The sequence below is a fragment of the Clostridium zeae genome (assembly GCF_017312485.1).
GTDB classification, from domain to species: domain Bacteria; phylum Bacillota; class Clostridia; order Clostridiales; family Clostridiaceae; genus Clostridium_AR; species Clostridium_AR zeae.
Genome location: NZ_BMBA01000002.1, coordinates 115,344 through 173,014 on the forward strand (window position 1 = coordinate 115,344; position 57,671 = coordinate 173,014).

The 57,671-nt window shown below is 32.5% G+C and carries 38 protein-coding genes (2 of these 38 cut by a window edge); 2 read left to right on the plus strand and 36 right to left on the minus strand.

Going from position 1 to position 57,671, the window contains the following annotated elements:
• A protein-coding gene (locus J3477_RS09935; RefSeq protein WP_206869810.1) for a sensor histidine kinase crosses the window boundary here: on the minus strand, positions 1–914 show its 5' portion. It extends 103 nt beyond the left edge of the window; 914 of the gene's 1,017 nt are visible here — the first part of the coding sequence; its start codon is at positions 912–914; the stop codon falls past the left edge of the window.
• Positions 907–1,611 carry a response regulator transcription factor gene (locus tag J3477_RS09940; RefSeq protein WP_206869811.1) on the minus strand — a complete coding sequence of 235 codons (705 nt, stop codon included), beginning with the start codon at positions 1,609–1,611 and terminating at the stop codon, positions 907–909. The genes J3477_RS09935 and J3477_RS09940 overlap by 8 nt, the downstream gene beginning before the upstream one ends.
• A 254-nt stretch (positions 1,612–1,865) precedes the next feature.
• On the opposite strand from J3477_RS09940, the gene J3477_RS09945 reads away from it, so the two are divergent.
• Complete coding sequence (locus J3477_RS09945; protein ID WP_206869812.1) at positions 1,866–2,309, plus strand: hypothetical protein; 444 nt, start codon at positions 1,866–1,868, stop codon at positions 2,307–2,309.
• Between the two features lie 53 nt (positions 2,310–2,362).
• On the opposite strand, the gene J3477_RS09950 is transcribed toward J3477_RS09945, so the two are convergent.
• The 6 genes from J3477_RS09950 to J3477_RS09975 all read right to left on the minus strand — a co-directional run bounded on the left by J3477_RS09950 (position 2,363) and on the right by J3477_RS09975 (position 8,819).
• Positions 2,363–2,650, minus strand: coding sequence for a putative quinol monooxygenase (locus tag J3477_RS09950; RefSeq protein WP_206869813.1), 288 nt, complete (start codon positions 2,648–2,650; stop codon positions 2,363–2,365).
• Positions 2,651–2,900: 250 nt separating this feature from the next.
• Positions 2,901–4,097, minus strand: coding sequence for an ABC transporter permease (locus tag J3477_RS09955; RefSeq protein ID WP_206869814.1), 1,197 nt, complete (start codon positions 4,095–4,097; stop codon positions 2,901–2,903).
• Complete coding sequence (locus tag J3477_RS09960) at positions 4,094–4,807, minus strand: ABC transporter ATP-binding protein (RefSeq protein ID WP_284691994.1); 714 nt, start codon at positions 4,805–4,807, stop codon at positions 4,094–4,096. The genes J3477_RS09955 and J3477_RS09960 overlap by 4 nt, the downstream gene beginning before the upstream one ends.
• Before the next feature lie 25 nt (positions 4,808–4,832).
• Complete coding sequence (locus J3477_RS09965; protein ID WP_206869815.1) at positions 4,833–6,236, minus strand: efflux RND transporter periplasmic adaptor subunit; 1,404 nt, start codon at positions 6,234–6,236, stop codon at positions 4,833–4,835.
• Between the two features lie 361 nt (positions 6,237–6,597).
• Complete coding sequence (locus J3477_RS09970; RefSeq protein ID WP_228731260.1) at positions 6,598–8,142, minus strand: sensor histidine kinase; 1,545 nt, start codon at positions 8,140–8,142, stop codon at positions 6,598–6,600.
• Entirely contained in the window at positions 8,139–8,819 is a 681-nt protein-coding gene (locus tag J3477_RS09975) for a response regulator transcription factor (RefSeq protein WP_206869816.1), read from the minus strand. The genes J3477_RS09970 and J3477_RS09975 overlap by 4 nt, the downstream gene beginning before the upstream one ends.
• Before the next feature lie 399 nt (positions 8,820–9,218).
• Here J3477_RS09975 and J3477_RS09980 point away from each other — a divergent pair, with 399 nt between their 5' ends.
• Positions 9,219–9,695: a cupin domain-containing protein gene (locus J3477_RS09980; protein ID WP_206869817.1), complete on the plus strand. Its 477-nt coding sequence runs from the start codon at positions 9,219–9,221 to the stop codon at positions 9,693–9,695.
• A gap of 183 nt (positions 9,696–9,878) precedes the next feature.
• On the opposite strand, the gene nfsA is transcribed toward J3477_RS09980, so the two are convergent.
• The 28 genes from nfsA to J3477_RS10115 form a co-directional block, all read right to left on the minus strand.
• Positions 9,879–10,616: an oxygen-insensitive NADPH nitroreductase gene (gene nfsA, locus J3477_RS09985; protein ID WP_206869818.1), complete on the minus strand. Its 738-nt coding sequence runs from the start codon at positions 10,614–10,616 to the stop codon at positions 9,879–9,881.
• A 263-nt stretch (positions 10,617–10,879) separates the two neighbouring features.
• Positions 10,880–11,956 carry a tRNA 2-thiouridine(34) synthase MnmA gene (gene mnmA, locus J3477_RS09990; RefSeq protein WP_206869819.1) on the minus strand — a complete coding sequence of 359 codons (1,077 nt, stop codon included), beginning with the start codon at positions 11,954–11,956 and terminating at the stop codon, positions 10,880–10,882.
• Positions 11,957–11,963: 7 nt separating this feature from the next.
• A complete protein-coding gene (gene nifU / locus J3477_RS09995) occupies positions 11,964–12,392 on the minus strand; it encodes a Fe-S cluster assembly scaffold protein NifU (protein WP_206869820.1) in 429 nt (142 codons plus the stop codon).
• A gap of 2 nt (positions 12,393–12,394) precedes the next feature.
• On the minus strand, positions 12,395–13,579 hold the full coding sequence (gene nifS / locus J3477_RS10000) for a cysteine desulfurase NifS (RefSeq protein ID WP_206869821.1): 1,185 nt from the start codon (positions 13,577–13,579) through the stop codon (positions 12,395–12,397).
• Between the two features lie 19 nt (positions 13,580–13,598).
• Complete coding sequence (locus tag J3477_RS10005; RefSeq protein ID WP_206869822.1) at positions 13,599–14,045, minus strand: RrF2 family transcriptional regulator; 447 nt, start codon at positions 14,043–14,045, stop codon at positions 13,599–13,601.
• A gap of 318 nt (positions 14,046–14,363) precedes the next feature.
• Positions 14,364–15,176 carry an AAA family ATPase gene (locus J3477_RS10010; RefSeq protein ID WP_308483204.1) on the minus strand — a complete coding sequence of 271 codons (813 nt, stop codon included), beginning with the start codon at positions 15,174–15,176 and terminating at the stop codon, positions 14,364–14,366.
• 419 nt (positions 15,177–15,595) lie between these two features.
• Positions 15,596–16,246 (minus strand): SMI1/KNR4 family protein, encoded by a 651-nt coding sequence (locus J3477_RS10015; RefSeq protein WP_206869823.1) that lies wholly within the window; start codon positions 16,244–16,246, stop codon positions 15,596–15,598.
• Between the two features lie 180 nt (positions 16,247–16,426).
• Positions 16,427–16,846: an immunity protein PIM1 family protein gene (locus J3477_RS10020; protein ID WP_206869824.1), complete on the minus strand. Its 420-nt coding sequence runs from the start codon at positions 16,844–16,846 to the stop codon at positions 16,427–16,429.
• Positions 16,847–16,871: 25 nt separating this feature from the next.
• Positions 16,872–36,251, minus strand: a complete 19,380-nt coding sequence (locus tag J3477_RS10025) for a fibronectin type III domain-containing protein (protein WP_206869825.1) — start codon at positions 36,249–36,251, stop codon at positions 16,872–16,874.
• A 615-nt stretch (positions 36,252–36,866) separates the two neighbouring features.
• Positions 36,867–38,138 (minus strand): replication-associated recombination protein A, encoded by a 1,272-nt coding sequence (locus J3477_RS10030; protein WP_206870719.1) that lies wholly within the window; start codon positions 38,136–38,138, stop codon positions 36,867–36,869.
• 569 nt (positions 38,139–38,707) lie between these two features.
• Positions 38,708–39,208 (minus strand): flavin reductase family protein, encoded by a 501-nt coding sequence (locus tag J3477_RS10035; RefSeq protein ID WP_206869826.1) that lies wholly within the window; start codon positions 39,206–39,208, stop codon positions 38,708–38,710.
• Positions 39,209–39,230: 22 nt separating this feature from the next.
• Positions 39,231–39,899, minus strand: coding sequence for a Type 1 glutamine amidotransferase-like domain-containing protein (locus tag J3477_RS10040; protein ID WP_206869827.1), 669 nt, complete (start codon positions 39,897–39,899; stop codon positions 39,231–39,233).
• A gap of 42 nt (positions 39,900–39,941) precedes the next feature.
• Positions 39,942–40,247 carry a hypothetical protein gene (locus tag J3477_RS10045; protein WP_200274132.1) on the minus strand — a complete coding sequence of 102 codons (306 nt, stop codon included), beginning with the start codon at positions 40,245–40,247 and terminating at the stop codon, positions 39,942–39,944.
• 29 nt (positions 40,248–40,276) lie between these two features.
• On the minus strand, positions 40,277–40,840 hold the full coding sequence (locus tag J3477_RS10050) for a DUF402 domain-containing protein (RefSeq protein ID WP_206869828.1): 564 nt from the start codon (positions 40,838–40,840) through the stop codon (positions 40,277–40,279).
• Positions 40,841–41,041: 201 nt separating this feature from the next.
• Positions 41,042–41,815 (minus strand): GGDEF domain-containing protein, encoded by a 774-nt coding sequence (locus tag J3477_RS10055; protein ID WP_206869829.1) that lies wholly within the window; start codon positions 41,813–41,815, stop codon positions 41,042–41,044.
• Positions 41,816–42,054: 239 nt separating this feature from the next.
• Entirely contained in the window at positions 42,055–43,308 is a 1,254-nt protein-coding gene (gene purD, locus J3477_RS10060) for a phosphoribosylamine--glycine ligase (RefSeq protein ID WP_206869830.1), read from the minus strand.
• Positions 43,309–43,328: 20 nt separating this feature from the next.
• On the minus strand, positions 43,329–44,834 hold the full coding sequence (gene purH, locus J3477_RS10065; RefSeq protein ID WP_206869831.1) for a bifunctional phosphoribosylaminoimidazolecarboxamide formyltransferase/IMP cyclohydrolase: 1,506 nt from the start codon (positions 44,832–44,834) through the stop codon (positions 43,329–43,331).
• A gap of 24 nt (positions 44,835–44,858) precedes the next feature.
• A complete protein-coding gene (purN, locus tag J3477_RS10070; RefSeq protein ID WP_206869832.1) occupies positions 44,859–45,470 on the minus strand; it encodes a phosphoribosylglycinamide formyltransferase in 612 nt (203 codons plus the stop codon).
• Positions 45,458–46,459 carry a phosphoribosylformylglycinamidine cyclo-ligase gene (gene purM / locus J3477_RS10075; protein ID WP_206869833.1) on the minus strand — a complete coding sequence of 334 codons (1,002 nt, stop codon included), beginning with the start codon at positions 46,457–46,459 and terminating at the stop codon, positions 45,458–45,460. Before purM ends, purN begins: the two co-directional genes overlap by 13 nt.
• A 7-nt stretch (positions 46,460–46,466) precedes the next feature.
• Entirely contained in the window at positions 46,467–47,876 is a 1,410-nt protein-coding gene (purF, locus tag J3477_RS10080; protein ID WP_206869834.1) for an amidophosphoribosyltransferase, read from the minus strand.
• Between the two features lie 23 nt (positions 47,877–47,899).
• Entirely contained in the window at positions 47,900–48,604 is a 705-nt protein-coding gene (gene purC / locus J3477_RS10085) for a phosphoribosylaminoimidazolesuccinocarboxamide synthase (RefSeq protein ID WP_206869835.1), read from the minus strand.
• The gene (gene purE / locus J3477_RS10090) at positions 48,604–49,083 is read right to left on the minus strand and encodes a 5-(carboxyamino)imidazole ribonucleotide mutase (RefSeq protein WP_206869836.1); all 480 of its coding nucleotides are present in this window, start codon (positions 49,081–49,083) and stop codon (positions 48,604–48,606) included. Before purE ends, purC begins: the two co-directional genes overlap by 1 nt.
• Before the next feature lie 48 nt (positions 49,084–49,131).
• Positions 49,132–52,875, minus strand: coding sequence for a phosphoribosylformylglycinamidine synthase (locus J3477_RS10095; RefSeq protein WP_206869837.1), 3,744 nt, complete (start codon positions 52,873–52,875; stop codon positions 49,132–49,134).
• 262 nt (positions 52,876–53,137) lie between these two features.
• Positions 53,138–54,247 (minus strand): alanine racemase, encoded by a 1,110-nt coding sequence (locus tag J3477_RS10100; protein ID WP_228731262.1) that lies wholly within the window; start codon positions 54,245–54,247, stop codon positions 53,138–53,140.
• A 458-nt stretch (positions 54,248–54,705) separates the two neighbouring features.
• The gene (locus J3477_RS26295; RefSeq protein WP_284691995.1) at positions 54,706–54,834 is read right to left on the minus strand and encodes a hypothetical protein; all 129 of its coding nucleotides are present in this window, start codon (positions 54,832–54,834) and stop codon (positions 54,706–54,708) included.
• Positions 54,835–54,882: 48 nt separating this feature from the next.
• Positions 54,883–55,572, minus strand: a complete 690-nt coding sequence (locus tag J3477_RS10105; RefSeq protein ID WP_206869838.1) for a YjbE family putative metal transport protein — start codon at positions 55,570–55,572, stop codon at positions 54,883–54,885.
• A gap of 160 nt (positions 55,573–55,732) precedes the next feature.
• Complete coding sequence (locus J3477_RS10110) at positions 55,733–56,623, minus strand: GGDEF domain-containing protein (protein ID WP_206869839.1); 891 nt, start codon at positions 56,621–56,623, stop codon at positions 55,733–55,735.
• Positions 56,624–57,057: 434 nt separating this feature from the next.
• On the minus strand, positions 57,058–57,671 hold the 3' portion of the coding sequence (locus J3477_RS10115; RefSeq protein WP_206869840.1) for an alpha-galactosidase. 1,582 nt of this gene lie beyond the right edge of the window; 614 of the gene's 2,196 nt are visible here — the last part of the coding sequence; the start codon falls outside the window, past its right edge; the stop codon is at positions 57,058–57,060.

A 57,671-nucleotide genomic window follows, 5' to 3' on the forward strand; every position in this document is an offset into this window, starting at 1 on the left:
TATAAACCTATGCCACTTGAGTTTCTATAACTTCTACCATTATCTCCAGTAAAAAACGGTTTAAAAATTCTCTTCAAATCATGAGATTCTATACCTACTCCTTCATCCTTTATAGTTAATACGGTATATTTCCCCATACTCATAATTGAAAAATAAACATTTTTACTCCTAGACTTATCTGCAGAATACTTAATAGCATTAGATATTATTTGAGATATCATAACCTCATTCCATTTATAGTCCGTTAATACATACTCAACTTCCTTACTAAAATTGATTACTGGAAACACTCTATTATAAATAAATTGATTTTTCTTATCATTTATTGATCTTTTTAAAGCTCCTATTATGTTTATTCCTTTAACTTCATAGTCACTTTCAAACTTATCTAACCGTAACAAAGTGAGTAACTGTTCTACGCAGTTAAAAAGACTTTCATTCTCCGTTCTTATATCATTTAATAACTTTTTGTCACAGCCTGTCTCTTTTGAGTACTTCTGAATAATTAGATCGATTACAGAGATCGGCACCTTCAGTTTATGTATCCATTGTGATAAAAATTGAGATCTTTTTTCAAAATCATTTTTTTGTTTAATTAACTCGTCTCTATACTCTTTTTCAATATATCTTATTGTAGCTTCAACTAATTTTTGTTCATTTGTAAAAGTATTAATTTTACACTGATGATCTCTATAAATTTCTTGCAAGCTTAAATTAAAAGCATAATACTTAAAAAACTCTATAGACATCACTAATATTAACAAGAACAAACTAATAGCTGTTGGATATAGTATCTCTATATTTTTCAGACCATTTATATTGAAAAAGGTAATAAGGCAAATAACATTTAAAAAGTACATAGTTAATATACAAAACTTATCCTCTATAAATTTTTTCACTAATCCTTTATTCATTTTTTTCACCCTTAGTTACTGAATAATCAAAAATATAACCAATACCCCTCTTAGTTTTTATTATATTCTCTATTCCAATCTCAGAAAATTTGTTTCTTAGCCTAGTTATATTTACTGTAAGAGTATTTTCATCAACGAAACTTTCAGAATCCCACAAAGTGTCGAAAATTTCTTCTCTTGTTATTATCCTATCTTTATTCTCCATAAGTAGCTTAATCAATTTATATTCATTTTTGCTAAGGACCACTACTTTCTCTTTATAACTTAACTGAAAATTACCTTCATCCAAGTTCAAATATCCAATGGAGTTGTTACTATTTGCTGAAGCATACTCTCCGTAAGTTCTTCTTAATACAGACTTCACCTTTACCATGAATATATCCAAATTTATAGGTTTAGTTACATAATCATCCGCACCTAGTTCAATTGCTAGAACCTGATCCATAGTTTCACTTCTAGCTGAAGTTATTATTATAGGAATACTTGAATTTTTTCTTACAGCTTTGCAAATATAAAAACCATCATAATAAGGTAAGTTTATATCTAATATTAAAAGATCTGGTTTAGCCTCATAAATCTCATTTTCTACAATATTAAAGTTCTTCACAACATAAATAGTATATCCGTACTTCTCTAAATGCTCTTTTATCATTGAACAGAGCATAATATCATCTTCTACTAGCATTATCTTATACATTCTCTACCTCACATAAATCATATAATCAATTAATTTTATATAAATCTCAAAGCTATCATATTATAATAATTATACTATCATAATACCTTTATTTGTATAAATTAGTATCCACATCCTAATTATAGGATAAAATTATTTATTTACATGAGTAATTTTTATTTATTTATCGTATATAAAGATGCAGCTCCTATATTTTGGATTCTATTTTAAGTCTCTTAGTATTGCCATTTTGTACGTAATAACGGAGGATTTTTATGAAACCAAATAAGTTTACAGCTAAATTTATTATATTAGTATTTTTCTTTTTTATTTTTGAATGTATAATATGGAATACAGATTTAGCCCATAATACTGTGGCTAGAATTCAATGGACTCAAAAAAAGAAAGAGTTTAAAAGCGATGAAATTTCAAAGATCAGCTTTTATACAGGAGGAGTTAACGGAAAAGAAATTGAATTTATTGGGAAAGATAAAGATAATTTTATACTGACTTTATCTAACTCTACTTTTTATAAAAGCAATTGGCGAGGGATGCTTGATGATGGTATCTCTATAGAAACAACGTACAACAATAGCTCCAAACGATATTTTGAATATTGTGGAGGTGACATCTTTCAGCTAAGTTATAATGGGAGTATGTTTTCTATACGCAATAAAAATTTAGCAGAGATTTTATCAAAGTATATTAAAACAACCTAAAATTATAAAGCATAACTTTAGGTTGTTTTCCTCTTATATAGGATTCATTTCTATTAAATTACCTTATTATAAACATTCATCTCCGTTGGCTTTTCCATAAACTTAGCCATTTTAGGTACTAAAGTTTTGAAATGTTCTGATTCACTATGTTTCTTCAAAGCCTCTACGCTTTCCCATTCTTCAAGCATTGTAAGTATTGTACTATCCTTTACATCTTGGTACATACCATAACTTATGCAGCCCTCTTCTTTTACTGTTGCTGCTACTAATTCTTTAGATAGCTCTATTACTTCTTCAATCTTGTCTGAAAATACGTAGTGTTTTGCTACAACTTTTATCATTGTGCTTGCCTTCTTTCTTCAAATACAAATTTAAAATAATCCTATTATTAAATATATTATTTTTACTTACTATATAATAGTAACATAAGTCTCTTCTATTTTAAAGATAAAAAGAATCTGTTACAAAATAGACATTTATAGATTTTTATGAATAAAAGCCATGCATATAAGGAGTTTTGTTTTCCCTATCTTGCACGGCTTTTATTTTTATAAAGAGCTTTTATACATCTTGCAACTGCCCTTCATATTATTATTCAAATCTTAAAGCTTCTATTGGATTTAACTTAGATGCTTTACTTGCTGGGTAAATTCCGAATATTATACCTACTGCTAATGAAAATACAAATGCAGCTATTACAATATTATTAGAAATCAACACTGTAGTTGAGAAGAATTTTTGTGCAACATAACCACCTAAATATCCTACAAGTACCCCCAGTATTCCACCAAATCCACTTACACTTGCAGCTTCGATAAGGAATTGTAGAAGTATTGTCCTTCTTTTTGCTCCAATAGCTTTTCTAGTACCAATTTCTCTAGTTCTTTCAATTACTGATACAAGCATTATGTTCATGATACCAATACCACCAACTACAAGAGATATTGCTGCTATACCAGCAAGCATTGTAGTTAAACTCTTATTTGTTGAGTTTGCAGTATCTAATATACTTGTTTGGTTCATAATTCTGTAGTAATTTCTTGTTGTATTACTATTGCTTGTTGAGCTATTTAACTTATATTTTTTGTTTAAGAACAATTGCAAATATGCCATAGCTGTGTCAACTTTTTCCTTACTTTCTGCTTCTATATAGAAAGTCTTTGGGTTTGCACTCTTTAATAGTCTTTCACCAGTTGTCAATGGAACTATTATTCTATCATCACTAGAACCAGTTGCTGAAGTTCCTTCAGATTGAAGAAGTCCTACTATTGTAAATTCAATACCATTTACATACATAGTCTTACCAACTACATTTGTGGTACTAAATAGAGTCTGAGCAGTTTCACTTCCTATTACAAGAACATTATATCTATTATCAATATCCCTTTGTTCTATAAATCTACCTGCACTTACTGAAAGTTTTCTTATCTCTGTATAATTTGGAGTTGATCCTTCTAAAGTGGTTGTACTTGAAACATCTCCATTTTTTACATTAACACTACTTGTTATTTGAGGTGCAATTTCCTTAATTCCAGGCTTCGTTTTGAGTTCAGCTAACTCCTCTGTGGTTATTGTAGGTGTTCTATTACCTGTTATACTTATAGTTATAAGGTTAGTTCCTAGCTTTTCTATTTGATCACTTACTTGCTTTTGAGTTCCTTGTCCCATTCCAACCAGTATAATAACTGAAGAGATACCTATTATTATCCCAAGCATTGTAAGGAAGGATCTAATCTTATTTTGCCAAACTGAAGTTAACGCAATTTTTATAAGCTTTGTTAGTTTCATGCTCTCACCTCACTATCATTGAGCGTGTCAGAGGTTATCATTCCATCCCTAACAGTTATAATTCTCTTGGCATGTGCTGCAATATCCATGTCATGAGTGATCATTACAATTGTATTACCTTCATTATTTAGGTCAGTTAACATCTTAAGCACTTCTTTTCCAGTCTTACTATCAAGAGCTCCAGTTGGTTCATCTGCAAGAATCATTTGTGGTTCTGTAACCAGTGCTCTAGCAATTGCAACTCTTTGCATTTGTCCTCCAGAAAGCTCAGATGGCTTATGCTTCAAATGACTTGTAAGACCAACCTTCTCAATGGCTTCTCTTACTTTTTCTTTAGTTTTTCCGTTAGGATATCCTAGATATAATAGTGGCAATTCAACATTTTCATATATATTTAACTTAGGAAGAAGATTGTAATTTTGAAAAATAAAGCCTATTTTCTTGTTTCTTATTTCTGCCAGCTTATTATCATTACATTTGGTATCTAACCCATCTAAAATATATTCTCCTGAGGTAGGTTGATCTAAGCATCCTATTAAGTTCATAAGAGTAGACTTTCCAGCACCAGATGGCCCTACTATAGCTACGTATTCTCCCTGTGAAATAGTCAAATTTACATTACTTAGAGCTTTGAAGGTATTGCTGCCCATTTTATATATTTTTTCTATCCCGGTCATTTTTATTATCTCTTTATTTAAATTCTCTTCCATAAACTGAATACCTCACTTATTTATACTAGTTTTTACCACCAGTGCTGCCACTATTACTTCTTTGACCGCCTTGACCTCCTCCGAAGCCACCTTGCATACCTCCGCCGAAGCCACCCATGTTACCTCCAAAGGCTGAGTTTTGGCCACTTCTGTTATTTGTTGTTGTAGTTGTTGTTTGTGGTAATTGAACTAGAACCTTTTCTCCTTCAGTAACTCCTTCAGTAACTTCAACATAGTTTTCTGTTTCCATTCCTGTTTTAACTGCTATTAATCTTCCACTGCTTGCAGTAGTTGCCATACCTCTTGCTCCATTACCGTATCCTTGCGAATTTCTTTGACCATATCCGCCATTTGAATTTTTTCCGTTATTAGAAGTTTTATTGCTATTAGTATTTTGAGTGTTATTTCCTTGGGATTGTTGGTTTGAATCGCTTGTACTATTATTGCTGCTACTTTGTCCACTAGCTGCAGTGCTAGTACTTTCAACTCTAACAAACTTTTGACCATTATTATCAACCAATGCTTCTGCAGGTATTACTAATGCATCTTGTTTACTTTCAACCGATATAGTTACATTTCCATTCATTCCAAGCTTAATTCCAGTTGGATCTTTTATTCCAACCACGACATCATAACTAGTAACGTTATTAGAAGTTGTTCCAACTGCTGCAACTGTTTCAACAGTTCCATCAAAAGTCTTGTCCTTTATTGCATCGAACTTTACCGTAGCTGTTTGTCCAGCTTTTACCTTCTCAATATCAAGCTCATCTACTGACAACTTAATCTTAATTGAAGTCATATCAACTATTGTTAATATACCACCTGATGAACTAGATGAACTTGAACTAGAGCTTGAACCGGATCCCGAATTTGAACCTGAACCAGATGATTGACTGCTATCACCATTTGAGGCATTAACTGCTGTAACTACCCCTCCGATAGGAGCTTTTACAGTCATATTATTTAGGTTTGTATATGCATCGTTTAGTTGACTTTGAGCATCTGAAACATTTAATTTATCCATTGCAACTTTGTTATCATCAACTTTCGCAGCACCTTGATCACTTGATAAAGTAAGATTTTGCTTTGCTAAGTTATTTTGCGCAGTAGTTACTGCCTTTCTTAATGTATCACTATCTGACATAAATAACTTTTGTCCTGCAGTCACAGTGTCTCCTACTTTTACATTTAAATCTTTTATAGTTCCAGTATTATTTGCAGTTACTTGTTTTGTTACTGCAGCATATGCAGTACCCGTACCTTGAACTGTAACATTAAGATTCATTTTTCTAGCAGAAACAGTATAATATTGCACGGCTGAAGCTACAGTTTTCTTAGCAAAGAAGGTATTATATGCGAAATATCCACCTACCCCTACAGCTATAACAATTATTCCTGCAACTATTCCTTTGATTACTTTACTTTTCATCTTAATCCTCCTATAAATATGATTAACAATTTCAATCCCTTAATTCCACATTAAATTATTAGTGCTTAAACTCTTTATATATGAATTATAGATGTAAATTGCCGAAGTATTATCAAGGAATTGTGTGAAAATTATGTGATAACAAAAAAAGTAGCCTATATGTACTTGCAAATACTGATATAGGCTATCTTTAATATTTATTGTTAAATATACTTAACATCAATGTATAAGTACCGCTAAAGCTTATGTTGTCTAACTTCACTTCTTATTTCATAAAAGCAGCATCAACAATTATATATACTACAATATAAAAATTTGACAAATAAATTTCACATAATTTCTCAATGCTGTAATATATCTTCTACACAGAATCTTCATTTGCCAACGGTAATTTAATAATGAAGCTTACTCCTTCAGTCCTATTTACAGCTGATATTTCTCCATGATAAAAATTAATTATCTTCTTACAAATAGCTAATCCAAGACCAAAGTTACCTGTCTTATCCTTATATAAATTGTCAAAAATACGATCCATGTGGATTTTATCAATATTTGGACCATCATTATATATATCTAGAACAGCAAAGTTTCCTTCTCTCTTTAAACTAACTTTAATTTGCTCCTTAGCATATCTTAGTCCATTATCTAAAATATTTTCAATTGCAACCTGTATTTTCTCTACGTTTCCATGTATGTTAAGCTCGTTTAAATTTAAATTCCAATCAATTTCACTCTTTATTACTTCAAATCTATTTATTATGTGAAGCATCATTCTTTGAAGATTTATTTCAGTTTCTTCATTTGTGTTATTCATCACATAATCCAAGGTGTTCAAATAAAGCATCTGCTTAATCTTCTTCTCAAGACTTATAGCTTCATCTCTTATTATTTCAGCAGTCTTCTCAACAGAGTCTATGTAAACTCCATCAATTATAGCGTCAGCATGACTCATAATAACCATAACAGGTGTTTTTAAATCATGAGAAATACTTTGAAGGAAAAGCTTTTCTTCTCTATCAATCTTTTGAAGTTCAGTCTGCATTGTATTCATAGAAGTTACTAATCTACCTATTTCATCTTCCGTTTTAACTTCAATTGGATCCATCCAATCCTTATGGGATATCCTCTTTGTATATTCCTCAAGCTGTTTAAGTGGTTTAGCCAAATAGTTAGCTATAAGTTTTGCTGTAAAAAATCCTATTATTATAAATGCAAGGCCTATAGACACTACAGTATATAGTAAAGAATTATCTTCCATACTTGGAGTATAAGAAACTAAATATTGTTTTTCCCCACTTGTACTTTCCTTAGAACTTACTATTATAAAATATTTTCTGCCCTTATAATATTCCTTAAATACTTTTTCAGAAATCTTATTACCTGATATAAAATTAGTCATCCATTTTTTAACGTCTTGATCATTGTAATCTTTCCCAAATCCATTATCACCGGTTATAAAATTAACTATTTCATGTATAACATCTTTATCATTCTTATAAATTGGAGGTATTTCACTCTGACTTGGCATCATTGGCATTAAAGACGGATCTAGAGTGTCGTTCTTATTGTTATTGTTATTGTTGTTAGGAGATGTTATTTTCGGATATCCATCTGAATCAAGAACAATCTTCCAATTATCATCTGCGGTAACTAAAAAATGCTTACTTCCTTTTAAGTTTCCGAAACGCCCTAACCCTTCTGGTATACTTTTTTTTAATACCATATCATGAGCAATTTTTAAGTCTGCAATTACTGCATTTTCTCTAGTCCTTCTATAAGCAAAAATATATACGAGAGAGATACTAAAGATTATTATTAAAATGAATGCTGTAAATGTGGTCCATATTCTCATGGTTAAGGATTTAAACTTGAACCTGTTAATTAATCTTAATTTGAAATTTTTCATGATTTATATACCAATTTATAACCACAGCCATATATGGTTTCTATGCTTAAGCTTAAAACCTTTCTTCTTAGTCTTCTGATAGTATCATCAACAACTCTATCTGATCCAAAATAGTCGTCTCCCCATACATGGTCAAGAATTTGATCTCTTGATAAAAGAGCATTTTTGTTTTCAACTAAATACACTAATAATTCAAATTCTTTGTTAGTAAGCTGAATTTCCTCATCCTCTAAGAATACAGTCCTTTGTCTTTTGCTTATTTTATATTCACCTATCTTTAAAAATACATCTTGTACATCAGTACTTTCTTTTCCGTACACTCTTTCAATTAATCTGTTAGTTCTTATTACCAACTCCCTTGGCAGGAAAGGTTTTGAGAGGTAATCATCACTTCCCATTTCAAGCCCAACAACTCTATCAAGTTCTTCATTTCTAGCTGACATAAATATAACTGGAGTAGTCTTATCATTAGCTTTTATAGATTTTATCAACTCATAACCATCAATATCTGGAAGCATTATGTCTAGTATCCATACATCTGGTTTATCTTTTATTCTATCCATAGCAGATAATCCATCCGAAAAGGTAGTAACTGTATATCCTTCTCTTTTTAAATATTTTTCCAGTAAAAGATTTAAACTTTTTTCATCCTCTACAAGATACAATGTCTTATCCATTAATCTCACCTCAAATTATTTATCTTTCCTTGTTTAGTTATCTTATGTACTTATTTTATCATACAACATTAAAAACATTTTAGATAAATTATGTGAACTTTATGTGATAGGTAAAAATTATTTTTTAACAATGTTCTTTTAAGTAATATTTCTATAATTCATTATTATAACCCTTAAAGCAATATATTTATGTTTTCACTCACAAAATACCATAGATATCATCTTACTTCCTTATTATATAGTAACTTTTTGTATCCTAAAAAGTTATTATACAAGTGGCTCATAATTATAATCCTATTATGACTATATATTATTTATATCCCTATGTTATAATTCCCTTAAATACCCAGAACATGCTAAATCCAATTGCTTATTCGATATAAGAAAGGAGATTACAAAATGACTAATAGAGAGATATTAATAACCAATAAAAAACAAGTGGAACCCAGACATAAATCTAATCACAAATCCTATGAATACTATAAATATGAGATAGTAAAACCAACTAAACATAGTCAATGCTCTGTATCTATTTATGAAATTCCTCCTCAGAAAGCAGGATACCCATACCACTATCATCTGAAAAATGAAGAAATTTTTTATATAATTAGCGGAAGTGGAATCTTGGAAACTCCTGATGGAAATAAAACAGTATCAGCAGGTGATGTTATAGTTTGCCCTCCATCAGAAAAAGGTGCGCATAAAATAATTAATTCTTCAGAAATTGAAAAACTTGTATACCTTGATTGTGATACTGTAAATTATCCTGATATCGCATATTATCCTCATTCGAATAAGGTGGGCATAGTGCTTGCCGGAGAAACAAATTCGTTTTTTAATAAGATAGATGAAGTAGATTATTATCAAGGCGAATAAACTAGCTTAATATAAAAAAGGAAGCAATACATCAAAATACCTTGCTTCCTTTTTTATGTTTATATGATTTTATTTTATAAATCTTTTCAAATTATACTGGTACTTATTTCTAACTTTAATATTAAGGTTTTCTATTGCAACTAAATTTGAATTAGTTATATGTTTATAATAAATTCTATAATATTATTTCATAAAAAATCCATGCTTCTCTAAAAAAGCTTTCATATGAGGTCTTGGAATGTGGCTCATCATTCTTGCCATCATACCAGTCCAGGTATCAGCTCTAATCCCTTTGGTTCTATCTAGATAATAATTCTTTATTCTCTCATCATATTCTTTTAGTTTTTCTATATCTTCTTCAGTTGTGTAGCTATCCTTCTTAAACACAATTTCCATAGGAAGTCTTTCTTTTATATCATTGTCTTCATCTGGATATCCAAGACACATTCCAAAGAGTGGATAAACATTTGTAGGTATGTTTAATAGCTCTGATATTTCATCTGGGTTATTTCTTATCCCCCCTATATATACACCACCGAGTTCAAGGGATTCAGCAGCAACCATGGCATTTTGCGCTGCTAATGCAGTGTCAACGGTAGCTATTATAAAGCTTTCAGTATATCCTTCTTTTATTTCAGCTCCATTCATTTCACAAGCAATTTTGTGACGATTTAAGTCTGCACAAAAAACAAGAAACAACGGACACTCCTCGATATACGTTTGATCTCCAGCAAGCTTTGCAATCTTCACTCTTTTCTCTTTATCTTCTACACTAATAATGGTATAGGCTTGAATGAAACTTGAAGTAGACGCACTTTGAGCAGCCTGGATTATACTTACTATTTTCTCTTGCTCTATATCCTTTTCCTTATACTTTCTCACAGATTTATGAGATTTTAATAAATTTATAACTTCATTCATAATTCTATCTCCTTCTATTAAATAGTTTCTTGTTTTTATATATTTAATGTTAACTTTCTTATTTATATAAAAAGATATTCATATAATAAACATACAGCAATACTGTATTTGCATGTAGTCATTTAATATTTTGTAAGAATTTTGAATCTAATTTCAACACAGTGTTTAAATGAATCCTAGATTTATCAACAAGCAGATCTTAGCTAGTTATAAGAAAAAAGCTACTTACAGGGTTTCATAATCGAAACCCCATAAAAGTAGCTTTAAATTATCTTCTCTATTATTCCGCCGCCAACAACTAAGTCTTCGTCATAGAAAACTACTGACTGCCCTTTAGTTATTGCTCTTTGCTTTTCTTTGAAGGATACAACAACTCTACCATCTTCTAGTGGTCTAATAGTTGCATCTGAAGCTTTTGCAGAATATCTTATCTTTGCTTTTACCTTTATCTCTTTATCAAGCTTGTCAAGAGTTATAAAGTTTAAGTCTTTTGCTATAAGATCAGTTTTGAAGATATCTTCTTCTGGTCCTATTACAACTTCATTTCTTAAAGGATTTATATCAGTAACAAATACTGGTCTTCCAAGGGCTAAACCTAAGCCTTTTCTTTGACCAATAGTGTAGTATACAATACCTTTATGTTTACCTAATATATTACCATTTTTGTCTACGAAGTTTCCTTGCTTAACCTGTCCTGGCTTCGCAAGTTTTATGTAGCTTCCATGGTCATTATCAGGTATAAAACATATTTCTTCACTGTCTTTCTTATTATGAACAGCAAGACCTATTTCCTTAGCTATTTCTCTTATTCTATCCTTAGTGTATTCACCGCAAGGCATCAAAGTATGAGAAAGCTGTTCTTGAGTTAGGTTATACAATGCATAAGTCTGATCTTTTCTATCATCTTCCGATCTTCTTAGCACATATCTTCCATTTTCATTTGTTACAGTTGCATAATGGCCAGTAGCAACATATTCTGCGCCTATAGCTCTAGCTTTCATTAGAAGTTCATCAAACTTTAGGTACTTGTTGCAAGCTATACAAGGGTTAGGAGTTTTTCCTTCTATGTATTCATCTACAAAATAATCAATTACCTTTTCTTTGAAAGAATCTCTGAAATTCAACACATAAAAAGGTATTCCTATTCTGTCTGCTACTCTTCTAGCATCATCAACAGCAGAAAGGGAACAGCATCCGCCTTCTCTTTCTTCAAACTCCTTATCCTCTTGCCATATCTGCATAGTTACACCTATAACATCATAGCCTTGTTCTTTTAAAAGATAAGCAGCAACGGAGCTATCAACTCCGCCACTCATACCTACTACTACTTTTTTCTTCATATATTAATTATTCTCCATGAACTTGGTCGTGGATGTCATCATGTTCTTCATAATCCCATGCTTCTAATCCTTGACTTATTCTGTAGTCATTAATTGCCTTATGTATAGCTTCTTCAGCTAATACTGAACAGTGCATCTTTACTGGTGGAAGTCCATCAAGAGCTTCTGCAACTGCTTTATTTGTTAACGTCCAAGCTTCTTCAAGAGTTTTTCCCATGATTAATTCTGTAGCCATACTTGATGATGCTATAGCAGAACCACATCCATAAGTTTTGAACTTAACATCGTTTATTACATTATCTTCTACCTTTAAATATATCTTCATTATGTCTCCGCACTTAGCGTTTCCAACTTCTCCTACGCCATTTGCATCAACTATTTCTCCTACATTTCTTGGATTTCTAAAATGATCCATTACCTTTTCACTGTACATCATAATTATTTTGCTCCCTTCTTTAGATGGTCTTCCCACAATGGTGACATATCTCTTAATCTTTGTATTATTGGTGGTACTGCATTTATTACATAATCTACATCTTCTTCAGTAGTTCCGTCCCCTAATGTCAATCTTAGAGAACCATGAGCAATTTCATGCTTACATCCTATAGCTAAAAGTACATGTGAAGGATCAAGTGATCCTGAAGTACAAGCACTTCCTGAAGATGCACAAACGCCTTCAAAATCTAACATTAACAGTATTGATTCACCTTCTATGAATTCAAATATAATATTAGAATTACCAGCTAATCTGTTCTTTCCTCTTGGTCCGTTAAGTCTTGAATATGGAACCTTCAATAGGCCGTCTATTAACTTATCTCTTAACTTTTCAAGTCTTTCAGCATGTTCATCAATACTTGAAGTTGCAAGCTCAATTGCTTTTCCAAGACCAACTATTGCAGGTACATTTTCTGTTCCCGCTCTTCTTGCTCTTTCTTGACCACCACCGTGAACAAGATTATCTATTCTAACACCTTTTCTTATATAAAGAGCACCTATTCCCTTAGGACCATATATCTTATGACCAGCTAGGGATAATAAATCTATATTTAATTCTTTAACATTTATATGAACATTACCAACAGCCTGAACAGCATCAGTATGGAATAATACTTTTCTTTCCTTACAAATCTGTCCAATCTCTTTTATTGGTTGAATTGTACCTATCTCATTGTTTGCAAACATGATAGAAACTAATATAGTTTTATCAGTTATTGCATTCTTTAAATCTTCTAAGTTTATGAAACCTTCACTATCTACATCTAGATATGTAACTTCAAAACCATGTTTTTCAAGATATTCACACGCATGAAGTACTGCATGATGTTCTATCTTTGTAGTTATTATGTGGTTTCCTTTTTTCTTATGGGCAAAAGCGATACCTTTTAGTGCCCAGTTATCTGCTTCTGAGCCACCACCAGTAAAGTAAACTTCACTTGATTCACAACCTAGGGCTTTAGCTACTCTATCTCTACCTAAATCTATAGCCATCTTAGTATCTCTTGATATACTATAGAATGATGAAGGATTACCAAACTTTTCAGTAAAATAAGGCAACATCTCTTCTAAAACTTCTGGTTTAACATAAGTAGTAGCTGCATAGTCCATATACACAACTTTATTCATTAACCTTCACTCCTATCAGCTATTTTTCAGCTATTTTGATGCTGTTTTGTCTGGCTTTTATACCATTGTAATCATTAACTATATCCTGTAAAGTCACTGATTCCATTACGTCATCAATACTATTTTTTATTTTTTTCCATAACAGCGTTGTAGCACAACAATCAACATTGTCACAAGCTGTTCCATCTACGCATTCCGCGATTTCTATAGGTCCTTCCAATACATCCATTATATTTGCAACAGTTATATCTTTAGGTTCTTTGTTTAAAACGTAGCCACCTTGAGCTCCTCTAATACTCTTGATAAGCTTCGCCTTTCGCAAAGGACTAAAAAGCTGTTCTAAATAATATTCTGAAATGCTTTGTCTTTCGGAAATGGTCTTAATGGATACGGGTGCTTCGCCATAATTAATGGCTAAGTCAACCATAGCCTTTACTCCATAACGTCCTTTGGTTGACAACTTCATACTATCACCCCTTAATGTTGAGTAAAACACTAAACTTTCCATTTCATATAATAGCAAATCCGACTTAAACTGTCAACAATTAAAAAAGAACAATTTTCCTTTGATTTTAGCAATAACCACTTACTAATCAATACTAAGTATACTTTTTTAACATTTTTGCTGCAATTTTAAAAAGGATTGATAATTTTATCAATCCTTCCTTAAAATATTATTAATTCATTAATTTTTCTTTCTTATATAACAACTCTTTTATTATAAGTTTATATGTTTTTATATATACAGATACATGTTTTATTTTTTCATAATAACTTTACCAAGCTATTCCTCTACCTTCTTCCAATAATCAAAAATAACCTTCTCATTCTTATTCTTTCCTGGTACATAATAATTTCTGCTTTTTAAGTTATCTGGAAGATACTGCTGCTTAATATAATTATTTTCATAATTATGAGGATACTTGTATTCTATTCCTCTACCTAAAGCCTTTGCAACACTATAATGGGCATCCTTTAGATGAACTGGTATATCACCAATATTCACCTGTTCTATATCTTGAAGTGCAGCGTCTATAGCACATACTACTGAGTTTGATTTTGGTGCTGTAGCTAGAACTAAGGTTGCTTGTGCTAGTGGAATCCGTGCTTCTGGAAAACCTAGCATATTAGCTGAATCAACACATGACTTAACTATCATAGCTGCATTTGGATATGCTAGACCAATATCTTCAGATGCAATCACCATAAGTCTTCTACAGATTGATTGAATATCTCCAGCTTTAACGAGCCTTGCTAAATAATGAACTGCAGCATCTGCGTCGCTACCTCTAATGGATTTTTGGAAGGCACTTAAGATATCATAGTGACTATCACCTGACATATCGTAATTAAACACCTTGCTTTGAGTACAATCTCTAGCAACTTCTTCATCTATTAATATAACACCTTCACTATTAGGATTGGTTGAATTTATAGCCACCTCTAAGCCATTTATAGCTTTTCTTACATCTCCATTTGAAGACGCTGCAAAGTAATTCAATGCTTTCTCATCAACTTCTATGGTAGTATTCTTATGATCTTCCTTTAATATATCTACAGCTCTAACTAATGCTTTTATAACATCGCTATCCTGCATTGTTTTAAACTCAAATACAGTAGATCTACTTATTATCGCTTTGAATATATAGTGATATGGATTCTCTGTAGTACTTGAAATTAGAGTTATCCTACCATCTTCTATAAATTCAAGTAAAGATTGCTGCTGCTTCTTATTGAAATTTTGAATCTCATCTTATGTGTAAAGCTTTTTGTGTTGAAAATTATTTGTATAAAATAGATTGATATTTTTGTAATAATCGCTTACATAAAAAAGAACTAGCTTACTTATTTTTCAGCTAGTTTATTTAGTACTTCTTTTACTTCATTATTACAATTATGCAATAGATCAATATATAATCTTTATGAACGTTCAGTATAAATACTTTTTACAACAATTTCATTAAAACATTAATATAATTATTATTTAACACAAACTTAGTATAAATTTGACGTTACTTACAGATACTCTTTCTCGATATTTCCATATTCATCATATGCTAACTTACACATAAATTCACTGAATGTCTTAGCTATTTGTGGAAGACATCTCTTTAGGTTATTATATGTTAATTCAATTGGCTCATCATCTTCATATTCATCTATTATATCTTCAGGAGCATCAACTATTTCAATGCATTCCAATTCATCATTATAAGCACAAAAATTATTTGATGCTATTAATACTGAAGGTTCATCATTACTTATATCATTAAAATCTAAACATATTATATTTCCTCCTATTGTTGTAGCTATAGCTATAACTCCATACTTTGTAAGATATAGACTTGGCTCTCCACTAGAATTTTCCTCTTTAATTCCTCTTAAACTTAATAATCGCACTCCGCTTTTTAACATCGGAACATTTTTAGGTTCATTTTCTCTGTAAAAAGTTTTAATACTTTTTGGTATCACTATTGATTTTAAATCTTCTAAATCATCTTCATTATAAAATTGAGAATTAGTACTTAATGTCTTATATAAATCAATTAAGTACTCTAGTTCATTATCTTCAGCTCTGCCAAATAATATATTAATATCCTCTTTTATTAACCCACTTTTAAGAAAAGTATCTTTAAATTTATCAATAATATTTTGATAGTTCTCCATTTTTTAGTCCTCCTTGTATTGAAAAAATCTATTATCCAAAAACAAGCGACATAATAGTTTCAAAGTTAAATGGTAGTAATGGCTTTAGCCATTACTACCATATTTAACATTGATATAGTACTGAATAGATTTATATTCAAATTTTAAAACTAAATTATTTAAAATCTGTAGAAAACCTTACTATTTTAATACAATCTCATATAACTGTCCTTTTAAAGGTTCCAATACACTGTGTGGTATTTTTCCTTCTACATAATGATAAGCAAGTGCATTTACCCAGTTATCATTATAATCTATCAATAAAGCTTCTGCTATAAGTCCAAAATCATCTGATATATAGCCAGCAAGATCAGAAGATTGAGTAGCTTTATATGTTGATTTATACGATATTTCACGAATAGAGTCCACTAATTCTTTTACTTCTGGAGTTTTCAAGTTTTCATTTTTCCTTATTTTATTATAGTTTCTTATCCACTCACTATCAAAAACATCCATTTCTCTACCATCAAGTATGAAATCTGCATCATTATTTGTAAAACTATCCTCTGAAAGTAAAACACCAGTCAATAATAATCGCTTTAATTGTTGTAACTTATCCATAGTAAAATCCCCTTTATATAAATAACTATTTTTTAATTTGTTTCTCCCATAATCCATTCTCCTGAAGCCAATTTTGCATAAGATCAACTGCATCATATGGAGTTACGTTCTCGCCTAACGTATGGGTGTTATTAGGCGAACGAACATCTACTTTTATATCACCAAGATCCTTATATGCATTTCTATATGCATCGAATAATTCTGTGTCAGTACCTTGAAAATCTCCTTGCCTAGGTCCAACAAATTCCCTTTCAGCATTGTGAAGTCTCCAATGATCATGCCCAGGATCGGCTCCTCGTGAGAATAATGTTGGTCTTGTTTTATCATCTCTACCAACCTCAAATATTCTTCCTCTTGATTTTCTAACTGCTGGAACATGATGACCAGATTCACCAACTGCAATTCTTTTAACTTCCTCATCTTCAGTAATTGCCTTTTTTGACACACTAGAACTAGCTAAGCTCTCATCTCTCTCCTGCATAACCTTCAAGAAGTTCTTCTGAATATCATTCTTTTCAACATTCATATACTCTGAAGCCTGGTTCAATGCTTTAGATGGAAGTTTTCCCATTCCTTCTACTGCAAGTTGAGGACTGAACAAGTTATTTTCACTTAAGTTAAGCTTAATTGAATCAAACTTATTCTTTATGCTATTTAGAGATTTTTCTGCTGTTTGTGCTACTTTCTCTTTTACTGCTGAAAGTTTGTTCTTAAGTGAACCTACAGCATCATCTACTTTTCCTAGGATTGCTTTTCCTGCCTTTGTATTAGCGAACAACTTACCTACAAGTTTTCCTCCAACTTCGGTAGCTACACCTAGTACACCAGATACTGCCGCTTCTTTCCAATCAACTTTAGATTTTGATATATATTGATTAGCTACATTTCCTACAAATGATGCTGCTCCAACAGCTCCTGCTGACGCTAATAGAGATAAACCTCCAGTTGCTGCAGCAGCTCCTCCAACTACGGCACCTTCAACAAAAGCACCTGCATAGCTCTTCCAGCCACTATTTATCTTACCGTCATCCATAAAATCAGAAACAAGATTTGCTCCTGCTCCTATTATTCCACCAACTAAAGCTCCTATAGCTATATGAAGGAAATGACCTGTAGGATCATCATGCTTTATTGGCTCGTTTTCACAGTAAGTGTAAAGATTTAAGCTAAGTGGATCATTTATATCTCCTGAATAACTATCTTCTTGAAGGAATCTTCCTGTACTTGGATCGTACATTCTTGCTATAACATAATAAGTTTTTGTTTCTTTATCATATTGATAGCCTGCATATCTATATGGGTTGTCCATATTTTCGTTAGACTCTGTGATATTACCAAAAGCGTCATAGTAGTAGCTATTTAGCACTGTTCCATCTTGCGCTATAAGCTTTGTAGTATCTGCATGTCCATTATAGAGATAGTAAGCTTTATTACTATCTGTTATTCTTTCAAGCAGGTTTATTCCGTAGATGTTTCTGGCAATTAAATTACCATTTCCATCTAATTCTAACACCACTTTATCTGAAGAATAAAGATATTTTGTAGAAGAATTTCCTACTTGCTTTTCTACTCTTAGACCTTCTCCATTATAGATATTCTTAATAGTTGTGTTATCTGGAGTAGTTGTTTGTATTAATTGATTTAAGCTGTCATATACATTGGTAGTTAACATAGATGACTGTAATATACCATTTAGATAATCATCTACTTTTGAAGTCAACTGATTTCCATTGTTGTCATAGGTGTACGAAGTGTTTTCAACAGTAACTGTATTTAAACTAACGATTATACTTAAAAGTCTATTTAAAGAATCATAAGTATAAGTCTTAACTGTAGTATTTGAACCTTCTACAACTGTTTCAGTATTTCTGTTTCCAGCTGAAGTATAGGTATAAGTTGTAACCTTACCACTTGGTTCTGTTACTGTCTTTAATCTGTTTAACTCGTCATAGGTATATCTTGTAGTTCCCTTGATATCAGTCTTTGAAAGCATATTATGAGCATTGTCATAAGTATAGCCGTAGCTTTCAATCACTGTTCCATTTGCTGCTTTATTTGCAAGAGTTCTTAATAGGTTATCCTTGTAGTAAGTGTATTCTTCACTATAACCATTTGGATATACTACGCTGTATAAGCTTCCATTATCGTAATAGTTGTAGGTAGTTGTGTCAGTGCCTGCTATTACCTTTTTGATTCTTCCAGCTTTGTCATATATCTTTAATGTTATATTACCCTTTGGATCTGTTTCTGACTCTCCAAAGTTTCCTGTGTCTAACCCATTTATACCTGAGAATATATCATATTTATAAACAATTGTTCCAACAGTTGGTACTGACTTTGAAGTAACTCTATTAAGTTCATCATAGGTTCTTGTAGTAGTACCTGTTGCATCTGTAATACTAATTTGATTTCCATTATCATCATAGCTAAAGGAATTAGTTATGCTTCCTATAGTTTCTGAAGTTTTTCTTCCATGGATATCATAAGTGTAAGTTGAAGTTACTCCGTTTCTATCAACCTTTGTTCTTAAATCACCACTTGCATAATAAGTGTAGCTTTCTGTCTTTGAAGAATCGTAAGTGTAGCTTCCGCTACTTCCTGTTCTTCCTCCGTGGAAAATCTTTCTTATTAGCTTGTTTGCCACATTGTACTCAAAGGTTGTTGTATTGCCTTGTGCATCTACCTGAGTAAGCATGTTGCCATTTAGATCATAGGTATAGTTTGTTATTTCACCTTTAGCATTCTTTACTGATACCAATCTATTGTACTGATCATAACTGTAGTAAGTTGTATTGCTATCACCATCTGTCTTCTGGTCAATATTTCCTACTTCATCGTAATGTTGAAGTGTAATGTGACCTTCTGGATCTACAGTTTTTATGAGTCTATTATTTTTGTCATAATAGTACAAAGTAACATTTTGAAGGGCATCATAAGATTTTGCTTGTGTTCCATTGTGGTAGTATTCTAACTTCTGTACTAGCTTATTATCTTGGTCGTATTTTTCAACAACTCTATCTAAAGCATCATAAACATAAGTTTTCTCATTGCCCAGCCAATCAATCTCTTTTAATAGATTGCTATTCTTATCGTAGATATAGCTGGTTGTATGCTTAACTTTATTTCCACTACCGTCGGTAACATAGATTGTACTAGTTACTAATCTGTTTAGTTCATCATAGGTATTTTCAGTAACTGTGCCATTGGCGTCAGTTAGGAATCTCTTGTTGCCATTCTTATCATAGGTTGTTGCAACCTCTATAGCTTCAGTTCCATCTACCTTTTCTTCTGTGGAGGTGAGTTCTCTTCCTGCACTGTCGTAGGTGTAAATATTGGCTCCCCCTAGAGAATCCTGCTTTCTAATTACTCTTCCAACAGTATCGTATTGGTAGATAACATAATAGGCTGCTATAGTGCTGTCACCTGGATAAGTTACCTTCTTTATCTTACCAAAACCTGTATACTCGTAAGTTGTTATATTTCCATTACCATCAGTTGCAGTAACCACATCTCCAGTATTATTGTAGGTGGCTGAACTTACAGTGACCTCTGCTTCTGAAGCAAGTCTCTTTATGGTTGTTCTTGTAATATTGTTTGCGTCATCATAGTACCAGGTTGTAACCTTACCTTTTCCATCAGTTTCAGTTATCTTTCTTCCTGTTCCATCGTAAGTATATTTCTTAGTATAAGGAAGTAACCTATCTTGTGAGTCTGCATCTAATACTGTTAATAGCTTGTTTGCTAGATTATAAGAATAAATCTTTCCATAACCAGAATTTATCTTATCATCAATTGCACTTCCTGCACCTGCTTCATAGCCAGCTGCATCTAATTCTTTAACCACGTTTCCGTTGTTATCGTATTTGAAAGCTGCTGAAGTTATGGTTACAAAGCTATTACTTACTTTATCAAAGTAAACTGAAACCTTTGTTTTTACTCTATCCATAAGATCATAGTTGTACTCTGTTCTACTTAAGTTTTGTAAAGTTTTACTTGAATCATAATTGTTTGGTGATACTTCTGCTATTTTTCTTCCTGCTAAGTCATAGTAGTATGCAGTGGTATTACCCTTAGCATCCACCATCTTTACAAGGAAGCCTCTTGCATCATAAACATAAGTTGTAGTATTACCATTTCCATCGGTCTTCGTAAGAACTTTTCCTTCCCAGTTATAAGTTTGAGAAGTTGTTATAGTTACGTCGTGACCATTTTCATCTTTTCCTTGCTGTGAAGTACTTAAAATTCTTCCTAGTTTATCATAAGTGTAGCTAACTACTGAATTATCAGGGTAAGTTTCTGTTAAAACATTACCTTCCTTATCAAAAGTATAAGTAGTTGTTAGTATTAAATCTGAGTTGTTAGTATATGCATTAGTGTAAATATCACCTGCATAAACATGAACCTTCATTGTAGTAGGCTTACCAAATTCATTGTTAGTATATTCTGTAACCCTATTTGTATTATCATCTACTTTAACAACTTTTGATGAGATGTTTCCATCCTTATCATAGGTGTATTCCAGTCTTCTACCTGCACTATCACTTTGAGCCTTAAGATTACCATTATTATAGTATTCATAAGCTGTGGTGATGAAGGTTTGTGGAATTCCATCCTTAACTACTGTAGTTTTACCAAAGCTTTCTTTTGTCTTTCTACCAGCTTTATCGTATTCTACTGCAGTGTAGCTGTAATAAACAGTACCATTTACATTTTCAAAAGGTGTCCATATAGCAATTAATCTATTTAAACCATCATATTTATAATAGGTTACATTGCCATTAGCATCTTTTGAAGAACTTAAAGTTCCATTTGAATTATAAACCTTAGTTGATGTTGTGTTATCTGGATTTTGTATACTTGTAACTCTTCCTACATAATCAAAGGTTGTTATGGTCTTTACGGAAGTAGTTGCATTAATATACTTTGTTTCAGTCTTTGTAGTGCCTCCATTTGTAAGGATTCCATAAGCATATTCTAAAAGAAGCTGCTCTGAACTTGCTGTATCTGCTTTAAAATAAATCTTTGAAACTCTGTTCATAACATCATATACATATCTGTATACAGCTCCATTTGCCTTAGTTTCAGTAAGCTTATTGCCATATACATCATAGGTATAAGTTGTTGTATTGTTTTCAGCATCTGTTGCTGCTTTCACTTTTCCATTTGAATAGTAAGTGTATCTTATACCAGCATCAGCTGAATAATCATGATTACTTAAATCATCCTTGCTTGAATCATATACATTAGCTGAAATAACCTTTATCACTCTTCCTAAGGAATCATATACGGTTCTTGTAACTGAAGAATGATTTAAAATTGTCTTTTCTACATTTCCATTATTATCATAGAAATATTCAGTTAAATATCCTTGTGGAGAAGTAGCCTTTGTCTTCCAACCGATTGAATTGTATTCGTAAGTTGTAGTGTTATTTTCTCCATCTGTTACTGTAAAGACATTTCCATAGGAGTCATAGGTATAGGTTGTTCTGCCTCCCATTGGATCAATTGCTTGTTTCAAAAGACCTTTAGCTCTATAACCAAGACTTTGAGCTTCACTATCAGAGTAGTAACTATACTGAGTTATAGCAAACTTAGTTTGATCTGCTGAGTCACTATAAATGTCTGTACCATTTAAAGGTCTTGCTTGCTTAACCATATTTATACCATTGCTGTCGTAAATATAGAAAGTAAGATTTCCGCTTTCATCTTTTTCTCTAATTACATTGTTTTTGCTGTCATAACCATACTCTTTGTAGCTTCCATCTGGGTTTGTAACCTTTGTTATATTTCCAACTGAATCTCTTTCATATCTAGTTACCCCACCATTACGATCAGTTAGAGTTTTTTGTTCATTGAAGTTATTCACCCCTGAAGAATCCTTATTATATTCATAAGTAGTCACTTTGCCTTCAGCATCTGTACTACTTATAATATTGAAGGAACTGTCAAAGGTTTGAATAGTCTGTCTTCCATTAGAATCTGTTATTGTGGTCTTTAAGTGAATAGTATCATAACTGTAAGTTAACACATTTCCGTATTGATCTATTGTATGATCAACCTTGTCTTGGTTTTGACCTGGATTGTGGTTATAAGTTATTGATTCTATTAAGCTGTTGTCATATGCTCTTATTTCAGTTAAGAATCCATAAGAATCATAAGCGTAAGTGGTAAAATGATTCATAGGATCAGTTACTTTAACAAGTTTTTTGTTGTCATATTCGTATTTTACTACTCTTCCTAAACAATCTGTTATGGTGCTTATTAAACCTGAATCGTTATAGGAAATAGTGTAGCTTCTTCCTACTTCATCAGTTAAGCTAGTCACTTTTCCATTGCTGTCAACATTGATAGCCGTTGTGTTACTATTTTTATCTTTAACCCATATTAGGTATCCATTACTGTTGAAACCATAACTATGCTGGTCCTTTGTTGCAAGGATATAACTTCCATCTCCTTGCTTAGTTAAGGTGTTTCTAGAATCCATTGCAGTAAAAGTACCGTCAGCGTTTATCTTAAAGGTTTGAGCACTACCGTCTGGAAGTCTTACTACTTTTGTACTGATGTTTCCACTAAAGTCAGTAATAGAACACTCATAGCTAAAGCTCCAGCCCTTACCAAATCCAGTAGTCTCTCTTATATCTTTAGAGTTATAGGTTCTTATAAATTCTGCATCTGAACCATCATTTCCTGTCTTTAAATCTGTGAAGCTCTTAGCGAAATTACCTGTTGGTCCATATGCTCCATCTCCAGTCATTAAACCGAAGTTTGTATCTATCTTATAATTCTCTATCAGGTACCTCCATGAAGGTATTGTATTAAAGACATAACCTGTAGCCAATGGTTTCGTAGTAATCAATATATTAAAAATAGATGTAGGCGCTGTTGCAAAAGAAATATATTGTACTGATGAACCACTTAGAAGAACTATATGATTATCCGTTGTCCAAAAATTACATGGAGCTGAAATTTGTATTTGAGTAAAATTACCCTTTACTTCTAAAATTCCAGCTGTAAGCATACCTAAATGATTTGTCCTAGATTCCATTATAAAATTACCCTGTACTTGTACATAATCTGCCGAGTCGGTCATATATAATAATCCATTTGAATTTGTCCCATTAGAAACTTTATAGTTACCTGTTATTATTAATAACCCCTTATTAATAGTGACAGTTCCTCCTAGCTGATCAAAATTACCATGTACCTCAAATCTGTGACCATTTAAGTTTAAGCTGTCACCGTCATGCATTGTGAAATCTCCATTGATTACAGTATCTTGTCCTAAGCTTAATACTAAGCAAGTAGAAACAGTTAATACATTACTGTCACTTGATACATTTCCACCTAAATCTCTAGCTCTTACAGTAAATAAATATTGAGTATTTGCTTGTAACCCAGTACATGTATAGCTAGTTGTTGTAGAACTTCCAACTTTACTTCCATTGCAGTATATGTCATAACCAGCCAAGGTACCATTATCTGTTGAAGCAGACCATGATAAAGTAATACTATTTCCTGTCCTTGCTGTATACTGAAGATTAGTTGGATTACTTGGTGGCACATTATCGCCAGCTGTTATTACACTTAATTCACTACTAGCATCTGATAAATTGTTGGCTTGATCTTTTGCTCTAACTGTATATTTATATTCAGTGCTTGGTGAAAGTCCACTATCTGTAAAAGTTAGAACATTACTTGCAACATCGGCAATCTTTGTTCCATTTCTGAATATTTGGTATCCCAGTACAGAAAAATTATCCGTAGATGTAGCCCAAGAAATTGTAATTGAACCTTCGGATTTACTAGTTACATTCAAACTAGCTGGTGCAGTTGGTTTTTCTGTCTCTGGAACCACTATTAAGAAGCTATAGTTTCCTGAATTGTAATATGAAACTTTTAGATAATATCTTTCTCCTGCCTTTAAAGTTACTGCACTAGTAGAACTATTACCTGATGTTAATAACGTTCTATTCTTATCATATATATACAAATACTCACTATACGCACTAGTTATCTTAACCGTATATTGCCCATCATTAGGTGCTATAAAGATGAAATAGTCATTGTCATTTGAATAATTCATATTTGCTGACTTAACTTTACCTGGATCAATACTTGTTGCAGTATCAAAATCATCTCCATAATCATCATCATAGGTAGTAACAGAAATGCCATTGCTATCACCAGATGTATTACCGCCTAAATCTTTTGCTCTCACAGTGAAGGTATACAGTGTATTTGGTTGAAGCCCTATGCAGGTATAACTAGTTGATGTTGAATTTCCAACTTTAGTTCCATTGCAATATATATCATATGATGCAACAGTTCCGTTATCTCTTGATGCACTCCATGTTATAATTACACTTCTTCCAGTTTTAGAACTATATGAAAGACCACTTGGATTAGTTGGTGGTATATCATCTGCATTAGTGATTGCACTTATTGAATCACTTAACTCTGATAAATTATCAGCTTGATCTTTTGCTTTTATTGTATAACTATAAGTTGTATTAGGTAGTAGCCCTGAATCTTTATAGCTAGTTATATCTCCTACTACCGTTCCAACTTTGACTCCATCTCTATATATTTCATATGCTATTACAGAATAATTATCTGTAGCTGGTTGCCAAGAGATAGTGATTGAATCAACAGTTTTATTAGTTATGTTTAAGCCAGTTGGTACTGTTGGCTTTTCTGTTTCTGGTACAGTAATTAATAGGCTATAACTTCCAGTACCGCTATAAGAAATTCTTAAGTAATACGTTTCTCCGCTAACTAGTGTTGCAGAACTTATAGTCCCACTACCAGATGTCATGACATTTTTATTTTTATCATACAGATATAGGTTTACATTTGCTCCATTAATTACTTTAATATTAGACGTTCCACTGCTTAGTGCATTAAAAGTCAGATAATCGTAATCACTAGAGTAATTAATGCTTCCTGATTTAATCTTTCCTAGTTCTAAACTAGTTGCAGTATCAAAGGTATCTCCATAATCATCATCATAAGTGGTAACAGTAATACTACTACTATTTCCCAAAACACCGTTGTCAGTACCAATTGCTTTAACTATTAACTTATAGACAGTGTTTGGTCTAAGGGCTGTACATATAAAACTTGTGGTTTTTGTGCTTCCAAGATTAATACCATTTCCATATATCTCATACCTATCTACAACACTAGTACCTGTTGTAACACTCCATGAAAGACCTATAGTCCAACCTGTTCTTGAAGTATTTGATAGATTTGTTATTGATACATCACTCTTATCTGTAGAAACAGCTAATTCACTACTTAAATCTGATAAATTATCTGCTTGATCCTTAGCTTTAATTGTATATTTATATTGTGTATTTGCTGATAGTCCTGTATCAGTATAGCTAAGAATATTGCTTACAACTGTTGTTATTTTTACACCATCTCTATAAACTTCATATCCAGCTACAGAGTAATTATCTGTTGAAGCTGACCATGAAATTGTAATAGAACCTAATGATTTATCTACAATGCTTAAATTTGATGGTGCTGTCGGCTTCTCTGTATCTGGTACTACTATTAAGAAGTTGTAAGCTCCTGTATTGTAATAAGGTACTTTCAAGTAATATCTATCTCCAGCTTTTAAAGCTGAAGCTGTTAGCGTGTTATAACCAGAAGTCACGCTGGTTCTATTTTTATCATATAGATATAAATATTCACTAGATCCACTTGTTAGCTTTATGATATATTGTCCATCCACAGGTGCTACAAATGTAAAGTAATCTGCATCATAAGATGTTTCAATGCTTGCAGATTTAGTTTTTCCTGCATCTATACTAACTGCAGTATCAAAGCTATCTCCACAATCATCAGCATAAGTTGATATTATTACACTATTACTGTATGCTGACAGATTACCTCCTAAATCTCTTGCTTTCACTGTAAATATATATTCAGTATTTGGATTAAGGCCAGTGCAAGTATAACTTGTTGTAGTAGAGCTTCCAACCTTAATGCCATTGCAGTATATATCATAGCCTGCAAGTGTTCCATCATCCGTTGATACTCCCCAAGTTAAATTTATTGTCCAACCTGTCTTTGTTGGTGCTGTAAGGTTAGTAGGATTGGTTGGTGGAGTGTTATCTATGTCTGTGGTAACACTTAATTCACTACTTTCATCGGATAGATTATCTGCTTGATCTTTTGCTTTTACTGTGTATTTGTATGCTGTATTTGGTGCAAGTCCGGTATCTGTATAACTTGTAACATTATCCGCTACTGCTGCTACCTTCACTCCATCTCTATATACCTCATATCCTGATACTGCTATATTATCTGTTGATGCTGTCCAAGATATTGAGATTGAACCTATTGACTTACTTACTAAACTTACGTTAGTTGGTGAAGTGGGTTTTTCTGTTTCTGGTACTATTATTATAAAGTTATAAACTCCTGTGTTGTAATAAGGTATTTTTAAATAATATCTGTCTCCAGCTTTTAATGCTGTTGCTGTTAGTGTGTTGTAACCTGAAGTCAAGCTATTTCTATTCTTATCATATAGATATAGATATTCACTCGCTCCACTTGTCATTTTTATGACATAAGTTCCATCTAGTGGTGCTATAAAAGTAAAATAGTCTACATCGCCTGAATAGTTTATATTGGCTGACTTTATCTTACCAGGATCTACATTTGTAGCAGTATCAAAACTATCACCATAGTCATCACTATAGGTTGAAACCGTTACGCTATTACTATCACCTGATATATTGCCACCTAAATCTCTTGCCTTTACTGTAAATATATATTGAGTATTTGGAGTAAGTCCAGTACAAGTATATGACGTTGTAGTAGAACTTCCAATCTTACTTCCATTACAATATATATCGTATCCAGCAACAGTTCCGTTATCTGTTGATGGTCCCCAAGATAAGCTTACTGTCCAACCTGTCTTTGACGGTGCTACTAGGTTAGTCGGATTTGTCGGAGGAATACTATCCACATCTGTAGTAACACTTAGTTCACTACTTGCATCAGATAGATTATCTGCTTGGTCTTTTGCTTTTATTGTGTATTTGTACTCAGTATTTGGGATAAGCCCTGTATCTGTATAGCTTGTAACATTATCTGCTACTGCTCCTATCTTTAATCCATCTCTATATATCTCATATCCTGATACAGCTATATTATCTGTTGCTACTGTCCAAGATATTGAGATTGAGCCTATTGACTTACTTACTAAACTTACGTTAGTTGGTGAGGTTGGCTTTTCTGTTTCTGCAACTGTAATCATTAACTTATACTCACCAGTACCAGTACTACTATAATGTCTTACCGCAATATAATATCTATGACCAGAAGTCAATGTAGTATCAATTTGGAAATTAGCTCCTTCGCCATTATCATCGTCACTTTTTATAAGATTTTTATTTTCATCATAAATATATCCATAGGTATCCATTGATGAAATAGAAATTATCCTATAGGAAGAATCCATTGGTGCTATAAAGGTAAAGTAATCGTAATCTCCTGAATAATTTATTGTTCCTGATTTTGATTTACCTATATCTACATTTGTAGCAGTACCAAAACTATCTCCATAATCATCACTATAGGTTAAAACAGTTACACTATTGCTGTCACCTGACATATTTCCACCTAAATCTCTTGCTTTTACTGTAAATATATATTGAGTATTTATATTAAGCCCTGTGCAAGTATAACTAGTTGTAGTAGAACTTCCAATTTTACTTCCATTACAATATATATCGTATCCAGTAACAGTACCGTTATCTGTGGATGCTCCCCAAGATAAGTTTACTGTCCAGCCTGTTTTTGATGGTGCTGCAAGGTTAGTCGGATTTGTCGGCAGAATACTGTCCACATCTGTAGTAACACTTAACTCACTACTTACATCAGATAGATTGTCCGCTTGGTCTTTTGCCTTTATTGTGTATTTGTACTCAGTATTTGGGATAAGACCACTATCTGTATAACTTGTAACATTATCTGCTACTGCTGCTATCTTCACACCATCTCTGTATATCTCATATCCTGATACAGCTATATTATCTGTTGACGCTGTCCATGATATTGAGATTGAGCCTATTGACTTACTTACTAAACTTACGTTAGTTGGTGAGGTTGGTTTTTCTGTTTCTTGTACTACTATAATGAAGTTGTAAACTCCTGTGTTGTAATAAGGTACTTTCAAGTAATATCTGTCTCCAGCTTTTAATGCTGATGCTGTTAAAATATTGTAACCTGAGGTCAAGCTATTTCTATTCTTATCATATAAATATAAATTTTCACTAACTCCACTTGTCAGCTTTATAACATAAGTTCCATCTAGTGGTGCTATAAATGTGAAGTAGTCAACATCACCTGAATAGTTTATATTTGCTGACTTTATCTTACCAGGTTCTACGTTTGTAGCAGTATCAAAACTATCTCCATAATCATCACTATAGGTTGAAACCGTTACAGAATTACTATCACCTGATGAGTTTCCACCTAAATCTCTTGCTTTTACTGTAAATATATATTGAGTATTTGGAGTAAGTCCTGTACAAGTATAACTTGTTGTTGTAGAACTTCCAATCTTACTTCCATTACAATATATATCGTATCCAGTAACAGTGCCGTTATCTGTGGATGCTCCCCAAGATAAGTTTACTGTCCATCCTGTTTTTGATGGTGCTGCAAGGTTAGTCGGATTTGTCGGAGGAATACTATCCACGTCCGTAGTAACACTTAATTCACTACTTACATCAGATAGATTGTCTGCTTGGTCTTTTGCTTTTATTGTGTACTTATACTCAGTATTTGGGATAAGCCCTGTATCCGTATAGCTTGTAACATTATCTGCTACTGTTGCTATTTTCACACCATCTCTGTATATCTCATATCCTGCTACAGCTATATTATCTGTTGATGCTGTCCAAGATATTGATATTGAACCTATTGACTTGCTTACTAAGCTTACGTTCGTTGGTGCGGTTGGCTTTTCTGTATCTGGAACCACCACTAAAAAGTTGTAATTTCCGGTGTTATATCCATAGATTCTTACGTAGTACTTCTGTCCACTTACTAGCGATACAAGATTCGTTGAATTATAATTTCCAGCTACATAGTTTCTATTTTTATCGTATAGATAAATATATTCCCCTATTCCGTTGGCTATTTTTATTATATATTGTCCATCTCTTGGCGCTATAAAACTGAAATAATCGTCATCATAATAGTAGTTTGCCATAGCTGACTTAATTTTACCTGGATCTATATTTGTAGCAGTATCAAAACTGTCACCATAATCATCACTATAAGTTGAAACTATTAAGCTATTACTATCACCTGATATATTACCTCCTAAGTCTCTTGCTTTTACTATATAGGTATATTGGGTATTTAAATTAAGTCCCGCACAAGTATAACTAGTTGTAGTAGAACTTCCAATTTTACTCCCATTACAATATATATCATATGCAGCAAGGACTCCATTATCTGTTGATGCTCCCCACGATAATCCAATTGTCCATCCAGTTTTTGATGTCCATGTAAGGTTAGTTGGACTCGTTGGTGGAATGTTGTCTCCATCTGTAGTAACACTTAGTTCACTACTTACATCAGATAAATTATCTGCTTGGTCTTTTGCTTTTACCGTGTATTTGTATTCTGTATTTGGTGCAAGTCCTGTATCCGTATAGCTTGTAACATTATCTGCTACTGTTGCTATCTTTACACCATCTCTATATATCTCATATCCTAATACAGCTATATTGTCTGTTGATGCTGTCCATGATATGGAAATTGTTCCAATGTTCTTACTAACTAAACTTACATTAGTTGGTGTTGTTGGCTTTTCTGTATCTGGAACCACCACTAAAAAGTTGTAATTTCCAGTATTATATCCATAAATTCTTACGTAGTATCTCTCTCCACTTAATAGCGCTACAGGATTCGTTGAATTATAATTTCCAGCTATATAGTTTCTATCTTTATTGTATAGATAAAGATATTCCCCTATTCCGTTGGTTATTTTTATTATATATTGTCCATCTCTTGGCGCTATAAAACTGAAATAATCATCATCATAATAATAGTTTGCAGTAGCTGACTTAACTTTACCTGTATCTATATTTGTTGCAGTATCAAAACTGTCACCATAGTCATCATTTAAAGTTTTACCAGTTACACTATTACTTTCTTCAGATATATTACCACCAGAATCTCTTGCTTTTACTTTAAATACATATTCAGTATTTATCTGAAGTCCTTCGCAAATATAGCTTGTTGATGTAGAACTTCCAATCTTATTTCCATTGCAATATATATCATATCCTGCAAGGGTTCCATTATCAGTAGACGCATTCCAAGATAATGTTATTGACCATCCTTTTGTACTTGTAACAACCAAACCTGAAGGTGCAGTTGGTGGAACAGTATCGATTGATGTTGTTGCATCTACACCTAAACTTGCATCTGATAAGTTGCTAGAAGTATCTACTGCCTTAACAGTATAAGTATAGGTAGTGCTTGATGATAGACCGGTGTCAGTATAAAATAATTCACTTGTTGTTCCTACTTTAACACCATTTCTATAGATTTCGTACCCTGATATACCATAGTTATCTGTAGCCGCATTCCAGGATAAAGATACTGATGTCAAGGTTGAGCTTGTTACTTGTACATTGCTTGGTACTGTTGGTGGCTGAGTTTCGGCAACCTTAATTGAATACCTAACTATTCCTCCAATCGAATATATACCTGGCAATATATAGTAAGTTTTATTTGCAGTAGCATCTATAGATAGAATATAGTAACCTCCACTACCTACATAATTACTAGGTACATAATTACCATTTTCATCATATATGCCCATGCTATAACTACAAGATCCTGAAATAATATTTAGTATTGCATTATATTTTCCAGCGTCTGTAGTTGTGAATTTGAAATAATCCTTATCGTTATCATAGTCTTGTTGCCCATCATAGAAACTTGCTATTTGTATAGCTGTAGCTGTACTAATACTATCTCCATGATCGTCATTATAAGTAGTGGAAGATAAACTACTGCTATTGTCTGATCTATTACCTCCAAGATCATATGCTTTTATTGTAAATACATATTCCGAGTTTGGTTGAAGTCCAGTACAGGTATAACTTGTAGTTGTAGAACTTCCAACCTTAGTTCCATTACAATATATATCATATCCGGCAACTGTTCCGTCATCTGTTGATGGACTCCATGATAAGCTTATAGCCCATCCGGTTTTAGAACTAACTGCAACATTAGTTGGGGCAGTTGGTGGCACAATATCAGAATCAGTTGTGACACTTATCTCATTGCTTACACCTGACAGATTACCTGCTTGATCTTTTGCTTTAACCGTATATTTATACTGTGTTGCAGGCAGAAGTCCTGTATCAGTATAACTTGTTATATTATCTTCTACTGTTGCTACTTTTAATCCATCTCTGTATATCTCATATCCCAATATAGCTATATTGTCTGTTGCTGCTGTCCATGAGATAGTAACTGTTCCTGCAGATTTGCTAAGCACACTTACACTTGATGGTTTAGTTGGATTTACTGTATCTAGAACTGTTATCAAAACCTTGTAATCTCCAGTTCCACTACTAAAGTGTCTTGTCGCAATGTAGTATCTGTGTCCAGAGATTAAATCGGCAGTTATCTGAAAATTATAATCAGCACCATTATCGTCATCATAAGTTATAAGATTACCATTTTCATCGTAAATATATCCGTAAGTATCCATATTAGATATGGTGGTTATTGTATACGAAGAACTTATTGGTGCTATAAAAGTAAAATAATCATAATCCCCTACATAGTTTATAGTTGCCGATTTTGTCTTACCCAAATCTATTGAAGTAGCAGTGCTAGTACTATCTCCAAAATCATCTGAATATGTAGTAGCAGTTACACTATTACTTTCTCCAGATTCATTTCCTCCAATGTCCCTAGCTTTTACTACAAACGAATATTGGGTAGTAAGCTGAAGCCCTGTGGCAGTGTAACTAGTTGTGGTGGAACTTCCAACTTTACTTCCATTGCAATATATATCATAGCCAGCTATTGCACCGTTATCTGTAGATAAACTCCATGATAAATTTATATACCAACCACCAACTGAACTTATTATAAGATTACTTGGATTAGTTGGAGGTACAGTATCCGCATCAGTTGTAACACTGAGTTCACTGCTTGCATTTGATATATTTCCTGCCTGATCCTTGGCCTTTATAGTATATTTATACTGCGTATTAGGATTTAGACCTGAATCTGTATAGCTAGTAACATCCGAACCCACAGATGCAATTTGTATGCCATCTCTAAAAATGTCATATCCAACCACTGCAATATTATCAGTTGATTGATTCCATGATATAGCCACTTCTGAAATAGAATGGCTTGTCACAACCAAATTACTCGGTACAGTTGGAGGTTGAGTTTCAGCATTTGTTTTTACTACTAATGCTGCGCTAGCTGAAGATGTATTATTAGCTAAATCTCTGGCTTTTACAGTTAAACTGTAACTTGTATCTGGGCTTAATCCATTAACAGTATAGGTTGTTTCTCCGTTAGTTTGTCCAACTTTTGTAGTTCCTTTATATATATCATAAGCAACTACTCCAACATTATCTGTAGAAGCTGTCCATGATAAACTTATTGACGCGTAGTCCTTTGATACAACCGTCAAATTAATTGGAGCTGTTGGAGCTGTTGTATCAGCTGTAGTTGTCACCGATAAACTAGTACTAGCCTGTGATAAGTTCCCTGCAGCATCCTTAGCTTTTACAGTAAAACTATATGCTGTATTAGGTGTTAGTCCACTTACCGTATAGGTTAGTCCATTAGTTTCTCCAACTTTTGTTGAACCTTTATATATCTCATATCCACTTACAGCAATATTATCAGTTGCAGCTGCCCATGATAAATTAACTGATATACATGTCTTACTTACTACATTTAACGAGGTAGGAGCTGAAGGTGCAGTTGTGTCTGCTAAAGTCGTAACTGTTAATGAGTTACTTGAAGCTGATGTATTTCCTGCTGCATCCCTTGCTTTTACAGTAAATTGATGACTTGTATTTGGGGTTAATCCACTTACAGTATAAGTAGTAGTATTAGTGGTGGAACCAATTTTTGATGTTCCATCATAAACATCATAACCTGTCACAGCAATATTATCAGTTGATGCCGTCCATGATAAACTCACAGAAGTATATGAATTATTACTAGCTACTAGATTTGTAGGTGCATTTGGAGCTGTGGTATCTGCTAAAGTTGTAACTGCTAATGAGTTACTTGAAGCTGATGTATTTCCTGCTGCATCCCTAGCTTTTATGGTAAAAGTATAGCTAGTGTTTGGTAAAAGTCCAGTTACTGTATAAGTTGTTGCAGTGGTAGTTGATCCTACCTTCGTACTTCCATTATACACATCATAGCCTGTAACACTTACATTATCTGTTGCTGCTGCCCATGACAAACCTACTGAAGTACAAGATTTAGTACTTGTCGTTAAATTTGTAGGGGCTGATGGTGCAGTTGTATCTGATGATGTCGTAACTGTCAGTGTATTACTGGCAGCTGAAGTGTTTCCTGCTGCATCTCTAGCTTTTACTGTAAAACTATAGCTAGTATTAGGTAAAAGTCCTGTAACAGTATAAGTTGTTCCTGTTGTAGTAGAACCAACCTTTGTGCTTCCATTATATATATCATAAGATGTAACCTTTACATTATCCGTAGATGCATTCCATTTTAGATTTACTGAATTATAGGTTTTAGATACTAATGCTAAACTGCCAGGAGCTGTTGGTGCAGTTGTGTCTGCTGCGGCTTGTACCACAGCATTTTGAACCTGAGTATCTGATGCTAAGTTCATATCTACATGAATAACTTCTGCTGTGTTTTCAGCTACTTGGTATCTAGGAACACTAACCTGACTAACCTGATTTCCAGTATTACTTTGTTCAATGCTTTTATTTTTTGAAAGCGTTTGAGTGCTTATCTTTTCACTCCATTCACTATTTCCGCCTGAATTCTTAGCTCTAACTCTATAATAGTGTGTAGAAGCTTCTTTAAGCTGAGTATTTACATATTTTATATTTATACCTACATCTATAACCTTTCCATCTACCTCAAGATCATAGCCTGTAGCACCCGTAACCATATCCCAAGCTGCAACTATACAGTCTGATGATACTGCATTAGCATTTAAGTTTTTAGGTATATTTGGTGCCTTTAACTTAGTAAATCCAGTAATAAGCGAACTCCACGCCCCTATAATGTACTTTGTTTTACCTCTAACTCTATAGGTATGGCTTGTCCCCTGAAGAAGATCAGTTTGAGTATAGGTATTTTCTTTTAAATTACTTATAATATTACCATCGACCTCAATATCATATAATTCTGCATTCTTTGAAGTATCCCAGTTTACTGTTATGCTATTTTCAGCTGATTTCAACGTGATATTAGAAGGTACTGTAGGTAAACTTATCTCCTTACTTGCATCATTTGTTAATTTTACTTCTGGCTGTGTTGGAATCTTTATTTTTATACCAGAACTCCATTCACTAACTCCACCTGAATTTTTGGCTCTTACAAAATAGGTGTGTTCATCGTTTACTGATATTCCTTTATGAGTAAACTCGTTACTGGTTCCATTATCAATAAGTTTGTTATCAGCGACAACTTCATATCCCTCTGCCTTATCTGATTTATCCCAAACTATTGTAATGCTGTTATTATTAATGCTCTTGAGCTTCAGATTCTTTGGAGTATCAGGTGAATTTGGAAAAGTGGTAACTTCATATCCACTACTCCAATCACTTTCTCCAAGCTCATTTTTAGCCCTAACCCTAAACGTATGCTTTGATTCTGGATCAAATCCTCCCCTTACAAAACTTGTATTGGATTTAGATTCTATAACTTTTCCATCTACTTCAACTTCATATGACTTAGCACCTAGTTCTTCGCTCCAAGACATTGCGACAGTAGAGTTGGTTACATTAATAATCTTAAAATCCTTAGGTGCATATGGTTCCATAATTTGAGCCTTAACACTTAGTTCAGAACTCCATTCACCCGTTCCATTTTTGTTTTTTGCTCTTATCCTATAGACATGGCTCGAACCAGGAATAAGATTATCCTGTCTATAAGAAGTCTTAGTACCCATAGGAATAATCCTACCGTCTACTTCGAGATCACATCCATCTATCCTATCTGTCAACTGCCAACTGAGCTCAATTGCAGTGATGGAAGCTTCTGCCTTGAAATTTAATGGTGGTGAAGCTTTTATCACTTCTGCTCGAACCAAAGCTGGCTGACAAATAGATAAGAACATGACAAGAGCTGTGAAGATTGATAATGTAAATCTTCCCTCTCTTTTTCTTACCAAAATTATTCCTCCTTATAATGATAAATCCTTCTCTTTAATCTAATATTTTTGATTTCATAAGAGCCATTACCTAAATAATTCACTTGCAGATTTTTAATCTAAAAGAAATTATCATTAGATGTACCGCTTAAGCATTAAAATTATCTTTTCACAGTATCTCCACAAAGTATGTTGAAGCACTTAAAATACATTTTAAACATATTGATACATCTTAAATCATAAAATATCATCATTGAGAATATTTACCCTTTTATTTGTAACTTCAAAAATTCTTATTATAATAATTAGATATTTTAACAATATCAAATTATTACTTTAATAAGTCAATGACGTTACACAACACATTATATCTTCCTATTATTTTCCATGTAAATAGTTTTTATGTAATATTATTGTAATTATTTATATTTTTTACATTTTAAATTTACAATTTAATTTAGCTTGATTTCGTCTAGTAAATATCTATAGTTTTAATGTTATAAATTGTAGAATTTCATCAGTTATTTGACCCAAATTATGATAATTTAAATATATATTTTGTGGTTTTGCCCTTTAATTTTACACATAAAAAATAGCCTCAACTTTAATTTAGTTGAGACTATTTTAAACAAAACACTATTCCTTTACCTTCTTCCAATAATCAAATATAACCTTCTCATTCTTATTCTTTCCTGGTACATAATAATTTCTGCTTTTTAAGTTATCTGGAAGGTATTGCTGCTTAATATAATTATTTTCATAGTTATGAGGATACTTGTATTCTATTCCTCTTCCTAAAGCCTTTGCTCCACTATAATGAGCATCCTTTAGATGGACTGGTATATCCCCAATGTTCACCTGTTCTATATCTTGAAGTGCAGCATCAATAGCACATACAACAGAGTTAGACTTTGGTGCTGTTGCTAAAACTAAGGTCGCTTGCGCTAGTGGAATCCGTGCTTCTGGAAAGCCTAGCATATTAGCTGAATCGACACAAGCTTTAACTATCATCGCTGCATTTGGATATGCGAGACCGATATCTTCAGATGCAATTACCATGAGTCTTCTACAGATTGATTGAATATCTCCAGCTTTAACGAGCCTTGCTAAATAGTGAACTGCAGCATCTGCATCGCTACCTCTAATGGATTTTTGGAAGGCACTTAAGATATCATAGTGACTATCACCTGACATATCGTAATTAAACACCTTGCTTTGAGTACAATCTCTAGCAACTTCTTCATCTATTAATATAACACCTTCACTACTCGGATTGGTTGAATTTATAGCTACCTCTAAGCCATTTATAGCCTTTCTTACATCTCCATTTGAAGATGCTGCAAAGTAATTTAATGCTTTATCATCAACTTCTATGGTAGTACTCTTATGATCTTCCTTTAATATATCTACAGCTCTTACTAATGCTTTTATAACATCGCTATCTTGCATTGTTTTAAACTCAAATACAGTAGATCTACTTATTATCGCTTTAAATATATAGTGATATGGATTCTCTGTAGTACTAGAAATAAGAGTTATTCTACCGTCTTCTATAAATTCAAGTAAAGATTGCTGCTGCTTCTTGTTGAAGTTTTGAATCTCGTCTAAATACAGAACTACCCCATTGAGCCCATCGAAACTATCAAGCCCTTCTATTATTTGTTGTATATCCTTTATGGAAGCATTTGTTGCATTTAATTTATAAAATTTCTTCTTTGCTTTTGCAGCAATTATATTTGCAACAGTAGTCTTACCTACCCCTGGTGGCCCGTAAAAAATCATATTTGATATGGTTCCACCTTCTACTATTCTATTTAGTATCTTACCTTTTCCTAAAATATGTTGTTGCCCAACTACCTCTTCTAAAGTCGCTGGTCTTATTCTATCTGCCAATGGTCTATACACAATACTCACATCCTACTTACATTTGTTTATAAAAATGGGCTGTTAAAGCACGGTTTTGAAATTAAATTGTTATTCATCCGATGCTTTAATGAGCCTTCGCAAAGAATTTAATTTCAACAGTAATCTTAAACATATCCTATAAAAATTGAATAAATAACTCCAACTTCCTGCAAACCCGCATTTTTCCTGTAAATTTATAACTTTTTATATTTTTATGATTTTACCTTTTTAAATTTTTATATTTTTATAAAGTTTATAACTTTTCCAAACAAGAACAATTTCAATTTTTTAATAGAGGTGTTGCTATAAAGATATTATTTCATATTAAAACAATGCTCCACAACATTACTATCCAATCGTATTGAAATACTTGCCCTTCAATTATAGGACTTTTTCACTGGTAATTTCAATTACTAATTTACTAAAGTGCGCAGAGCTTCTTTAATATTTCTATAGTATACATGTTGTCTAAATTACTTCGTACTAAATTTTAACTAAGCAAAAATCCTTATAAAGACAAAATAACTTACCACAACACCAATGTGATAAGTCATCTATACATTATTCTAATTCTATTTTTCGTAGCAAGAAACTATTTCTCCATAATACATGGTGTGATAGTCGCCTTTTGCGTATGATCTTTCTTTAACTTCTGGGCTAACAAAACTTTCATCCATATCCTGCTTGTAAACTATCTTACATTCATAATACATATTGCAGCCATCAACCACAGGACTTTCAACCTCATTTGAAGGTACAAACTTAATTCCTGCTTCAGCTACTTTGTCTATATCTCTTCCTGATTTAGTTCCGCATATCCCAAGTACAGCTTTCATTTCCTCTCCGTAAGGTATGCTTATTGTAAAACTATCTGCTTTTTCTATTAATTCGTGAGTAAATCTTGATTTTCTAACTAAGGCTGTTAAACTTGGTTTTCCCCATATAAAACCTATGCTTCCCCAGCTTATAGTCATTGTATTAACCTTTTCTCCTGATTTTACAGTAAGAAAAGCTCCTCTTTTATGTAATTTTTCCATTCCTTTTTCAAGGTTTGTTATAAAATCAACTGACATTTTTTGTCCTCCTCTTATGTTCTTAGAATACTTTGTAGTTACCTTTATATACTGAAACAGATCCATTCTTTATATTTATTATATCTCCATAAAATTCAACTTTATCCCCTAATAAAGATACTCCATAGCCATCATTAAACGCAAAGATGTTTTTATCTGTGTTTATTGTATAATCTATAAGTTTAGGCAATAACACTTTATTTTCCTGCCAATGAGGTAAAACTTCAAACTTAGTTAATGAAAAGCCTCTTGTTTGAAGAGCCTCATAAGAATTTTCATAAATAAGTGATGATAAAGAAATATCTTGTGTTAAAAGTATGCTGCCCCCGCCTACTCCAACAATTATTCCATTTCTCTTTGCAAACTCCTTTAGAGCTTCTGTAAGCTTTCTTTTTCTTAAAAGTAACAAGAATTTATACGTATTTTCCCCTGATAGATATATAACATCTGAATTTAGAAGCTTTGTTATTAGCGCAGGATTGTACTGCGCTGCAAGATCAAAATACAGTATGTCACCATAACCAAGTTCGTTATAAAACTCAGAAAGCTCCTTATAGTATACAATACTTTTTTCAGAGGAAGATGGTATGTATGCAATTCTACCTTTTCCTTTTTTTATCTCACTGATAAGAGCCTTGTTTAGAGGGTTCTCTTTATCAGTGCTTTGTTTTCCCATTAAGAATAATTTCATAATGTTTACCCCCTAGTCCCCAAAATTTCGTTTATTGCTACGTTATTGATTGTAGATTCTTCCTTTATAATACTCTTCATTATCATCTTCAAATATATCAATTTCAATATAAGCCCCTTCAAGTGCTGAAACAGTATACTCTATAGTAAAGCCTTCTATATTAACTGTCTCAATTTCATATTTTTCATTCATACAGGTTGCCAAAGTCATATATTGGTCTTCTTCACTATCATATATAGAATTCACCTTTAGTATTTTAAAAGTTGCTTTCTTTATATAGGTGTAATTATTCTCATCTCTATAATTGTCTTTTCCATTAGTATCTTTGAAAAACGAATTATTAAACATGGACACCTCCAAGATATTATATGTTTATTTTAGGCTTCACAGCTAAGCTGCTTTTTAGAGTTACAATCTCCTAAAATCCTTTTTAGCATACCTCTACTTAAAGTTATTAATTTGTCTATAGATACAATTTGTTCTAATATTTTTATCTCCCTATAAGCCTTATCATACTGGCACAGATTAATCTCATTATCATATAAAGCTTTCTTAATTTCTTCCTCACCCAGCACTTTTTTAAGCCCATCAGGAAGAACAAGTAAACTTAATATAAGGTCTTCAAACATCAAACTTATTTTACCATCAACTTCATTATTATCTATTATGTGAAATTCCCACTGAAGTATTTCATCTTTATCGTCAAGTATAGTTATGAGATTATAATTTGCATTTAATGGAGTAATCTGAAGCCATTTATATTCATTATCCATTATTTTTATTTTTTTGTCATCTACACTTCTAAAAATGGCTTCACTCACCTTGTGAATTGATGCTAAGTGAACGTAACCATTAAATTCTTCTGTATTTATAAAAGAAACTCTAAAGTCCACATCTTTTATTTGACTATAATCCAGTTTTTGTTCAAAATTCCTCCTCATTATATACCTCTCCTTGAAACTATGACTTAACGAAAATCATATAAAATCTTTGCAAAGCTCATTACGGTCTCAACTGAATGGATAAATACTTTAACCTATCCAAATTTCATTGTACAACTAAATAATGATACTTTTCATAAATTAATATTTCTACAAAATAAATAAAAATCCTCTTATATTACCTTAGTCTAAAAATATATTTTAATCAACAAATTTAACATTGTTCTTTCCGCTATTCTTTGCTATATAGAGAGCTTTGTCTGCCTTGTCAAAAAATTCTTTATATATTAGCTCCTTTTTATATTCTGACACTCCAACACTTACAGTTACTCGCTCTAGTTCAACATATATATTTTCTGAAACTAATTTTCTTACCTTTTCACCTAATATCAAAGCACCTTTAATATTGGTTTCTGGAGCAAGTATAACGAACTCTTCTCCTCCCCAACGAATAAAAAAATCTGTTTTTCTCAATTTAGAAGTTATAACTTTTGTTATATTCTTTAAAATTACATCTCCTCTACTATGTCCATATTTATCGTTAATTTTCTTAAAGTCATCAATATCAAATATTATCATTGATAATGGGATATTATATCTCCTGCATCTTTCAAGCTCAACTTCAATTATATCCTGAAGTTTTCTCCTATTAAAAGCGCCAGTAAGTTTGTCCACCAAAACTTCTTCTTTTAGTTTAATATTTTCTTCTTCAAGTTTAGCTAGTTTCATATTAACTTGTTGTAGTTTATTATGAATACATTTATATAAAACAAAAATATCAATTGCTATTATAATAATAAAGATTGTAAATGTGCTTTTCCCAAGAAGGGAGTTGTTTGTGATTATGTATTTAAAAATTATTCCTAATGACACTAGAGATATAACTGATAATATCAAAATTATTAACTTTTGAGTATTGTTAAAATACTTTTCTTTGTTTCCACTAGCTATAATATCTTGTTTTAAATCTTCCACTGTTATATATCCTCCAATAAATTAAATTCTCCTGTTCAATATTGCTCATCTTTACAAATATATTGGAGTATCTAATTTATTATTCATTAAATATATAACTAAAATATTTTTAATTATGTAAAAAAGACTGCCAAAGAATAAACTTTCATTTTGACAGTCCTTTATATATAGCTGTATCACTTCGTGATAAAATTTAGGTTATGTTTAATTTCAACACGGTGCTTTAACACACTTAACTTTTACTCAGATATTAATCCTATATCTTTTCTAAAATATCTTCCTTCAAAAATTACTGAATCTATATTGGAATATGCTTTCTCTCTAGCGGCTTCTATAGTATCACCTACTCCAACTACTGAAAGTACTCTTCCACCTGAAGTTACTAAAACCTCATCTTTAATAACTCCCCCAGCAATGAACACATTCTCTTTTACAGAAGGATCTATGTCTATCTTAAAGCCTTTTTCAAAAGCTTCTGGGTATCCTTTTGATGCCAAAACTACATTACAGCAAGCTCCTTTTTTCCACTTAACCTCTGCAGCACTTAACTTTTCTTCAAGTGAAAATTCTATAAGTTCTAAAAGATCACTATCCATTAAAGAAAGTACTGATTGAGTTTCAGGATCTCCCATTCTTACATTATATTCAAGCAGATAACAGCCTTTTTCAGTAATCATTACTCCAAAAAATATTATTCCCTTATAATCAAAACCTTCTTCTCTTATTCCTACAAGAGTTGTCTCCATTATATTTTTCTCAAAGTCTTCAAAAACTGAATCAGTAACATAAGGATTAGGCGCTATTACTCCCATACCACCAGTATTAGGACCTACTCCTCCATCAAAAATCTGTTTGTGATCTTTTGCTGATATAAAAGGAATTATAGTCTTGCCATCAGTTATTGATAATATTGAAGCTTCAACACCTTGTAAAAACTCTTCAATAACTATCTTTTTTCCTGCACCTTTAAACTTATCTTGTACCATAAAGTCTTTTATAGTATCTTCTGCTTGTTTAAAGTCTTCACAGATACTTACACCTTTTCCGGCAGCTAATCCATCTGCTTTTATTACTATAGGATAGTCAGCACTTTTTAAGTACTCTACAGCATTCTCACTATCATAAAAAACTTCATAAGCAGCAGTTTTTATATTATATTTTCTCATAAAATCCTTGGAAAAGCTTTTGCTGCCTTCAAGCATTGCAGCTTTTTGCTCAGGTCCAAATATCTTTAAGTTTTCCTTCTTGAATAAATCCACTATACCCTTTGTTAATGGTTCTTCTGGTCCTACCACAGTCAAATCGATGTTATTTTCTTTTGCAAACTTAGCCATTTCTTCGTAAGTTTCTAACCCTATATTCTCACATTTATCCTCTAGTGCTGTTCCACCATTACCAGGTGCTACATATATCTTTTCAACCTTTGGGCTTTTTGCAAGTTTCCATGCTATTGCATGTTCTCTTCCACCGCCTCCAATTAGTAAAAGCTTCATCAATAATCACTCCATCTATATTAGTGTTTGAAATGTCTTATACCAGTGAACACCATGCTTATACCATGTTTGTTGCACTGATCTACGGATTCTTGATCCCTAACAGATCCACCTGGTTGAATAATTGCTTTTATATCATATTTAGAAGCTTCTTCTACAACATCTCCAAATGGGAAGAATGCATCTGAAGCAAGAACTGTAGCTCCTGTTCCTCTTTTTAAGGCATCTATTGTAGGCCATATTCTGTTAACCTGACCTCCACCGATTCCCACTGCTTTTCCATCATTTATTACAACAATTGCATTTGATTTAACATATTTTACCACCTTCATACCGAAAATCATATCTTTCATTTCTGTTTGTGAAGGAGTTTTTTCTGTTACTACCTTTAATTCTTCTATAAGCTTCTTATCTTCTTCTTGTACTAATATTCCGCCATCCACAGTAACCATGTAATTTTTAGCCTTCGGTGCAGAATTTACCTTAATCACTCTTAGGTTTTTCTTTTTTCTTAAAACTTCTAAAGCCTCTTCATCAAATTCTGGTGCTGCCACTACTTCTAAGAATATCTTGCTCATCTCTTCTGCTGTAGCTTTGTCTAGCTTTCTGTTTACAGCTACTATTCCGCCAAAGATTGAAGTAGGATCACATTCGTAAGCTTTTACATAGCTATCATATACAGTTTCTCCTATAGCTACTCCACAAGGAGTATTATGCTTTAATCCACATGTAACTATTTCTTCAAATTCATTAACAACCTTCCACGCTATATCAAGATCCTTTAAGTTGTTATAAGAAAGCTCTTTTCCATTAAGTACTTCAAAGGTATTCATTGCACCATCTACTTCATTATTTGAGTAGTAAGCAGCACTTTGATGAGGATTTTCACCATATCTTAATTCTTGTTTCTTCTTGTAGGAAATTGAAAGGTATTCTGGATACTCTTCTTCTCCTTCAAGTAAAAAGTTACTTATAGCTCCATCATAAGCACTCATAAGATTGAACACTTTACCTGCTAGCACTTTTCTTGTTCTTAGACTTACCTCTTCACTTTGCTCAATTTCTTCTTTAACCTTGCTATAATCCTCTATATTGCTTATAACTACAACATCTTTAAAGTTTTTAGCTGCTGCTCTAAGCATTGTAGGACCACCTATATCTATAAATTCAACCTTTTCTTCAAAGCTAAAATCTTCTTTTACCTTTTCAAAGAAAGGATATAAGTTAACAACTACTAAATCTATAGTATCTATTCCTCTTTCTTTTATAGTGTTCATATGTTCTTCGTTGTCTCTTATAGCTAAAATTCCTCCATGAATCACTGGATGAAGGGTCTTAACTCTTCCATCAAGCATCTCAGGTGCTTTTGTAATTTCAGCTATTTCCTTAACTGCTACACCATTTTCTAGAAGATATTTGTAAGTACCGCCAGAGGATATTAACTCTACATCCTTACTAACAAGAAACTTAGCAAAATCAAGTATGCCATTTTTATCATATACGCTTAACAAAGCTCTTTTTATCATTAAAAAACCTCCTTAGGATTGGAACTACTCAGTAATAAAAGTTTTTCCTTCTTTTATTATAACTTTTCCTTCACTTATAAGTTTTATAGCTTTAGGTAAAATCTCATGCTCTTTTACAAGAATTCTCTCTTGAAGTGTTTTTGGTTCATCCTCTTCATGAACCTTAACTACCTCTTGAAGAAGTATCTCTCCCCCGTCAACCTCTTCATTTACAAAATGCACTGTGCAGCCTGAAAATCTAACTCCTTTTTTAATAGCAGCCTGATGAACTTTTATTCCATACATTCCAGCTCCTGAAAATGCTGGAATAAGAGAAGGATGGATATTTATTATCCTGTTCTTGAAATATCTTAGTAAATCTCCGTTTAGAATAGATAAGTATCCTGCAAGTACAACTAAATCAACCTTATCTCTTAAAAGTTCTAATATCTTATTTGAAGATTCAGAGCCAAATTCCTTCTTATCCACTACATACGCTGGGATATTTTTTTCTTTCGCTCTTGTTAATGCAAAAGCATCTTTTTTATCAGAAATAACAGCCTCGATGGAGCAGTTTAAGTATCCTTTTTCAATGCTGTCTATTATGGAGCCAAGGTTACTTCCTCCACCTGAAACTAACACTGCTATTCTAAACAAATCCCTGTACCTCCGTTCTTAACATATCCAATCTCATAAGCTCTTTCACCTTGAGATATCAATAGCTCAAGTACAGCATCTTTATCTTTTTTATCTACTGCTAATATGAAACCTATTCCCATATTGAAGGTGTTGTACATATGATCCTTTTCAACGCCTCTATTTATTATTTCCTGGAAAATGTTCGGAAGAGGATAACTATTCTTGTTAATAACCGCAGTAAGTTCTCTCTCTCCAAACATTCTTGGAACATTTTCAATAAAACCTCCGCCAGTTATATGTGCCATTCCCTTTATATCATAACTTTCTAGAACCTTCATCACTGGTTTTACATATATCTTGGTAGGCTCGATCAAAGTTTCCCATACTGGCTTTCCATCAAAATCTTCATTTAAATCAGTAAATATCTTTCTTACCAAAGAGAATCCATTAGAATGTATTCCTGAAGAAGCTAATCCTATTAGAACATTTCCTTCTTCTATAGTGCTTCCGTTGATTATCTTATCTTTATCTACAATTCCTACTGCAAATCCTGCTACATCGTATTCTCCTTCTTTATAGAAGCCAGGCATTTCTGCTGTTTCACCACCAACTAAAGAACAATCTCCTTGAAGGCAACCTTCTGATACACCTTTCACTAAATCTGAAGCTACTTCTGCTTCAAGCTTACCGCAAGCTATATAATCTAGAAAAAATAGTGGTTTTGCTCCATGACATAATATATCATTTACACACATTGCAACGCAGTCTATTCCTACAGTATCATATTTTTTTGTCTTAAAAGCTATATCAAGCTTTGTACCAACTCCATCTGTTCCTGAAACTAATACTGGTTTTTTATAGCCTTCAGGAAGTTCTACCATTCCAGCAAAGCTTCCAAGTCCATTTAAAACATATTTTGATAAAGTTCTGCTTGCATATTCTTTTATGAGTTTAACTGATTTATATCCTTCTTCAATATCTACTCCTGCTTGTTTGTATGTTAACATTTCTTCACTACCTTTCAAGATGATCTTTTGCTGTTTCTATTGGGGTTGAGACCGGATAAACTCCATTAAAGCAGCCTAAACAGTAACCTTTCTTTTCTCCAAAACACCTTAATAAACCTTCTAAAGAGATATAAGCAAGGGAATCCGCACCAATTACCTCATTTATTTCTTCGACTGTTCTATCTGAACCAATTAATTCTTTTCTATAAGATATATCTATTCCAAAATAACACGGAAATTTTACTACTGGTGATGCAACTCTAAAGTGAACTTCTGTAGCCCCTGCTTTTCTAAGAGCTTCAACAAGATGTCTTGAAGTTGTTCCTCTAACTATCGAATCATCAATAAGAATTACTCTTTTACCTTCTACATTTACTTTTAATGGATTAAGCTTTACTGATACTGCTCTTTCTCTCATTTCTTGATTTGGTGTTATAAAGGTTCTTCCAACATACTTATTCTTCACAAAACCTGTCTCATAAGGAATGCCAGAGGCCCTTGAATATCCAATAGCAGCAGAGATTCCAGAATCAGGTACACCTATTACAATATCAGCATCAACTTGAGATTCTTTGAATAGCATCTCTCCTACTTTAATTCTTGATTGATGAACATTTATACCGTCTATTGTGCTATCTGGTCTTGCAAAATAGATATACTCAAATACACAAGTTTCGCACTGAGTTTGTTCTGAATATCTTACACTTTCAATACCGTGTTCATCTATTATTACAATTTCACCTGGTTTTACGTCTCTTACAAAATCAGCACCAACTGTATCTAAAGCACAGCTTTCAGAAGCTAAAATATAGCTGTCATCGATTTTTCCTATACACAAAGGTCTTATTCCATTAGAATCCCTAACACCTATAAGTTTATCTTTAGTCATCATAACTAAAGCAAAGGAACCTTTTATGGTTTGAACTGCATCTGCTATAGCTCTTTCTATTCCTCTTTTTGCTCCTCTAGCTATTAAGCTTATAATTACTTCTGAGTCTATTGAGGTATGAAATACGTGTCCAGAATCTTCTAGAAGTTCTCTAAGCACATCTGCATTAACTAAATTTCCGTTATGTGCTATGGCAATAGAGCCAAGCTTATATGAGCTTAAAAGTGGTTGTGCATTTTCCACATTAGTGGATCCTGTTGTTGAATATCTAACGTGTCCAATTGCTACATGTCCTTTTAATTCCTCTAGGTGCCTTTCTTTAAAAGCTTCAGTTATAAGACCTAAGTCCTTATGAAGCTTTATGTTATCACCATCAGAAACTGCAATACCCGCACTTTCTTGTCCTCTGTGTTGTAGTGCATAAAGTCCATAGTATGTGATTCTTGCTACATCTAAGTTGTTCTTGGAAAATACTCCAAATACTCCACATTCTTCTTTAAACTTGTCTTCAATTGGCTCTATTCTCATAATCAGATTCCTTTCACTAATAATTACTGGTTAATTCTATTAAGTATTTCTACATATGCATCTTTGACATTTCCAAGATCTCTTCTAAATCTGTCTTTATCTAATTTTTCATTAGTAGTTGCATCCCAGAATCTGCAAGTGTCTGGTGATATCTCATCAGCTAGTATTATTTCTCCGTTAAATCTTCCAAACTCTATTTTGAAATCTATTAGCTTTATGTTCTGCTTTAAGAAGAATGCCTTTAGTACTTCATTAACCTTTTCAGTTATTTCATACATTGCTTTTAATTCTTCAAAGGTAGCTGCTCCGATTCCTACCGCATGGAAATCATTTATTAGTGGATCTCCTAATGAATCATCCTTTAAGCAAATTTCAAAAACTGTAGTCTTAAGTGGGAAACCTTCTTCAAGGCCTAATCTCTTAGCCATACTTCCAGCTGCTACGTTTCTAACTATAACTTCAAGCGGTACTATTTCAACCTTTCTGCAAAGCTGTTCTCTTTCGCTTAATTTTTCTATAAAGTGAGTTTTAACTCCTTCTTTCTCAAGAAGCTCAAAAAGTACTGAAGTAATTGCGTTATTTAAAACACCCTTGTCTTCTATTTGACCTTTCTTTTCTCCGTTAAATGCTGTTGCATCATCCTTATAATAAACTACTACCTCATCTGCCTTATCAGTTGCATATATCTTCTTAGCTTTTCCTTCATACATCATTTCTCTTTTTTCCATTATAGTTCCACTCCTTCTCCATTTTCTTTTATGAATTTTTCTTTCATATCTTTACGGAAATTTACTAGTTTTTCCTTAAGCTCTGGATATTTTAATGAAAGCATCTGTACTGCAAGCATACCAGCATTATAACTGTTATTTATTCCAACTGTTGCTACTGGTATTGATTTAGGCATTTGAACTATTGAATATAGAGCATCTAACCCATTTATTGCTGCGTTTACAGGTACTCCTATTACAGGCATTGTTGTGTGTGATGCTATAACTCCTGGTAGATGTGCTGCAAGTCCAGCACCAGCAATGATTACTTCAAAACCTTGTTCATCTATTTCATGTAGAGTTTCCATAAGCTTTTCAGGAACTCTATGAGCAGATAATACAAAAGCCTTATATTCTACTCCAAATTCCTTAAGAGCATTAGCCGCTCCCTTCATTACATCAGTATCTGATTTTGAACCAAAGAAAATTGCTACTTTCATCTTATACCTCCGAATTAATTAAGATTATTTTTATTATTAATTTCAACACTATTTAAAGTAATTCACACCAGACTTGAAGAGTTTTTGGTCAAACTCTCCGATAATGTTCTTATACATGTTGGCACCTATTCTTTCTGAATGCCCCATCTTGCCAAGTATTCTTCCATCAGGACTTGTTATACCTTCTATAGCAAGCATTGACCCATTTGGATTGTGTGGCATATTCAGTGTAGCCTCTCCATTCATATCCACATATTGAGTTGCTATTTGACCCTTTGATTGAAGAACTGTTAAAAGTTCCTCTGGTGCAACAAATCTTCCTTCACCATGTGATATAGGAACTGCATGGATATCTCCTAGATCTACTTCATTAAACCATGGTGATAGCTTTGAAACTACCTTAGTATTTACTATGGAACTCATATGTCTTCCCATGGTGTTAAAGGTTAAGGTAGCCATATCCTCTTCCATATCAACTATTTCTCCGTATGGAAGTAGACCTAGCTTCACAAGTGCTTGGAAGCCATTACAAATCCCTAACATAAGCCCGTCTCTATTTTTTATAAGCTCCATCACAGCATTACTAATTCTTTCATTTCTAAACACTGTAGCAATGAATTTTGCTGATCCGTCAGGTTCATCTCCAGCACTAAAGCCTCCTGGAAGCATTATAATCTGACTATTTTTTATCTCTTTCTCCATCTGTACTAAAGAATCAAGAAGACTTTCTTTCGTAAGGTTCTTTAGTACTAATTGTTTTACTTCAGCACCTTCTTTTTCAAAAGCTCTTGCACAATCATATTCACAGTTTGTACCTGGGAATACAGGAATTAATACTCTTGGTTTTGCAATCTTAATTGCAGGTAACTTTCTATAGTTACTTTCATATAAAATAGAAGTTATCTTTTCACTTTCTTCTTTAGTCTTAATCTTAAACACTTTGCTTAATTTTCTTTCCCACTGTAATATAAGTTCATCAATATCAAAGCTCTCATCTAAAACTTTAATTGCTGCTTCTTCTATTGTTTCACCAATAATCTTGTAACTAGCCCCTTTAAATTCACTTACAATATCTACTCCACTTGGAACTTCAAGTATAAAAGTTCCATAGTTAATATTGAAAAGTTCTTCTTTGCTTATTGCTGAAAGCCTAACCCCAATTTTGTTTCCGAAACACATTTTAGATATTCCTTCACAAATGCCCCCATTTTTCAAGGAATATGCTGATATAACTTTTTTCTCTTCGATTAATCTTTCAATTACTTCTACATTTTTCTTAAATTCTTCTATATTAATAAGTTCACTTTCATCTCTACTTACACTTACGTAAACAACTTGAGAATTTACTTTCTTAAACTCAGGCGAAATTATATTTCTAGCTTTCTCAACTGCTACTGCAAAGGATACTAAAGTAGGTGGTACATCCATTTCTCCAAAACTTCCTGACATACTGTCTTTTCCACCTATGGCCGCTATCCCTAAATCTATTTGAGCTTGATATGCTCCAAGTAATGCTGCAAGTGGCTTTCCCCATCTTTCTGGATTCTTTCCAAGCTTTTCAAAATACTCTTGGAAGGTTAACCAAACCTTTTTGCTTTTCCCCCCACACGCAACTATCTTTGCTACAGATTCTATCACTGCGTTATAAGCACTATGGTATGGACTCCATTTTGCAATCTTAGGGTTAAATCCAAAGGCCATTATAGTTGCTTCTTCAGCCTCTCCATTAACTACAGGTATCTTTGCTGCCATTCCTTCTGCAGGAGTTAACTGATACTTTCCTCCAAAAGGCATTAGCACAGTTCCTGCTCCTATTGTTGAGTCAAATCTTTCAACTAAGCCTTTTTGTGATGCAACATTTAAACTCTCTAGAGTTTTTCTCCATTGTTCATTTAAGCTTGTATCATTAGCTTCATTAAACACATTCTCTTCAAATCTAGGTGCCTTTAATATCGCATCTGTTCTTTGCTTTGCTCCGTTTGTATCCAAGAAAGCTCTGGATAAATCTACAATCTTTTTACCATTCCAAAACATTCTCATTCTTTCAAGATCAGTGACTTCGGCAACAATACTTGCTTCTAAATTTTCTTCAAGAGCTAGCTCAACAAACTTTTGCCCATCTTCTTTTGAAACAACAACCGCCATTCTTTCCTGAGATTCTGATATAGCTAGCTCTGTTCCATCAAGACCTTCATACTTCTTAGGTACTAGGTCTAAGTTGATATCAAGACCTCTACAAAGTTCTCCAATTGCTACAGAAACTCCACCAGCGCCAAAGTCATTACATCTTTTTATCATAGTAGAAACCTTAGGATTTCTAAAAAGTCTTTGTAACTTTCTTTCAGTTGGTGCATTTCCCTTCTGCACTTCTGCTCCGCATTGTTCTATTGATTCAACTGTATGTTCCTTAGATGATCCAGTTGCTCCACCACAACCATCTCTTCCCGTTCTTCCACCAAGAAGAATTATCATATCCCCCTTTACAGGTTCTTCTCTTCTTACATTCTTAAGTGGTGCTGCAGCTATTACTGCACCAATTTCCATTCTCTTAGCAACATAACCAGCATCGTATATTTCACTAACCTGTCCAGTGGCAAGACCTATTTGATTTCCATAGGAACTGTATCCATGTGCTGCCCCTAAAGTTATCTTTCTTTGAGGCAATTTACCTTTTAGGGTATTTTCTATAGAAACTGTAGGATCTCCGCTTCCAGTAACTCTCATAGCTTGATATACATAAGTTCTGCCTGATAGCGGGTCTCTAATCGCCCCACCAAGACATGTAGCTGCCCCACCAAAGGGTTCTATTTCAGTAGGATGATTGTGGGTTTCATTCTTGAACATTACTAGATAATCTTCATTTCCTTTTTCTGTTTCAACTTTTACTTTTATGGAACATGCATTTATTTCATCTGAAATATCTAGATCTTCAAGCATTCCTTTACTTCTAAGTTCTTTCATTGCTATTACAGCTATATCCATTAAAGTCATATCTTTATTTTTATTCTTATATAAAAGCTCTCTTGCTTCTTTATATCTGTTAAAACTTTTAATGATCGGACTTGAATAGATACTTTCTTCTATTTCAACACTTTCTATTGAAGTCAAGAAAGTTGTGTGTCTGCAATGATCTGACCAATAAGTATCTATAACCTTTATCTCAGTAATACTTGGATCTCTTTTTTCTTCTGAGAAATATTTTTTTATCAATGTTAAATCTTCTATTGTCATAGCTAAGCCTAATTCTTGATGAAGGGAGCTTAACTGTTCTTCATTCATATTTATAAAACCATCTATATTTTCAACTTCACTTGGAATTTCATAGGATGAGAATAACTCTTTAGATAGAGGATCAACCTCTCTTGAATCAACAGGATTTATGTAATATTGCTTTATCTTTGCTAGTTCATCTTTACTTATATTGCCGCTAATGCATACAACCTTTGATGACTTTATTTCAAGCTTATCTCCTGCTGTTAGAATTTGAAAGCATTGCTCAGCTGAGTCTGCTCTTTGATCATATTGGCCTGGAAGGTATTCTACTGCAAAAACAGCTTCTCCTTCTGAAATAGGAAATTGGTCTTCATAAACTTTATCTACCATAGGTTCAGAAAAGATTATAGCCTTTGCTTTTTCATAAACTTCACTTTCAACTTCATTGAAAGAATATTTGTTTATTAAACGTACCTCTTTAATAGTGTTTATTCCTAAATTTGTTTTGAAGTCCTCTAGTAGTGCTTTTGCTTCAATGTCAAAGCCCTGTCTTTTTTCTACATACAAAGTTCTAATCATGATTTCCTCCCAAAACACAAATATTCAGATTTTATTCTTTAACTTATTCACAGACTTAATTGAATTATAATTTCCTAAAGAATAAAAAAATCCTAAGGGCACACTTAGGAAAGTAATCGCCCTTGATTACGAATTATATTTCAAAAAGTTATAAAATTATTCGCTTTTATAAAAATAAAATAACACTTGCTCCATACTTTGTCAATGATAAAACAAAAAAAATAAGTTATCATTCGTTATATAACGAACAATAACTTATTTATCAAGACAGTTGATTCGTTATGTAATTTTTCTCCACTGATGAATCTGCAAGTATAGGCGATATATCAACTCTAAGTATACTTTCTATATTTATGTCATCCATAGATATTAATGTAGTATTCATGTTAGCTGTACCAAGAACTCTTACCCCAATATTTCCTGAAAAGATAACTGGTCTAAACTTAACATGATTATAAATAACCTTTAAAAGATCATAAAACACATTATGCTTTACTGCCTTATTAAAGCCAAAATGTTCTATGTTGCCAAAACCTAAAACACCAACATGCATATCTTTTTTAGCTTTATATTTACAGCCATAACCAACATCCCCTCCCTTTTTTACAAAGTGAGTATTAACTGGTTTTGCATAAAATCCATAAGCCTTTTTGAATCCTTGATTTAACCCATCATATCCATACAAAATATTTCCCGTTCTAACTGTATTGGTAAACTCAGCTAGCTGTCTATATTCACTGTTTAGTGTGCAGGTAGAATTTAAGCAGTGTATATGAGGTATCACACCTATATATTTTTCAACAGCTGCCCTGAATATGTTAATTTGATTTTTGGTATACTTTACGTTACCTCCATAATGCAAGTGAGTATATATTCCATCTATACTTATATTTTCAAATTCGTTTTTTATTCTCTCAATTACACTATCAATTCTATCTGGACTTATTCCCATTCTATTCATTCCACTATCAATATATAAATGAATTTTTATGTTTGCTTCAGGTGAAAGTTTATCCAACATAGCTTCGTTATCTATTGTAAAAATTACATTATCCATATCTGTATTAAAATCAGTGAACGTTACCAGTGGTGATAACAGTAGAATTTCTTTTTGACTCCTAACTCTCTTAGCCTCTTCTAAATCTCCAACTGCGAAGAAATCTACAAATTGATCTAAATATTCAGTCACTCCTTCAATTCCTAATCCATAAGCATTTCCTTTAACAACTGCTATTATCTTCTTGTCATTAGTCAATTCTTTTATTCTATCTACATTCTTCTTTATCTTATCTAAGTACACATCGCACCAAAAATTCTTCATATGATGTTCCCTTTCTATCTCTAATCCTTGTACCTTTTTGAATTTGTCCATATATAGGCACTGCCTAAAAGTATTATTATCACTGCTTTTACAATTGTTGCGGTATCCATATATATCACCTTCTAATTATAAATAGATGCACACTTCGCATTCAAATTTATTTTTTTAATTACAGTCGACGCAATACATCTTAATTCAATATTATATACCATAGAAATACAATTTAAAATTAATTTTTACACAAATTAAGCTTGTATCACTGCGCAACAAAATTTATTTTAGTTAGCTTTTATATGTAAATAAACATAAAAAAAAGCTGCCATTTGGCAGCAAGATCCTACGTAATGACCAAATCGGTCATTAGTATTATATACACTTTTCCATATTATATACATTTTTAAAATTTAATTTTTAGGGGGGTAAAAATTAAAACTTATTATGTTTATATAATAGCCTTGAATTGTATTATACTTATGGATTAAATATGTTTTGTTTATGTGAAGAAAACTTTACGAAGTTTTTAAGGACTCAATATCAACATTTTCCTGCCTTCCGTTAGATAAATAGCTATGCCTCAATTCATACTTTAGTTTTTCCGAAAAATTTATAAGTTCCAATATGCTCTTTAGTTCTCCCACATTCATCCATCCTATCTTTCATTTATGTAATTTTTATTATACTATTTCTTAGAGATTTTCAATACCATAAACCAACACTGCTAATGCGCATAGAATTGAAAAAATCAAACCAAGTGCTGGATTTATATTATTTATCACAGCTGACACTAATTTATCGTCAAAAATCATTTTCACTGCTGTATAAACTAGTAAAGCAGCACACATGTATATAATTATAGGGAATCTTATCATCATCTCAGCAATAAATTCACTTCCCCAAAATATAATAGGCATGCATATCATTAATCCGAAGATTACCAGACCCATCTGCTGACCTGTTATCTTCTCAGTATCTGTCATTGCAATAGAAACTATTGCTAATACATTATCCAAGCTCATACTTATATCTGCCACTGTTATAGATATAAGCGCCTTAAAAAAGCCCCCTGTTTGTCCTTTTTTTCCGTAAACACTTTTATTTTGATCTTGAATCATATTAAAAGTAATATATATAAGCAATATTGCTCCTATTATATTAATATGGAGCCACTCTAAAGTGTATAAAAAGCCAATAATACCAACAAAAAATATTCTAAGAAGAAGTGCTACCCATACTCCCATAATATTAGCAAGCTTGGCCTTCTTTGGTGGTAAATCTTTTATTGCCAATGCTATTACTCCCACATTATCACCAGAAAGAACTAAATTGATAAAAAAGATTTCAATTCCCTTTGAAATAAGTTCAGAAAATGTGTACATATTAACCTCCATTTACAACAGCGTGTACTTTGCTATAAATATTTCTATTTTGTTTAAATATACGCTATTATGTTTGCTAAATATGCTGTATCCATTGTTTAAATTTTAAAAAAGAAAAATAGGAGAGAAATCATTAAATAAAGATTTTTCTCCTATCATACTAAAATACAATTTTATTTCTTCCAGAATTTTTAGCTTCATATAATTTTTTATCAGCAAGATTCAAAAATTCTTCCACTGTTATATCCTTATTTGAGGTTGAGCATATTCCAAAGGAAGCAGTTATTTTTATATCTTCATTATTATGAATAAACTTCTTTTCCGCTATTCGCTCATGCATTCTTTCAGCTATTACCAATGCAGCTTTTTCATCAGCCCCTGGTATACATACTAAAAATTCTTCTCCTCCGTATCTTCCGATCCAATCTTTCTTATTTCTTATACATTGCTTTAGGCATCCAGCTAATTCCTTTAAGACAAAATCCCCTGTGGTATGCCCAAATCTATCATTAACTCTCTTAAAGTAATCTACATCAACCATTATTATTGAAATAGGTTCGTCTTTCTTAAAACATACCTTCATGTCTATTGGTAGTGTTTCATCAATAAATCTTCTATTACCTATGTCTGTTAACGAATCCCTTATAGTCATAAGTTTCAAATCATTTATTATATTATTAACCTTACAGCCTTTACCATCTAAACTATGACCATAAAAAAGACTATCTGTAGTTTCTTTAATAAGTTCTACTATTAATGTCTTGTTGTTAACTTCAATTGGTAATACTGTAATCAGATAAGATTTATTATCTAAACTTTCTATTTTCATATAAGTTTTTTTATCCTTTAAAGCTCTAATAGATATACAGTTATCACAGATGGATTCTTTACCAATTTCATTAAAACATGAACTAGCTTTCTCAACCAGAGTATTTCCATTATACAAAAGCACTCTCTTTGTAATTGGATCTACTACCCTTATAACATCATATAGTTTGTGAAATATATTTAAATTATTTTCAATAAAATCTATGGTTATATCATTATCCATATATCAAAATCACTTCCAATCATTATAATACTTTACATTCTCAAAATCATCTACTTGAAATTGTAACAGCTTTTCCAATAAATCTATAATATAAGTTGTACACTTTAGCAATGATGTTTAAACTTTTAAAGAAATAAGTATTTAAGTCAATCAATAAATTAGATTTTGGTGATTAAATCTATATTTCTTCAAGTATGGACCCTATTTATAGTACTCTTATTATCGAAATTAAAACTAAGTTCTTTATAATAATTAAGTGCAAACATCTTAAAAATTCAAGTTGTTTGCACTTAATTATCGCATTATTTAATTATTTTTCAAGTTTTTTCTGATACATTTTCAAAAAATCTGTAACTTTTAGATATTTATAACAGAGCTATATATACTATACATGTTACAAATAAACATAATCCACAAAGTTTTGAGTATTGTTATTATTTTGATTTAAGCTTCCAAACAACACTTTGATAATCTCCAAATAAAAATGGTATTGTAATACCTGAATACATTAATTGATCTCCGCAAAAAACCCCTTCACATTCACTTACAACATATTCTTTATCAGAATCTAATCCTATAAGTTTGAGTTTCCTTACAGGTGCATCAGCCTCAGCAAGGATTCTAAAATAAGCCACCACTGCTTCACTCTTATCCTCTGATACATACATCCAAGCAGTTTCATTTCCCTTACCTTCAAATGGACTTATCAATCTGAACATATCACCAAATTGAATCAAAGCTCTTAATTCTTTATACTGCGTTATTTGTTCTTTAACTTCTTCCTTTTCATTCTCTGTGAACTTAGTAAGATCTAACTCATATCCAAAATTACCTGACATAGCTACATCACCTCTCATCTTGAGAGGTGTATTTCTTCCAACTTGATGGTTCGGAATAGCTGAAACATGAGCACCCATAGTACTAGCAGGATATAAAATACTAGTTCCATATTGAATTTTCAATCTCTCTACTGCATCTGAATCATCACTAGTCCAAATTTGAGGCATATAATAAAGTATTCCTGGATCAAAACGACCACCACCACCTG

Coding starts and splice junctions, on each gene's coding strand:
- nifU (WP_206869820.1), bottom strand. CDS start 12,392: ATGATGTACAGTGAAAAGGTAATGGATCATTTTAGAAATCCAAGAAAT.
- purD (WP_206869830.1), bottom strand. CDS start 43,308: ATGAAGCTTTTACTAATTGGAGGCGGTGGAAGAGAACATGCAATAGCA.
- nifS (WP_206869821.1), bottom strand. CDS start 13,579: ATGAATAAAGTTGTGTATATGGACTATGCAGCTACTACTTATGTTAAA.
- J3477_RS10035 (WP_206869826.1), bottom strand. CDS start 39,208: ATGTCAGTTGATTTTATAACAAACCTTGAAAAAGGAATGGAAAAATTA.
- J3477_RS09950 (WP_206869813.1), bottom strand. CDS start 2,650: ATGATAAAAGTTGTAGCAAAACACTACGTATTTTCAGACAAGATTGAA.
- purM (WP_206869833.1), bottom strand. CDS start 46,459: ATGTTAACATACAAACAAGCAGGAGTAGATATTGAAGAAGGATATAAA.
- nfsA (WP_206869818.1), bottom strand. CDS start 10,616: ATGAATGAAGTTATAAATTTATTAAAATCTCATAAATCTGTGAGAAAG.
- J3477_RS09945 (WP_206869812.1), top strand. CDS start 1,866: ATGAAACCAAATAAGTTTACAGCTAAATTTATTATATTAGTATTTTTC.
- J3477_RS10105 (WP_206869838.1), bottom strand. CDS start 55,572: ATGTACACATTTTCTGAACTTATTTCAAAGGGAATTGAAATCTTTTTT.
- purH (WP_206869831.1), bottom strand. CDS start 44,834: ATGATAAAAAGAGCTTTGTTAAGCGTATATGATAAAAATGGCATACTT.
- purE (WP_206869836.1), bottom strand. CDS start 49,083: ATGAAAGTAGCAATTTTCTTTGGTTCAAAATCAGATACTGATGTAATG.
- J3477_RS10020 (WP_206869824.1), bottom strand. CDS start 16,846: ATGGATAAGTTACAACAATTAAAGCGATTATTATTGACTGGTGTTTTA.
- J3477_RS09980 (WP_206869817.1), top strand. CDS start 9,219: ATGACTAATAGAGAGATATTAATAACCAATAAAAAACAAGTGGAACCC.
- mnmA (WP_206869819.1), bottom strand. CDS start 11,956: ATGAAGAAAAAAGTAGTAGTAGGTATGAGTGGCGGAGTTGATAGCTCC.
- J3477_RS10015 (WP_206869823.1), bottom strand. CDS start 16,246: ATGGAGAACTATCAAAATATTATTGATAAATTTAAAGATACTTTTCTT.
- J3477_RS10045 (WP_200274132.1), bottom strand. CDS start 40,247: ATGTTTAATAATTCGTTTTTCAAAGATACTAATGGAAAAGACAATTAT.
- purF (WP_206869834.1), bottom strand. CDS start 47,876: ATGAGAATAGAGCCAATTGAAGACAAGTTTAAAGAAGAATGTGGAGTA.
- J3477_RS09970 (WP_228731260.1), bottom strand. CDS start 8,142: ATGAAAAATTTCAAATTAAGATTAATTAACAGGTTCAAGTTTAAATCC.
- J3477_RS10095 (WP_206869837.1), bottom strand. CDS start 52,875: ATGATTAGAACTTTGTATGTAGAAAAAAGACAGGGCTTTGACATTGAA.
- J3477_RS09955 (WP_206869814.1), bottom strand. CDS start 4,097: ATGAAACTAACAAAGCTTATAAAAATTGCGTTAACTTCAGTTTGGCAA.
- J3477_RS10010 (WP_308483204.1), bottom strand. CDS start 15,176: ATGCAGGATAGCGATGTTATAAAAGCATTAGTTAGAGCTGTAGATATA.
- J3477_RS09940 (WP_206869811.1), bottom strand. CDS start 1,611: ATGTATAAGATAATGCTAGTAGAAGATGATATTATGCTCTGTTCAATG.
- J3477_RS10005 (WP_206869822.1), bottom strand. CDS start 14,045: ATGAAGTTGTCAACCAAAGGACGTTATGGAGTAAAGGCTATGGTTGAC.
- J3477_RS10040 (WP_206869827.1), bottom strand. CDS start 39,899: ATGAAATTATTCTTAATGGGAAAACAAAGCACTGATAAAGAGAACCCT.
- purC (WP_206869835.1), bottom strand. CDS start 48,604: ATGGAAAAAAGAGAAATGATGTATGAAGGAAAAGCTAAGAAGATATAT.
- J3477_RS10110 (WP_206869839.1), bottom strand. CDS start 56,623: ATGGATAATGATATAACCATAGATTTTATTGAAAATAATTTAAATATA.
- J3477_RS09960 (WP_284691994.1), bottom strand. CDS start 4,807: ATGGAAGAGAATTTAAATAAAGAGATAATAAAAATGACCGGGATAGAA.
- J3477_RS10100 (WP_228731262.1), bottom strand. CDS start 54,247: ATGGACAAATTCAAAAAGGTACAAGGATTAGAGATAGAAAGGGAACAT.
- J3477_RS09975 (WP_206869816.1), bottom strand. CDS start 8,819: ATGGATAAGACATTGTATCTTGTAGAGGATGAAAAAAGTTTAAATCTT.
- J3477_RS10050 (WP_206869828.1), bottom strand. CDS start 40,840: ATGAGGAGGAATTTTGAACAAAAACTGGATTATAGTCAAATAAAAGAT.
- J3477_RS09965 (WP_206869815.1), bottom strand. CDS start 6,236: ATGAAAAGTAAAGTAATCAAAGGAATAGTTGCAGGAATAATTGTTATA.